The organism is Amycolatopsis sp. cmx-11-32 (assembly GCF_047608695.1).
In the GTDB taxonomy this organism is placed as follows: domain Bacteria; phylum Actinomycetota; class Actinomycetes; order Mycobacteriales; family Pseudonocardiaceae; genus Amycolatopsis.
The window spans coordinates 678621-734780 of the sequence record NZ_JADNQN010000003.1 but is presented as its reverse complement, the minus strand read 5'-3'; the positions used below and the strand labels follow the sequence as shown (position 1 = coordinate 734780).

Annotated in this window: 57 protein-coding genes, 1 tRNA gene and 2 pseudogenes (2 of these 60 running past the window's edge); 36 read left to right on the top strand and 24 right to left on the bottom strand. The window is 66.5% G+C overall.

The window, feature by feature from the left end; translation table 11 throughout:
• On the bottom strand, window positions 1-156 hold the beginning of the coding sequence (locus ACM6LR_RS12295; RefSeq protein ID WP_414942675.1) for a tyrosine-type recombinase/integrase. The gene continues 885 nt to the left of window position 1, outside the view; only the first 156 of its 1041 coding nucleotides appear in the window; the start codon lies at window positions 154-156; the stop codon falls past the left edge of the window.
• The gene (locus ACM6LR_RS12290; protein WP_414943778.1) at window positions 153-620 is read right to left on the bottom strand and encodes a hypothetical protein; all 468 of its coding nucleotides are present in this window, start codon (window positions 618-620) and stop codon (window positions 153-155) included. Before ACM6LR_RS12290 ends, ACM6LR_RS12295 begins: the two co-directional genes overlap by 4 nt.
• Before the next feature lie 898 nt (window positions 621-1518).
• Between ACM6LR_RS12290 and ACM6LR_RS12285 the strand changes: the two genes are divergently transcribed.
• Complete coding sequence (locus tag ACM6LR_RS12285; RefSeq protein WP_414943777.1) at window positions 1519-1908, top strand: hypothetical protein; 390 nt, start codon at window positions 1519-1521, stop codon at window positions 1906-1908.
• 186 nt (window positions 1909-2094) lie between these two features.
• Here the strand turns inward: ACM6LR_RS12285 and ACM6LR_RS12280 are convergent, their stop codons facing one another.
• Window positions 2095-2676, bottom strand: a complete 582-nt coding sequence (locus ACM6LR_RS12280; protein WP_414943776.1) for a HEPN domain-containing protein — start codon at window positions 2674-2676, stop codon at window positions 2095-2097.
• Between the two features lie 12 nt (window positions 2677-2688).
• Window positions 2689-3822, bottom strand: coding sequence for a ParA family protein (locus ACM6LR_RS12275; protein WP_414943775.1), 1134 nt, complete (start codon window positions 3820-3822; stop codon window positions 2689-2691).
• 356 nt (window positions 3823-4178) lie between these two features.
• Here ACM6LR_RS12275 and ACM6LR_RS12270 point away from each other — a divergent pair, with 356 nt between their 5' ends.
• Window positions 4179-5888 (top strand): hypothetical protein, encoded by a 1710-nt coding sequence (locus ACM6LR_RS12270; RefSeq protein WP_414943774.1) that lies wholly within the window; start codon window positions 4179-4181, stop codon window positions 5886-5888.
• 114 nt (window positions 5889-6002) lie between these two features.
• On the opposite strand, the gene ACM6LR_RS12265 is transcribed toward ACM6LR_RS12270, so the two are convergent.
• Window positions 6003-6887, bottom strand: coding sequence for a Scr1 family TA system antitoxin-like transcriptional regulator (locus ACM6LR_RS12265; RefSeq protein WP_414943773.1), 885 nt, complete (start codon window positions 6885-6887; stop codon window positions 6003-6005).
• Between the two features lie 199 nt (window positions 6888-7086).
• Complete coding sequence (locus tag ACM6LR_RS12260; protein ID WP_414943772.1) at window positions 7087-7437, bottom strand: transcriptional regulator; 351 nt, start codon at window positions 7435-7437, stop codon at window positions 7087-7089.
• An 836-nt stretch (window positions 7438-8273) separates the two neighbouring features.
• On the opposite strand from ACM6LR_RS12260, the gene ACM6LR_RS12255 reads away from it, so the two are divergent.
• Window positions 8274-9746, top strand: coding sequence for a helix-turn-helix transcriptional regulator (locus ACM6LR_RS12255; protein ID WP_414943771.1), 1473 nt, complete (start codon window positions 8274-8276; stop codon window positions 9744-9746).
• On the opposite strand, the gene ACM6LR_RS12250 is transcribed toward ACM6LR_RS12255, so the two are convergent.
• From ACM6LR_RS12250 to ACM6LR_RS12240, 3 genes are all read right to left on the bottom strand, one after another.
• Window positions 9735-10085: a signal peptidase I gene (locus ACM6LR_RS12250; RefSeq protein ID WP_414943770.1), complete on the bottom strand. Its 351-nt coding sequence runs from the start codon at window positions 10083-10085 to the stop codon at window positions 9735-9737. The genes ACM6LR_RS12255 and ACM6LR_RS12250 overlap by 12 nt on opposite strands.
• A complete protein-coding gene (locus ACM6LR_RS12245) occupies window positions 10082-11638 on the bottom strand; it encodes a transcriptional regulator (protein ID WP_414943769.1) in 1557 nt (518 codons plus the stop codon). The genes ACM6LR_RS12250 and ACM6LR_RS12245 overlap by 4 nt, the downstream gene beginning before the upstream one ends.
• Before the next feature lie 144 nt (window positions 11639-11782).
• A complete protein-coding gene (locus tag ACM6LR_RS12240; protein ID WP_093936782.1) occupies window positions 11783-12163 on the bottom strand; it encodes a helix-turn-helix domain-containing protein in 381 nt (126 codons plus the stop codon).
• Between the two features lie 168 nt (window positions 12164-12331).
• Between ACM6LR_RS12240 and ACM6LR_RS12235 the strand changes: the two genes are divergently transcribed.
• The 7 genes from ACM6LR_RS12235 to ACM6LR_RS12205 are packed head-to-tail and all read left to right on the top strand — an operon-like array spanning window position 12332 to window position 17891.
• Window positions 12332-12532 (top strand): helix-turn-helix domain-containing protein, encoded by a 201-nt coding sequence (locus tag ACM6LR_RS12235; protein ID WP_257487371.1) that lies wholly within the window; start codon window positions 12332-12334, stop codon window positions 12530-12532.
• Window positions 12508-12843: a WhiB family transcriptional regulator gene (locus ACM6LR_RS12230; protein WP_414943768.1), complete on the top strand. Its 336-nt coding sequence runs from the start codon at window positions 12508-12510 to the stop codon at window positions 12841-12843. Before ACM6LR_RS12235 ends, ACM6LR_RS12230 begins: the two co-directional genes overlap by 25 nt.
• Window positions 12840-13169, top strand: a complete 330-nt coding sequence (locus ACM6LR_RS12225) for a hypothetical protein (protein ID WP_414943767.1) — start codon at window positions 12840-12842, stop codon at window positions 13167-13169. The genes ACM6LR_RS12230 and ACM6LR_RS12225 overlap by 4 nt, the downstream gene beginning before the upstream one ends.
• Window positions 13166-13867, top strand: coding sequence for a hypothetical protein (locus ACM6LR_RS12220; RefSeq protein ID WP_414943766.1), 702 nt, complete (start codon window positions 13166-13168; stop codon window positions 13865-13867). The genes ACM6LR_RS12225 and ACM6LR_RS12220 overlap by 4 nt, the downstream gene beginning before the upstream one ends.
• Entirely contained in the window at window positions 13860-15989 is a 2130-nt protein-coding gene (locus ACM6LR_RS12215; RefSeq protein ID WP_414943765.1) for a cell division protein FtsK, read from the top strand. The genes ACM6LR_RS12220 and ACM6LR_RS12215 overlap by 8 nt, the downstream gene beginning before the upstream one ends.
• Window positions 15986-16150: a hypothetical protein gene (locus ACM6LR_RS12210; protein ID WP_414943764.1), complete on the top strand. Its 165-nt coding sequence runs from the start codon at window positions 15986-15988 to the stop codon at window positions 16148-16150. The genes ACM6LR_RS12215 and ACM6LR_RS12210 overlap by 4 nt, the downstream gene beginning before the upstream one ends.
• Window positions 16140-17891 carry a recombinase family protein gene (locus tag ACM6LR_RS12205; protein ID WP_414943763.1) on the top strand — a complete coding sequence of 584 codons (1752 nt, stop codon included), beginning with the start codon at window positions 16140-16142 and terminating at the stop codon, window positions 17889-17891. Before ACM6LR_RS12210 ends, ACM6LR_RS12205 begins: the two co-directional genes overlap by 11 nt.
• Here ACM6LR_RS12205 and ACM6LR_RS12200 read toward each other — a convergent pair.
• Window positions 17873-17956 (bottom strand) — tRNA-Leu (locus ACM6LR_RS12200). The two genes, ACM6LR_RS12205 and ACM6LR_RS12200, sit on opposite strands and share 19 nt — an antisense overlap.
• 272 nt (window positions 17957-18228) lie before the next feature.
• On the opposite strand from ACM6LR_RS12200, the gene ACM6LR_RS12195 reads away from it, so the two are divergent.
• Entirely contained in the window at window positions 18229-19251 is a 1023-nt protein-coding gene (locus tag ACM6LR_RS12195) for an LLM class flavin-dependent oxidoreductase (RefSeq protein ID WP_414943762.1), read from the top strand.
• Window positions 19252-19329: 78 nt separating this feature from the next.
• A complete protein-coding gene (locus tag ACM6LR_RS12190) occupies window positions 19330-19998 on the top strand; it encodes a S1 family peptidase (protein WP_414942678.1) in 669 nt (222 codons plus the stop codon).
• Window positions 19999-20388: 390 nt separating this feature from the next.
• Here the strand turns inward: ACM6LR_RS12190 and ACM6LR_RS12185 are convergent, their stop codons facing one another.
• Together ACM6LR_RS12185 and ACM6LR_RS12180 are read right to left on the bottom strand one after the other, a co-directional pair.
• On the bottom strand, window positions 20389-20757 hold the full coding sequence (locus ACM6LR_RS12185) for a hypothetical protein (protein ID WP_414943761.1): 369 nt from the start codon (window positions 20755-20757) through the stop codon (window positions 20389-20391).
• Between the two features lie 130 nt (window positions 20758-20887).
• Window positions 20888-21316, bottom strand: a complete 429-nt coding sequence (locus ACM6LR_RS12180; protein ID WP_414943760.1) for a hypothetical protein — start codon at window positions 21314-21316, stop codon at window positions 20888-20890.
• A gap of 69 nt (window positions 21317-21385) precedes the next feature.
• On the opposite strand from ACM6LR_RS12180, the gene ACM6LR_RS12175 reads away from it, so the two are divergent.
• The 3 genes from ACM6LR_RS12175 to ACM6LR_RS12165 all read left to right on the top strand — a co-directional run bounded on the left by ACM6LR_RS12175 (window position 21386) and on the right by ACM6LR_RS12165 (window position 26017).
• Window positions 21386-22561, top strand: a complete 1176-nt coding sequence (locus ACM6LR_RS12175) for an acyl-CoA dehydrogenase family protein (protein ID WP_414942888.1) — start codon at window positions 21386-21388, stop codon at window positions 22559-22561.
• Between the two features lie 158 nt (window positions 22562-22719).
• Entirely contained in the window at window positions 22720-24378 is a 1659-nt protein-coding gene (locus ACM6LR_RS12170) for a GMC family oxidoreductase (protein WP_414942889.1), read from the top strand.
• 64 nt (window positions 24379-24442) lie between these two features.
• Window positions 24443-26017, top strand: coding sequence for a succinic semialdehyde dehydrogenase (locus ACM6LR_RS12165; RefSeq protein ID WP_414943759.1), 1575 nt, complete (start codon window positions 24443-24445; stop codon window positions 26015-26017).
• Here the strand turns inward: ACM6LR_RS12165 and ACM6LR_RS12160 are convergent.
• The gene (locus ACM6LR_RS12160; protein WP_414943805.1) at window positions 26014-26520 is read right to left on the bottom strand and encodes a hypothetical protein; all 507 of its coding nucleotides are present in this window, start codon (window positions 26518-26520) and stop codon (window positions 26014-26016) included. The two genes, ACM6LR_RS12165 and ACM6LR_RS12160, sit on opposite strands and share 4 nt — an antisense overlap.
• Between ACM6LR_RS12160 and ACM6LR_RS12155 the strand changes: the two are divergent.
• The 5 genes and pseudogenes from ACM6LR_RS12155 to ACM6LR_RS12135 form a co-directional block, all read left to right on the top strand.
• Window positions 26422-26703 (top strand): annotated as a pseudogene (locus ACM6LR_RS12155) (o-succinylbenzoate synthase); the annotation flags it as partial. The gene ACM6LR_RS12160 and the pseudogene ACM6LR_RS12155 overlap by 99 nt on opposite strands.
• Window positions 26704-26794: 91 nt before the next feature.
• Window positions 26795-28090 carry a choice-of-anchor B family protein gene (locus tag ACM6LR_RS12150; protein ID WP_414943758.1) on the top strand — a complete coding sequence of 432 codons (1296 nt, stop codon included), beginning with the start codon at window positions 26795-26797 and terminating at the stop codon, window positions 28088-28090.
• Between the two features lie 12 nt (window positions 28091-28102).
• Window positions 28103-28981 (top strand): hypothetical protein, encoded by an 879-nt coding sequence (locus tag ACM6LR_RS12145; RefSeq protein ID WP_414942892.1) that lies wholly within the window; start codon window positions 28103-28105, stop codon window positions 28979-28981.
• Window positions 28982-29210: 229 nt separating this feature from the next.
• Entirely contained in the window at window positions 29211-29813 is a 603-nt protein-coding gene (locus ACM6LR_RS12140) for a SecDF P1 head subdomain-containing protein (RefSeq protein ID WP_414943757.1), read from the top strand.
• Window positions 29814-30075: 262 nt separating this feature from the next.
• Complete coding sequence (locus ACM6LR_RS12135) at window positions 30076-31137, top strand: LLM class flavin-dependent oxidoreductase (RefSeq protein WP_414943756.1); 1062 nt, start codon at window positions 30076-30078, stop codon at window positions 31135-31137.
• A gap of 32 nt (window positions 31138-31169) precedes the next feature.
• On the opposite strand, the gene ACM6LR_RS12130 is transcribed toward ACM6LR_RS12135, so the two are convergent.
• Entirely contained in the window at window positions 31170-31310 is a 141-nt protein-coding gene (locus ACM6LR_RS12130; RefSeq protein ID WP_414942895.1) for a hypothetical protein, read from the bottom strand.
• A 96-nt stretch (window positions 31311-31406) separates the two neighbouring features.
• Window positions 31407-32381, bottom strand: coding sequence for a M64 family metallopeptidase (locus ACM6LR_RS12125; RefSeq protein ID WP_414942896.1), 975 nt, complete (start codon window positions 32379-32381; stop codon window positions 31407-31409).
• Between the two features lie 113 nt (window positions 32382-32494).
• Here ACM6LR_RS12125 and ACM6LR_RS12120 point away from each other — a divergent pair, with 113 nt between their 5' ends.
• The 3 genes from ACM6LR_RS12120 (at window position 32495) to ACM6LR_RS12110 (ending at window position 34550) form a co-directional block, all read left to right on the top strand.
• Complete coding sequence (locus tag ACM6LR_RS12120) at window positions 32495-33469, top strand: LysR family transcriptional regulator (protein ID WP_414942897.1); 975 nt, start codon at window positions 32495-32497, stop codon at window positions 33467-33469.
• Between the two features lie 75 nt (window positions 33470-33544).
• A complete protein-coding gene (locus ACM6LR_RS12115) occupies window positions 33545-34297 on the top strand; it encodes a trypsin-like serine protease (protein ID WP_414942898.1) in 753 nt (250 codons plus the stop codon).
• Window positions 34298-34352: 55 nt separating this feature from the next.
• Complete coding sequence (locus ACM6LR_RS12110; protein ID WP_414942899.1) at window positions 34353-34550, top strand: hypothetical protein; 198 nt, start codon at window positions 34353-34355, stop codon at window positions 34548-34550.
• Here the strand turns inward: ACM6LR_RS12110 and ACM6LR_RS12105 are convergent.
• The 6 genes from ACM6LR_RS12105 to ACM6LR_RS12080 all read right to left on the bottom strand — a co-directional run bounded on the left by ACM6LR_RS12105 (window position 34540) and on the right by ACM6LR_RS12080 (window position 39192).
• Window positions 34540-34671, bottom strand: a complete 132-nt coding sequence (locus ACM6LR_RS12105) for a hypothetical protein (RefSeq protein ID WP_414942900.1) — start codon at window positions 34669-34671, stop codon at window positions 34540-34542. The genes ACM6LR_RS12110 and ACM6LR_RS12105 overlap by 11 nt on opposite strands.
• A gap of 165 nt (window positions 34672-34836) precedes the next feature.
• A complete protein-coding gene (locus ACM6LR_RS12100; RefSeq protein ID WP_414938593.1) occupies window positions 34837-35823 on the bottom strand; it encodes a helix-turn-helix transcriptional regulator in 987 nt (328 codons plus the stop codon).
• A 3-nt stretch (window positions 35824-35826) separates the two neighbouring features.
• Window positions 35827-36480 (bottom strand): S1 family peptidase, encoded by a 654-nt coding sequence (locus ACM6LR_RS12095; protein WP_414938594.1) that lies wholly within the window; start codon window positions 36478-36480, stop codon window positions 35827-35829.
• 638 nt (window positions 36481-37118) lie between these two features.
• Window positions 37119-37475 (bottom strand): hypothetical protein, encoded by a 357-nt coding sequence (locus ACM6LR_RS12090; protein WP_414938595.1) that lies wholly within the window; start codon window positions 37473-37475, stop codon window positions 37119-37121.
• A gap of 488 nt (window positions 37476-37963) precedes the next feature.
• Window positions 37964-38665, bottom strand: a complete 702-nt coding sequence (locus tag ACM6LR_RS12085) for a S66 peptidase family protein (protein ID WP_414938596.1) — start codon at window positions 38663-38665, stop codon at window positions 37964-37966.
• A 131-nt stretch (window positions 38666-38796) separates the two neighbouring features.
• Window positions 38797-39192: an ATP-binding protein gene (locus ACM6LR_RS12080; RefSeq protein ID WP_414938597.1), complete on the bottom strand. Its 396-nt coding sequence runs from the start codon at window positions 39190-39192 to the stop codon at window positions 38797-38799.
• A gap of 121 nt (window positions 39193-39313) precedes the next feature.
• Between ACM6LR_RS12080 and ACM6LR_RS12075 the strand changes: the two genes are divergently transcribed.
• From ACM6LR_RS12075 to ACM6LR_RS12065, 3 genes are read left to right on the top strand one after another with little or no spacing between them, the layout of a single operon-like run.
• Window positions 39314-40114, top strand: a complete 801-nt coding sequence (locus tag ACM6LR_RS12075; protein WP_414943755.1) for an alpha/beta fold hydrolase — start codon at window positions 39314-39316, stop codon at window positions 40112-40114.
• Window positions 40111-41337, top strand: a complete 1227-nt coding sequence (locus ACM6LR_RS12070) for a PP2C family protein-serine/threonine phosphatase (RefSeq protein ID WP_414943754.1) — start codon at window positions 40111-40113, stop codon at window positions 41335-41337. The genes ACM6LR_RS12075 and ACM6LR_RS12070 overlap by 4 nt, the downstream gene beginning before the upstream one ends.
• Complete coding sequence (locus ACM6LR_RS12065) at window positions 41334-41675, top strand: STAS domain-containing protein (RefSeq protein ID WP_414938600.1); 342 nt, start codon at window positions 41334-41336, stop codon at window positions 41673-41675. The genes ACM6LR_RS12070 and ACM6LR_RS12065 overlap by 4 nt, the downstream gene beginning before the upstream one ends.
• Before the next feature lie 8 nt (window positions 41676-41683).
• Here the strand turns inward: ACM6LR_RS12065 and ACM6LR_RS12060 are convergent, their stop codons facing one another.
• A complete protein-coding gene (locus ACM6LR_RS12060; protein ID WP_414943753.1) occupies window positions 41684-41875 on the bottom strand; it encodes a hypothetical protein in 192 nt (63 codons plus the stop codon).
• Window positions 41876-42188: 313 nt separating this feature from the next.
• Here ACM6LR_RS12060 and ACM6LR_RS12055 point away from each other — a divergent pair, with 313 nt between their 5' ends.
• Both ACM6LR_RS12055 and ACM6LR_RS12050 read left to right on the top strand, forming a co-directional pair.
• Window positions 42189-42626 carry a hypothetical protein gene (locus ACM6LR_RS12055; protein WP_414938602.1) on the top strand — a complete coding sequence of 146 codons (438 nt, stop codon included), beginning with the start codon at window positions 42189-42191 and terminating at the stop codon, window positions 42624-42626.
• Between the two features lie 133 nt (window positions 42627-42759).
• A complete protein-coding gene (locus ACM6LR_RS12050; RefSeq protein WP_414943752.1) occupies window positions 42760-44634 on the top strand; it encodes a Calx-beta domain-containing protein in 1875 nt (624 codons plus the stop codon).
• 58 nt (window positions 44635-44692) lie between these two features.
• On the opposite strand, the gene bla is transcribed toward ACM6LR_RS12050, so the two are convergent.
• The gene (gene bla, locus ACM6LR_RS12045) at window positions 44693-45592 is read right to left on the bottom strand and encodes a class A beta-lactamase (RefSeq protein WP_414938604.1); all 900 of its coding nucleotides are present in this window, start codon (window positions 45590-45592) and stop codon (window positions 44693-44695) included.
• A 103-nt stretch (window positions 45593-45695) separates the two neighbouring features.
• Between bla and ACM6LR_RS12040 the strand changes: the two genes are divergently transcribed.
• The 4 genes from ACM6LR_RS12040 (at window position 45696) to ppk2 (ending at window position 49211) form a co-directional block, all read left to right on the top strand.
• Window positions 45696-46586, top strand: a complete 891-nt coding sequence (locus ACM6LR_RS12040) for a LysR family transcriptional regulator (RefSeq protein ID WP_414938605.1) — start codon at window positions 45696-45698, stop codon at window positions 46584-46586.
• Window positions 46583-47485, top strand: a complete 903-nt coding sequence (locus tag ACM6LR_RS12035) for a serine hydrolase (RefSeq protein ID WP_414938606.1) — start codon at window positions 46583-46585, stop codon at window positions 47483-47485. The genes ACM6LR_RS12040 and ACM6LR_RS12035 overlap by 4 nt, the downstream gene beginning before the upstream one ends.
• Window positions 47486-47577: 92 nt before the next feature.
• The gene (locus ACM6LR_RS12030; protein WP_414938607.1) at window positions 47578-48195 is read left to right on the top strand and encodes a LysE family translocator; all 618 of its coding nucleotides are present in this window, start codon (window positions 47578-47580) and stop codon (window positions 48193-48195) included.
• Window positions 48196-48203: 8 nt separating this feature from the next.
• Window positions 48204-49211: a polyphosphate kinase 2 gene (gene ppk2, locus ACM6LR_RS12025; protein ID WP_414943804.1), complete on the top strand. Its 1008-nt coding sequence runs from the start codon at window positions 48204-48206 to the stop codon at window positions 49209-49211.
• Window positions 49212-49235: 24 nt separating this feature from the next.
• On the opposite strand, the pseudogene ACM6LR_RS12020 reads toward ppk2, so the two are convergent.
• Window positions 49236-49493: pseudogene (locus tag ACM6LR_RS12020) on the bottom strand (hypothetical protein); the annotation flags it as partial.
• A 197-nt stretch (window positions 49494-49690) separates the two neighbouring features.
• On the opposite strand from ACM6LR_RS12020, the gene ACM6LR_RS12015 reads away from it, so the two are divergent.
• The 4 genes from ACM6LR_RS12015 to ACM6LR_RS12000 all read left to right on the top strand — a co-directional run.
• Window positions 49691-51460 carry an alpha/beta hydrolase gene (locus ACM6LR_RS12015; protein ID WP_414938608.1) on the top strand — a complete coding sequence of 590 codons (1770 nt, stop codon included), beginning with the start codon at window positions 49691-49693 and terminating at the stop codon, window positions 51458-51460.
• A gap of 203 nt (window positions 51461-51663) precedes the next feature.
• Window positions 51664-52581, top strand: a complete 918-nt coding sequence (locus tag ACM6LR_RS12010; RefSeq protein WP_414938609.1) for a LuxR family transcriptional regulator — start codon at window positions 51664-51666, stop codon at window positions 52579-52581.
• Between the two features lie 443 nt (window positions 52582-53024).
• Window positions 53025-54434, top strand: a complete 1410-nt coding sequence (locus ACM6LR_RS12005; RefSeq protein ID WP_414938610.1) for an MFS transporter — start codon at window positions 53025-53027, stop codon at window positions 54432-54434.
• A gap of 170 nt (window positions 54435-54604) precedes the next feature.
• Window positions 54605-56160, top strand: partial view of a fatty acyl-AMP ligase gene (locus tag ACM6LR_RS12000; protein ID WP_414938611.1) — the 5' portion only. Its footprint extends 205 nt past the window's final position; 1556 of the gene's 1761 nt are visible here — the first part of the coding sequence; it begins with the start codon at window positions 54605-54607; its stop codon lies off the right edge, out of view.

Here is a 56160-nt window from a genome sequence, read left to right as displayed (position 1 = left end):
GGGGATCCATTCCCGGATGGTCGGCATGGGTCGTGGCCGCGACGCCTCGTCCCCGGGCGGTGGGCCGGCGGCGAGGAGTTCGGCGGGGTCGACACCGAGACGGTTCAGCAGCAGGCGGGCTGTTTCGAGGTCCTGCGGGCTGGCGGAGGTGGTCATGACGCCTCTTCGGTGGCGAGCGTGGCGTGGAAGGTGCGGAGCATCGCCTGCACCGCTGGTTCGGGGTGGACGACGAGAACGTCGTGCTCGGCGTCGGCGACCAGGAGCATCCGGGCTCCCGCGTCGATGCCGCAGGCCCTGCGGACTATCGCGGGCAGGCAGACATAGGGCTTGCGGGGCATGACGAACACGCCGTCGGCACGCCGGTGGATCACCACCGTGGTCTTGATGAGCGTGATCAGCAGCCGGTCACCGGTGTTCCAGCCCAGTGCCGCGACCGCGCCCCGGTCCTGCAGCCGACCGCCGGCGTCGAGCACCGCGATCGACAACCGCGGACCACCGGTCGTGTCCAGCGTGCGCAGGGAGGGAAGTTCCAATGGAACCGGGGCCGACAGCGATGGCCTGGCGCGCGCGGAAGAGGGGACTGTGCCGGGCAGGGACACCGACGAGATCGGTCGGGTCACGACACACCTCCCCGGACTACCGCACGCGGGGAGGGCGCGACCATGATCAGTCTAGCCGACCTAGCCGTGCCGGGAACGCAAGAAAGACCCGCCGTAGCGGGCCAATTACTCTGTGCTGTGGGAGATCCACCATGAATGTGTGTCCGAGGGGCGTGTTGCTCACTATCCACACGCCTCGGTTTGGCCCTATGAAGAGCGGCAATCGACAATCTTAACTGGTCTCTGACCTGCGCGAATGGTGCTCAATGCTGCATTGCGGGGTCGCTTAGGGCGAGGTGCTGGAGGGCGTGAGCTGCATACTCTAGCCGGCGCTCGTTCACCAGTTCGAGTTGATCAACCTGTGGGGTGCCCCGCGGCTTCAGAGCACCACATGTTGTGTCGGTCCCGTGACTTTGTGGGCATTTGGGTTACAGTGATGGTCGCCACGCCCTCTGACTCGGTGCTCGTGGTCGCCGCGATACGAGGTGCTGATGTCTAAAAGTAAGAAGAACAAGAAGAGCGGGAACAAGGGCTCGGCCGTCGAGAGTCCAGCTCGTTCGGTTGACAGTGGCCGTCATGCTCGCGAGAGGTCGTTCGAGTCGTTGGCGACCAAGCATAAGTCTGACGTGCTGGCTGGATCGACGCTTGCTGCGCTGGCCGGGCTAGCTTTGCCGGAGAAGTCGGCGTTGATGGGGACGCTTGGCTCGGTGTCAAGCCTATTCGACGTCAAGGCTGGTGCTGCGTCGCTGCCGGGCGTTGCGACCGGTTCGGCGGGTGTGCTGCTGCAGTGGCCTCGGCGAGCCAGTTCGCAGGGATGCATTCAGTGTTGCGCGATGTCGGCTTAGGAGCAGCCACGGGACCAGCGCTTGCCTCAATGGCGGGGCCAACCCTCCTAGAGAGGTCTGGTGCGCCCGGCTCGATGTTGAGCCTGTTCGATGTCAAGGCTGATGTTGGCTCGGCGGGCTTCAAGGCCGCCGAAAAGACAGCAACTGCCTTGGCGGCGCAGCAAGTTTTAAACTGGCAGATGCTTTCCGGGCAGCTAGACTCAAGCGACTTCGGTGATTTTTCGATGCCTCACGAAGGTGCTCTTGACGGGCCGACCGAGATTATTCGGGTAAGAGTTCCAGGTAGCCTTCGAAAGGCTGCTCCATCGCTGCTTTTGTTGATTATGCTTCAACTGGGCGCCGTAATGCAACTCGGAGCTCCGCAGTGGCTTGACAGCTTGGGTAAGACATTTGGATTTGCTGTCGACGGTCTTGAGCTTTATCTGGTCTTACGTGTGCTTTGGCACTTGAATCAGCGAGACTAGTGTCGTCGCGGTCCATTGCGGCAATCGTCCAAAAAGTCGATGTGTATCCGCGTGTTCGATAAATTTTCACGCGAAGACTGCTGCAACTTGACAACTTGTTCGACCGTCAAATTGTAGGGCGCATCAACGACGTAACTGGCATGCCCAGTTCAGGCAGGTCTTCCCGCCCGGCCCAGGTAAATTCAACTAGATCCAGTGTTTATCAACACCCTGAACAACTGTCTCCACGATTCTTCGACAGTCCAGGGCATGTGTTACAGAAATGTGGCGGTAATCTAGCAGCGATGGATCCCAGTCGCCCTCGTGAGCAATTTGATTGCGCCGGTCTACAAATAGTTCAAGCGATGTTCTAATTCGATTTTCGCGCGTCCCTGCGTCCATCGCAATTTTCTTCCATATTTCATCAGCGGCAGATCCTGCGGCTGTCATGCATCGATCAATGGCATTCGGGGTAGCCAAGGTCTTGAACGATAAGTGATACCGAACAGCGCTAGGTGCATCTGGTGCAGCTATTCTCGCTGAAGTCAGATTGAGAAAACTGGAGACACTCTGCATGATTGATGTCGAAGCTGTCGCGGATGTCAAAAAAATCTCAGAAGCCTTCTCGTGCATGTATGTGTCTAGCGCTGCGACAGACAGCACTATGCAGGCACGAAATATCGACTCTGAGTCGTCATCGTTAATCCCAGCGACTTCGCCAATCGCGCGGAGGTTCTCAACGCGCTTCATCAGATCGCCGAACAACCCGACGGGACCTGGCAAGGCCATCTCACAGCCCCCTCACTGTCGAGCCAGATATTCGACGCCCTTAGCGAAATTCTCAAAAATTGCGTTGAAAACTTCTATCTGCGCCTGGGATCCAGCGAGAACCACTCCCTGAGTCCCTAAATGCTCAGAGCGCAAAGCAAACACTGGAACCCTATGCTCCTGCGACTTGGGCAAAAGACTATGGAATTCCTGAATCCGAGCCAATACGTGACCCGACATTCCGGCGCTCTGGTAAACCTCTTCCGGGAAAGTTAGGCCAGCCGAGGCCAAGGCTGGAAATAGGTCCTGATCTATCGATCCGGTAACTCGTTCAATCCACTGCATAAACGGTCCAGTCGGCGTACCGAAAAGGTCCTCCTTGGTCGCTTTCCTGTACAGGCGATAGCGTTGAATGACGGCGCCGGCGAACTTGAGATTCGGCTTAGGAAATGCATAAGTTGCAGTCCTCAAGACCTCGTTCTCGCTCGCACGTTCGGCCCATTTATGCCAACGTGGAAGTACGCGAGCAAGAGACTTGAGGGCCATAATCGAGAAGAAGTCTGGGGTTGTCGGCACGACGAGTAGGTCACTAATGGCAACTAGGTTTTGGTTTAGGGATCCAAGACTGGGGCTCATGTCTACTACGACATAGTCGGCATCAATATTTTCCGCAGTCTTCCTGAGGAGATAGTTGATTGCGCCGGGAACATTCTTAAGTGGAAGAAGGGATCCCGACATCTCCTGGGCAATACTCAAGGATACCTCATACTCGCCTAATTGCAAATGGCCGGGCAGAAGATAAAGACCCGGCCTCTCGGATATAGGAAAGCAGTCAACTGGCTCAAGCATGACCGGCTCGGACTCGAACGCTGGTTTTAGCGATCCATACAAGGTTCGATCAAGGTTTTCCGTAAAAAAGTCCCTGGTCTCGTTCTGTATTTTTCCAAATTCTTCCTCATCTAGCTCATTAGTTTCGCCAAAGTAGGGTCCGTCAGGAGGCCACGAATTAATTAAACCCAGACTGGCGCCCGTTAAATTGCATTGCGGATCGGCATCGACAAGTATGACCTTGTGTCCAAGGGTAGCTAGCATCCATCCCAGGTTGAATGCCGTGGTTGTCTTGCTTACTCCGCCTTTATGACTAAACATGGAAATTATTTTCGCCACTTGGATTCCTGACTGCTCGGCGGTTTTCGCTCACAGAGTCGTAGCAGTCGTCAGGTTCGTTACACTCCGATGCCACATCGAGACCCTTGCGCTGAGATCTGCGGCTCAAATCAAGTAGGGAAGAAGTATGTTCTGCTCGTGCACGAGCGGATCTTCGACTCGAAGGCGCCCGTTCGTCGGACAGATCCCTGCGTCGGAGTAGGTGTGTCCAAGGGCAAGGCTGACGGTTCTGTAAACATGGTACGAGCCGATCTCAAGGAGATTCGGTTGCTCGCTCGTGGGTTGAACCTGCCTGCGTCACGGTGGGGCGGAGCCGAGTGCTCAGAATAGTCGGTGAAGCGTGGGATAGTCCTGTGGTGTTTACCTACAGTGATGACGATGAGACTCTGAACGCCGAGTTCTCGGTGGTTCAGGACGCAGGGCAACTGGCAGTGGTGCTGGAGAGTGCTGGTGGTCGTCGACCCGGAACTGCTGTCCCTCGCAACTCGGACTACGTACCGGCATTGAGGCTGCTGCTCGCTCGGTTACAGGGTTTAGACGCGGTCGTGCTTACGGCGGTAGTGGCGTCGGCTCAGCTTGCGGACCGGCCCGAAGTCGACCGAGCGCTGATCAAGGAACCAGTGGACCTTGCCGGGATCGCTGATCTCGAAAGACTACGGCTGGACTTGACGAGGGCTCAGGGACGAGTGGGGCTTCGTCCAGGGGCGGCGAAGGAAGGGAACAACCGCAAGCGGATCATGCTGCGGGTCGCGGCACCGGGCTGGGCTCCGGCTGACGCCGCGGCGATGGAGCTGTACCTGAGCACCGGGAAACTCGACAATAGCGCTGATACTGGTCGCTACGAGGCAGACGATCTGCTTGCTGACGTCATGGGGCTGAACAGGTACCGGACGTCCAGCGGAGATTCGAGTCTGCACAAGCCGTTGGCGCTATTGTGGGCAATCAGCCGGATCGCAGGGGGCAAAGCGCGGCTGACGCGGTGGCCAGAATTCAAGCGTGAGGTGGGCACACTGTTATCCGAGTTCGGCGGTGTCGGCTCGCGTGTGACGCCGCAATACCCATTCTGGCATCTGGGCAGGTCTGCACGGTTGTGGGAGGTGCACGGCATCGCGGACGTGCCAACGTCGAGCGACGCCAATGCGGCGGCCGGCTTCACACAGCCTGCGGCCAGTGTCCTCGCGGACGCTGCTACACGCGACCGCATCGTCGGGTTTCTCGTCGATGAGTACCTGCCCAGCCGAGTCGACATCGATCGGTTGGGCAGTGTGCTGGGACTTGCCAGCCTTGCCCGGCGGACCCCTCGCGCACGGGACGTATTGCGCCCGCTGGTTGGGATGGAGATCGCCACTGTGACAGGGGAGGCCAACGTGGTCTTGGCTATGTCCGACGATGCGGTGCTGGTCCGCACCAAAAGCTCCGCTCGGGGGCAACCGGTGCCACTGCGGGAGGTGCAGCACGGCCTGGACCTGCTGATCGCGAGCGGGAGCGTGCGCGTCACGGTGGAGGAAATCGGGTATCGCAGTAAATTCGTGGGCGCTGTGTTGGCAACGCTGCCGCAAGCTCAAGTTACGCGCGATCCGGCTGCCGTCAGCCTAACCGAAGTCAGCGTCGAGACCGTGGCCGACGATTTAGCCGATTACGACGCCAGTCCCACAGACGGTTTCCGGAAGGCACTCTTTCGTCGAGAGCAGGACCGGCTCAGAGATGCGCTCGCCGCCGGACGGAGAATTGCGCCATGTGCCCTCTGCGGTGACGACTACCCCATTCAGTTCCTGATCGCGGCACATGTGAAGCGCCGTGCAACGTGCACCGAGGCCGAACGGCGCGACCTGGAGAACGTTGCGATGCTTGCGTGCGTTTTCGGCTGTGACGCTCTCTACGAGAGAGGATGGATCAGTGTTGATTCGGTCGGAAACATCTGCACTGCAGACGACATCGAGAGCTTGCCGTCCGCGGTCGTTGATCGCATCAAGTTATTCCAAGGCCGCCGATGCTCGTCCCACAATGAAGGTTCCGAACCCTACTTCGCGTGGCATCGAACAACAATCTTTCGGCGCAATCCATAAATCTATAAGTGACGTTCTGTCATACGGAATGAGCATCGCCAGGTCGTTTCCGACTCCCGTATGGGCGCCGTACCGCAACACCAACTTGCTAATGCCTCATTCCCGAATACTTCCTCAACGAAGCCGAGGCCGGATTGTCATTGCTGTTTCGAGGCTGGCTAGGTGCTCGGTGAGCCAGTCCCGGGTCTGTTGACGAGTGAGAGACCGATCGGCGATGCGCTCTACCAGTTCAGCGTAGGACGAGACATCGCGGTCGTTTTCCAGGAAGAGGCTCGTAGTGAGCTGCTGGAGGTGGAGCACCGGACGGTGTTGATCGTGTTCATAGATCGTGAACCCTGTGCGGATATCAGGGACAATGGAATCGGCGGGAACGAGATGAATGCGAAAGTTCGGTAGCGATGACACAAGCAGGAGATGCAGCAGCTGTTCGTGCGCGAGTGTGAAGTCTTGGCAGGGTAGCTCAAGCGTGGTCTGGTGCATGTAGAAGGTGAAGGGGCCTGGCATCCGAAGGGATGTGGGCTGGCTGGCGAGTCGTGTGTGCACTGGCGTATCGAGAGCGGGACCGCCCTTGATACGCCCGTCCCTGGTGAGAGCTTCGCGTATGTAGGGCTGGATCTGGAGTTGCCGTGGGATTTCGACGGGGGCATAAGACGTGACGGACTGGCTGCCGGTGTCGAGCACTTTGACGAGTGGAAGGTCGTCGGGGAAGCCTATGGGGTGGCTTCTGACCTGGTAGCCGTCGTCGGGGAGGCGGTCTAGGGCTACCAGGTCGTCGAGTTCGCGGGGGGTTGCTTTCGCTCGGGCGAGGTAGATGGCGATGTCGCCGGCTTGGTAGTTGCGGAGGCCGCTTTCCAGGCGCGAGATGGTGGAGGCGGGCCAGCCGAGCATGCGGCTCATGTCGGTTGCGAGGTAGCCGGCGCGCATGCGGATTCGCCGTAGCTCAGCGCCGAGTTCCCTCTGCTTGGCAGTCGACAGCTGCGGTGTCTTCTTCGCTTTCACAGGTTCCTGCTCAAGGTCGTTGCGGGAGGCGGGTTGTCCCGCGAGGGCATGAGGTCGTCACAGGCGCTGTGACGGCACGAGATAGCGGCCCACGTGCGGAAACAGCGTGTGTGACAGCTGTGTCGGCTTGCTTCGCACCCGTCACGTCGGCCGTGAATCGGCTCTGGGAAGGGCGGTTTCGAGAGGTAGCGGTCAGCCGTCACGTCGGCGAACGAGTAGCGCCGTGTCGTGAAGTGACGAGTTGCGCGGCTGTGCTGGCGACCGCTTGGAGTGCGGTTACGTGTGCGGTCAGTCGGTCGAGTCCGAGCGGGGTGAGGCGCAGTTTGGTGCGGCGACCTGCGACCCGGACGGACACGTAGCCGGCCGCGGCGAGGCGCTCGACGTGGAGAGCGACAACGGTCGGCTTGACACGCAGAGCGTTCGCCAGAACCGCGTCTTCGCACCAGTGCAGGTCAGCGAGAAGGCACATCACGAACAGCCGGATCGGCAAGAGGAGAAGCGGGTCGAGGTCGCGGTGAGAGGACGGAACCGCAGGGCGTTCCGGCTGCATTACCGCTCGCCGTCCGCCGGTGCGGCAGAGCCAGGGCTGCAGACGCGGAGCGCTGAGGACGAGCCGACTGGGCTTTTAGGCAGCTCAAATGCGCCAGGGGCGAAGGGGTCGCCGCGGTGCGTGGCTGTGCTCTGCGGTGCGACACCACCGCCAGGGAGCTGGCGCGCGGAATATCGGGGCTCAACCACGGGGCCGGGCGGTGGCGCGGTGATCAGCTGGTCCGTCGTCAGGCGCCCTGCTGCACATCGTGAACGGTGGGCGCGGTGCCGTCCCGCGTCCACCGACGTAATGGTCCGGCCGTCCTGCTCGGGGGTAGCACGCGCGCGTTGACGTGGGCGCGACTGCGGGACGGCCGGAGTCTGATGGCGGCCGAAGAGACAGCACCAGCGGTGAGCCTTCCGGCGTCGTCCGGGCTCAGCCGTGGGGTTGATGGGGCGGTTGAGGATCCTGAGCACCGCGACGCACGCGACGCATGGAGGTCCAGGCGGTGCGAGGCACGAGCCGATGAGGACGACATGACCGCAGACCGCCAGGTAACTGCCCTCTTGGAGTTCAAGCCCCTGTGCGAACGCTTCATCGGTGACGGCGTGATCGAGGCTGTCGCCTGTGCAGCGGTACCAGCGAACGTAGAGACGGGGACGCCGTGACCTGCTTGTGCCGCTCATCTCGACCGCTCCTGAGTCCGTCCGTTGTGTTGAAATCATCAAAGTTGGATCAACGGAGAGAGGCCAGGGCGGAAGTGTCGGAGTTTGGTGACAGAGCGGTGGCATACATCGGCATCACCTGCATATATGGCTGATATGCTGAGTTGCAAGTCAAGCAGTGCGAGGTGTTCGATGATCGGCGTCCGGCGACGTGATGGGCTGGTTTCAGCTCGTAAGACTGCGGGGCTGAGTCAGGAGAAGCTCGCCGAGATCATGGACGTCGATCGCCGGACGGTTATCCGCTGGGAAGCGGGCGATTTCGCGCCTCTGCCGTTCCAGCGGCCGAAGTTGGCGAGAGTGTTGGGACGCTCCCAAGAAGAGTTGCGCGTGCTGATCGACGGCTCGCCGACGGCTGATTTGCCGCATGAGCTTGAACCTGCGTTCAGCTGGCTGGATCGTCGTGTGGGTTGGAACCCTGGCACTACGCGTGAACGGGTAGGGGCACGTGTGTCGCCAGACGGGCGTCGCGGACCACGGGTCGATCGGAGCCAAGCTGCCGACGCGTTGGCCAGCTACTACGGGGAGCTTTCTGCTGGCTACGCGCTCTACCAGGCGCGTTACGGAGAGAAAGAAGTTCGGACCAGCATTCTGAGTCGGTCAGAGTGGCTGGACTTGAGCTGTGAGCTGACGCCGGAGAACGATCAGCTGGTTCTGCGACCTGGCCTCGAGAGCCGTTCCTGCGGCATCAACGAGAACGCGGCCGTTGGAAGACTCGCCGAAGCGGCTGAAGGCGGCGTTCGGGTGGCTGATGTGCCGATCTACCGTCTGGCGGAGTTCGATGTGGGCGGTGGCGCTCTAGCGGGCAGCTTGGACGTCGTGCCCTTCGTCGAGTACGCCTTGACCTTGGATCTGCTTGAGCGCGAGTTGTCCGAGATGTTGGTGGCAGGCAGAGGCATATGTCCTGGTCACGCGCCCCTGCGGGACAAGTACTTGCCGGACGTCGCGACGGTGCTCGACCTGGCCGGCCGGTTGTGCGCGGGCGGCGTGCTTGCCTTGACCGCGATCGCTCGGCCCGCGGATCCGTATCGCGGTGGTCGCGACTACCTGCTGCTCATCCAGGAGCGGTCCAGGAACGTGCTGAACGCAGCTGGCAGCTTGGCCGTGATCCCGAAGGTGTTCCACCGGCCATCGACTGATCACCGCGCGGATGCCCGGATCGGCGCAACCCTGCGGCGTGCACTGGAGAATGAGCTGTTCGGACGGGTCGACGTCGACAACACCGCGGGCAGCCAGCGAGCAGCTGATCCGATGCACCCTCACAGGCTGTCCGCGCCGATGAGGTGGCTGACCGAACAACCGGGACGACTGCGGATGGAGTGCACCGGGTTCGGCCTCAACCTTGTCAGCGGGAACTACGAGTTCGCCAGCTTGGTCGTCATCGACGACGAAGAGTTCTGGTCCCGCTTCGGCGGCGAGGTCGAGGCAAATTGGGAGTCGGCTGAGTTGCGCTCGTATTCGACGCTCGATGGCGATTTTCTCGGCGGACTGATTGCCGACGAATCGTGGAGCAACGAAGGTTTGTTTGCACTGCTCCAGGGGTTGCGGCGACTCGCTGAAATTGGCGGCGATCGGTTGGCAGTTCACAGTGTTGAACTATGTCGCTGAAGGCCAGCGCACGGTCATGACAACCGAGTCCGCGATAGCTTCCCATGAATGGTCGACTCCTGGCCCCCACATGACATAGTCGCCTTGCCGGGTCATGGTCTTGCCGCCGCCGGCGACGTCGACGCGAAACTCGCCGGAGATGAGCAGCACGAGCGTGATCCGTTGGTCGTCGGATGTCCACTCTGGGCGCTTGTCGCCTGCAGGATGGTTGGCCCACTTGACTTCTACGTCTTTCGACGAACGTACGCCCTGGGACGGGTCGATGAAGTGTCCGACTAGCCAGCCGCGGGTGTCAGCTGCGTCTTCGTTGGCGTTTCCGGCGGTCCAGCCGTCGCTCACTTGCTGAACTCCCATTCGATCGACGGTAACTTCACGCGTTCTTCTCCGATTTCCGCCAGGCGCCTTAGGCCTTGCATCATCGCGAAGAGACCCTCATTGCTCCACGTTACATCACTGAGTAGCTCGGTGACGAGATCTGTATCGGTAGTTGAATACTGGCGAAGTGTTGCCGATTCCCAGTTCGCTTCGACCATGCCGCCGTAGCGTTGCCAGAATTCTTCGTCGTCGATGACGATCAGGCTGGCGAATTCGTAGTTTCCGCTGACCAGGTTCAAGCCGAAACCTGTCGACTCCATCCGCAGCCGTCCTGGCTGCTCGGTCAGCCAGCGCATCGGTTCGGAGTGGCGTGCCGGGTGCATGGGGTCCGCTGTCAGCATCTCGCCGAGCGTGTTGTCGATGTCCGGGCGTCCGAACAGCTCTTCTTCCAACTCTCGCCGGAGCGTCGCGCCCACCTGAGCGTCCCGGCGGACGTCGGTCAGTGGCTGGTGGAAGCCCTTTGGGATCACTGCGAGCCGTCGCGCGGCGTTCAGAACGTGGCCTGAGCGTTCCTGGACGAGCAGCAGGTAGTCCGTGTCGCCCCGATATGGATCAGCCGGCCGAGCGATGGCGGTGAGCGCGAGTACGCCTCCCGCGCAGAGCCGGTTGGCGACGTCGAGCACCGATCGAAGGTCAGGTAGGTGTCGGTCGCGAAGTGGCATGGAGGATGAGCCGGCCGCAATGGCGTCCATGAGTTCGCCTTCGAGCAGGTCCATCGTCAGCGCGTAGTGCGCGAAGTGAGTGACGCCGAACGAGCCGCCGAGCTGGTGTTTGCGGATGTCCGTGCCGAGCAGGCGGTAGATCGGACTGTTCACGAGGCGGGTGTTCATGGCCAGCGTCTCCGCCAGGCGCTGAACGGCGAGATCCGCCGCGCGTTCATCGAGTTCGAGGCTCGCATCCGGTCGGGTGTTCGTCGCCGTGAACCGCTCTTGCTCTGGCCGCAGCTCGCAGGCCACATCCAGCCAATCGGCGCAGGTCAGGACGCTGGTGTTCACGGTGTCAGCGCCGATTCGCCCGCCGTACAGGCCGTGACTCTCGATTTGATGCCCGTAGTACTGGCGGAGAGCGTCGACGACCTCCCGCTGACTCACCCAACTACGACGGGTTCCGCGGTTGTGGAGGTCTTGGACGGTCACGTCGGCTACGCGCGCAGCGACCGCGCGGCGGGCCGTGCCGGGAGTCCAGCGGGCCGAGCGATCGAGCCATTCGAGAGCTGCCCCGATGTGTGGATCAGCCGTGAGTCGCTCGTCCTCAGTGGTGTCCGATACCGCCTGAGCGGTCGGCGCTTCGCCGACCAGCTCGGCGAAGCGCGCACGCTCCGCCTCCGACGCTTGCTCGAACGCGGTGTCGAGCACTTGTTGCATCTCGGACTGCTGCACCAGGCCCGGCTTCTTGTGCCATGACGCCACGGTGCGAGCGGCAACGCCCAGCTTCTCGGCGAACCGTTCATTGCTCAGCCTGAGTGCGGCTTGAAGTGCCGACGCTGATCGGCCGGTCCATTCGTTGGCCCGGCTCATCGGCGCGCCGAAAAGGCGATGTACAGCGGATATGCAGTGGTTGTGCAGTGCCTCCGCACTGGTTGTGCATGGGATCGTGCGCCGATTCGGTCTTGAATTCTAGGTATGGAAATCACCTGGATCACCAGCCCGAGTCGCCCGCCTTCAACGCTTCGAGCGGACATGCTCGACCACGATCGCGAGGTTCGACTGAACGTCTTCGAGACGCTCGGTGAGCTCCGCCAACCGCTGCTCGAGCGCATCCAGTCGAGGCCAGAGGTCATGCCCATCGTCGGCTGGCTCGTCCGGGTGCGGCGGAGTGCGATTTTGCAGAACTGCCAACAGATGCTGCGGGTGCCAGCCCAATGTCGTCGACAGTGCTTCGAGCGTGCGGGCGCTCCGTCGACGCTCCACGGTGTGGTGCTGCAACTCGCGCACGATCGCCTGCGACACATGCGACCGCTCGGCCAGCTCGCGTTGCCGCCAGCCGAGTTCGTTGACGCGCATGCTGATCGCCTTCGCGACTGCCGCCCAGTCTTCCGACACGTATCCCTCCGCGCTCCGCCTCAGCGCTGAGATTAGCGGCTCATCGAGCTTTTATCGCGTCGCCTAGCGCATTAGCGGCGGCGCGTCGGATGAACGCGCCATTCGAAGCGCTGAAATCAACAACATAGTCTTGAAATCATCAGATTGGTCTTTCTTATGAACTCGCAAATGACTTTCCACACCATTCAGCAGGCCGCCTGGATTCTGGGTGTTCCGCGCTCGGCTGTGAGTCGGGCGATCCGTACTGGACAGCTGCGGGCGACTCGCTCGCGGTCCGGTCTGCGGGTGTCGTCGACCGAACTCGCTCGGCTGCTCGGCACCACGAAGCAGGGCGGAGGTGCGGCATGCACGCCGATGACCTCCGGCTGATCGGGATCGCGTGGCGGCTGGACCGCCTGCGGTGGATCCCCTCGGACGTCCTGACCGCCATCGTCACCGGCGAAGGGGTCTGCATGTGGCCTTCGGCGGAGAGCGAACCGCCGCCGGCGCAGACCGATCAGCAGCTCGCCGACCGACTGTGCGGAGGATGTCCGGTCCGGGACGAGTGTCTGGAACTGGAGCTGCGTACAGCCGGGACGGACACGGCAGGTATCTGGGGCGGGATGACCGACGACGATCGTCGGGAACTTCATCCGCACTGGCTTCGGCGCGGTGAACGGATCGAGCGAGGTGCACGATGAGTGGCCTCACCTTGACGCCAACGCAGATACTCGCCGGGGTCGGCGTGCTGATTGTGCTGCTCTGGGTTTGGCGAGCCGGCGCTCGCCGGGCGAAGGCCGCGGCGGAGAAGACACGCAGTGGAGCACGTCTGGTCTCCCTGACCGGCCGCGTGCTTTTCAACGCTGGGTTGATCGTGGCTGTTCAGTGGGTCGTCATCTCACATCCGAGTAGCACGTGGCTGCGCCTCGCAGTGCTCGGATTGCCCGCGCTGTTCGCCTCCCATGCGCTGACTCGCGCTATGACCGTGACGACCGTCGACACCTCGAAGCGGGGTGGTCGCCGATGACACGGGCGCAACGGCTGGCCCAGGACGCGGCCGAAGCCGCAGAGGTTCGGGCGTACGAGACCGATCCGGACGTTGTGGCGCTCCGAATCGAGCGGGTACGTCGGCAGGTCGACTGGATGTGCTGGACGGGGATTGTCCTCGGACTGGCGTTCACGATGACGAACGTTCAGACCTTCGCTTCGACAGGGACTCAGCCGTGGTCGCTGCCGTGGCTGGCTGCGTGGGTCCTGGATCCGACTGTGTCCCTCGTACTACTAGCGATCCTTCGCGCGGAGCAGGTGACTGCCCGGTACCAGGTTCGCACCGGTGGATGGGTTCGGCGGGCGAAGTGGTTCACGCTCGCCGCTACCTACGTCATGAACACGTGGACGTCCTATGCGGAGGGGGATCCAGCGGCGATCGTCCTGCACTCGGTGCCTCCGCTGGTCATCTTCGCCGCGGTCGAGGCAATCACTGATCTGCGCGACAAGCTGACCGATGCTGCCGTCGTGGCTGCTGGTGAACGGCGAGGTGTTCAGGGCGAGTCCATGAACGCCGGGCGCCGGAAGCTGTTCGCCGACTACCTGGCCGACGCTCGGCGACACTGGACACCCGATGTCGACGTCACGCCGGCGTGGATCCGGCAGGCGACCGGATGTTCGCGCGGGTTGTCGCCGCGGTTGGCACGTGCGTTGCGCGCGGAGGTGGCCGATGACTGAGTCGGGCGCACTGCCAGTGAAGGCAGATCCCGTGCTGGTTGGCGAGCTGGTCGATGACACGTTGCCGCAACCACGTCGCCGTACACGTCGCAACCGGCTGGTGATGCGGTGGCTGCACTCGCAACGCGTGCCGTTGTGGCTCAAGAGCAAACCGCAAGCGGTTCAGGCCGCGAAGGACACGGTTGTCTGGCTGGTCATGTCACCGGTGCGCTTCCTCGGGGCGGTTGTCCGCGGGGTGGTGGTCGGTGTGCGGTGGTGGCGTGGCTGGGTGACGGTGCGGGACTACCGGGCTGCTGCGGAGGAGTCCGAAAAACTGGCCGACAAGTTTACCGAGATTCGCGGGCTGACGCTGTTCCGCTGGAAAGTCACGGGCTTGGTACTCGTCGTCGTCGCTCTGGCGGTCGCGATGGTGGATCTCCTGTACGGCGCCGATCCACTGTGGATCGCGGGGGCTGGTGCATCGGTCGCCTTGGCGATTCTCGGTCGACGTAAGGACGGGAGTCCGGGGCGGAAACCTGCGCTCGCTGGTCCGCGCACGCTGACGTGGACGATGGACCCGCAGGTGCTGGTGGACGCGTTTCGGGATGCGAAGCTCATCGGCAAGGACGAGTCGCTGAGGTTGGTCGAGCGGGCAACGCGGGTTGGCGATGGCTGGGCCGTCACAGTCGACCTGCCCGCCACCCGCAAGGCCGCGGATGTCGTGAAGAACCGGGACGCGCTCGCGTCCGCCTTGGCGGTCGATGAGGTGCAGCTCATCGTGGAACGCGTCCGAGGCAACGGCGGTCACGCTGGCCGGGTCTCGATGTGGGTTGCCGACGAAGACCCGTACGCGTCGCCACCGCTACGGACGCCGCTGCTTGGGGCGGTCCAATGGGACGCATGGCGCCCGGTTCCTTTCGGTCGAGACGCGCGGGATCGGCGGATCGACCTCCCTCTGGTGTGGACGTCGCTGCTCGTGGGCGCAATTCCACGGCAGGGCAAGACATTCGCTGCCAGGCTCGCCGCTTCTGGACTCATCCTGGACGCGTGGGTGCGGCTGTACGTCGCGGACTTCAAGGCGGGCAAGGACTGGGACTCGGCCGGCAAGGTCGCGCATCGGTTCATGGCGGGCGACGAATCCGAGCATGTCCTGGCCCTCATCGGCTGGCTCGCCGAGCTGGTCGCAGAGGTTCAGTCGAGGTTTCGGCGGATGCGGGATCTCGATGACCTGACGTGCCCGGAGTCGAAGGTCACCCCGGAGATGTCTCGCGATAAGGCGCTTGACATGCCGATTACGGCGATCTTCATCGATGAGGTCCAAGTTCCGCTTGAGGACCGCACATCTATCGAGGCGCAGGGGAAGAGATTGACGGCGGGCGAGTACGTCGGCGAGTTGCTGACGTGGTTGGCGAAGAAGGGGCCGGCTGCCGGGATCGTGCTCGTACTGGCGACGCAGCGGCCGGACTCGAAGACGATCCCGTCCGGCCTACGCGCGGTGCTCGGCTCGCGGTTCGCGCTTCGAGTGATGGATTGGCGTGACTCGAACATCGTGCTCGGCGAGCAGATGAACACGCGCGGGTTCGATTCGTCTCGCCTGCTGCCGTCGCACAAAGGCGTGGGCATCCTGCGCCCGGACGGCGATACCGCGGCCGGAGCCGATGTGCTCGCGATGACCGTCCGGACCTACTACATGCCGAACGAGGACTGGCGAACGATCTGCGAGCAGGGCCGGGCGCTGCGGGAAGCGGCCGGAACGTTGACAGGGCACGCGGCAGGCCAGGACGTGACGCCAGTGCTCGACCACGCTGCGGTGGTCAAGGAAATCGGTGCAGGTGGCGGCAGTGACGCGGTTGGCGAGTTGCCTGAACCGTTCGCGTCGATCGTCGACTACCTCGGGGACGACCTTGGCCCGGAAGGCCGCGAGTTCGTGCCAACCGCGGAACTCTTGGACGTGCTGAAGGTCGACCGGATGACGCTCGCGCAGCAGATGAGTGAGGCGGGATGTCGGCCGACGCGGGATCGGATCACGACCGAAAGCGGCGAGACACGGCAGGTCCGCGGGTACCTAACAGCTGAAATCAAGAGCGCCGTAGCCCGCATGGCCAGCGGTGACGCGTCGGAAGACATCGGTGATCAGGCATGAGCGCCGAGTATTCGAAGAATCAGGGCGTTCAAGTTATCCTACCTGCTGGATTGCCTGCTGTGTCGCCTGCGGTCGCACGCGGATTGCTCGCCATCCTGATCGAGCTGACCGAGGTGCCTGTCCTGGACGGACCGGCGGAGGGGGTAAGCAGTGACGGCTGAAATCAGTAATGACCCGTGGTCAACGCTGGACGACATTCTGGGGCTCCAAGCCGCGGACCCGGTAGATGAAGGAATCGGAGAGCTTGCGGTCTACGGCCGGTGCTCGACCGAGGACAACCAGGATCCGGAGACCTCGCGAGGCTGGCAGTTCGGGAACGCGCGCAAGTTCGTCGAGCCGCTCGGCGGCCGGATCGTGGCGGAGTACTTCGACATCGGGCAGTCGCGCTCGGTGCCTTGGGAGCGCAGGACCGAGGCATCTCGTTTGCTCGCCGAGCTGAAGAATCCGCGCCGGACGTGGAACGCCCTGGTCGTCGGCGAGGGCACCCGATGTTGGTTCGGCAATCAGTTCTCGCTGATAGCCCCACGGTTCGCCGCTTACGGGGTTGAGCTGTGGGTGCCGGAGCTCGGCGGGCGGTTTGACCCGCGGAACCCATCGCACAAGATGCTAATGAGCGTGCTCGGCGGCATGAGCGAGTCGGAGCGGCAGCACGTTCAGGCCCGCGTGAGGGCAGCGATGGATGCGCAGGTCCTCAACGAGGGACGGCATCAGGGCGGCCGTGCCCCGTACGGCTACGTGGTCGTGGATGGCGGACCTCATCCGAACCCCAGGAAGGCTGCGGAGGGTTTCCGGCTGCGGGTGCTCGCTATCGACGAGCCTGCTGCCGAGGTCGTGCAGCGGATCTTCGCCGAGTACCTCGACGGGAAGGGTGATCGAGCGATCGCTAACGGGCTCAACCTCGATGGGATCCCGTGCCCTTCTGCTCGGCGGCCGGAGCAGAACAGGCATCGGCTCGCCGACGGATGGCAGGGCAGCACGACGCGATCGATTCTGGAGAATCCGCGCTACACCGGGTACGCCATCTTCGGCCGATGGGCGAAGCACGAGACGCTCCTGAACCCTGACGACGTCGGTGCCGGGCATGTGGTCCGATTCCGGCGCGCGACTCCCGACCGCATCGTGCGCTCACGGCAGCCGGCGCATCCGAAGATCGTTTCGGTTGAGGACTTCACGCAGGCTCAGCTCATGCGCCGGTCACGGGCAGCCGGTGGACTGCGTGGCATCGCGAAGCTGGATCGCGAACGGCCTGCGGCCAAGCACACGTACCTGTTGAAAGGGTTGGTGCGCTGCGACATCTGCGCCCGGAAGATGCAGGGTGCGGCGATTCGGAAGGGCATCTACTACCGGTGCATCGCGCGGACGATGGCGCCGGGGTCACCGGTGCTGGCCGATCATCCGAAGACGGTGAACCTACGCGAGGACGTGGTGATCCCACCGCTCAACGCCTGGCTGTGCCAGGTCTTCGACCCGGACAACCGCGGCGAGACCGTGGCCGCGATGATCGGAGCCCAGTCGGGTGGGTCAGGAACGGGACGCGAGACCGTTGAGAAGCGGTTAAAGGCCGCAGAGGCGCGGTTGCGGCGGCATCAGGCCGCGATTGAAGCTGGCGTGGATCCGGCGGCGCTCGTGGATGCGATGAACCTTGCTCAGGCGGAGCGCCAGGCGGCACGGGAGGAGCTGGAGAACCTGCCTGAGTCGGCCACGATCGACGCGGCGGAGGTGTACGCCATGCTGGACTCGCTGGGTGATGTCGAGCGGGCGCTCAACTCGCGGAACCTGGACCGCATCACGCAGGTCTACCGGGATCTCGGGCTGCAAGTGCTCTACGACAACAAAAAAGAGGCGGTCGTGGTGACCGCCTCTCCCCGTGTGGATAACGTGTGTGTCCGAGGGGGGACTTGAACCCCCACGTCCGTTAAGGACACTAGCACCTCAAGCTAGCGCGTCTGCCATTCCGCCACTCGGACTTGCTGATGAAGAGAGTATACGTCGCCCAGGAGGCCTGAATCAGGGGGGTACGTATCGTCACGACGGCTCACGTTGAGACAATGATCAGTTACTGACCGGCAGCGTGAGGGCCTCTGGTTCGGCGAAGTTGGCCCGTAAGTTTGCAGGTCGAGAGCCATTAAAGCCTAAAGTGACCATCAGCTACATAGGGTTACTATTCACGGATGGTCAGAGCGTGACACGGCATCGGGGCAGGGGAATCAAACCCGGTCATCGGGCGCTTACATGTGGCGTGAAGAAGATTGGTTTCCTCTCGTTCGGCCACTGGTCGGCGAGCGCGCACTCCGAGACCCGGTCCGCCGCCGACTTCCTGCATCAGTCGATCGATCTGGCCGTCGCGGCCGAGGAGCTCGGTGTCGACGGCGCTTACTTCCGCGTGCACCACTTCGCTAGGCAGGCGGGCAGTCCGTTCCCATTGCTGTCGGCGATCGGTGCCCGGACCTCGAAGATCGAGATCGGTACCGGCGTGATCGACATGCGTTACGAGAACCCGATGTACATGGCCGAGGACGCCGGCGCCGCCGACCTCATTTCCGGCGGCAGGCTTCAGCTCGGTGTCAGCCGGGGATCGCCGGAGCAGGTGATCGACGGGTGGCGTTACTTCGGGTACGGCCCGGCGGAGGGGGAGACCGCTGCGGACATGGCCCGGCAGCGCACCGAGGTCTTCCTCAAGCTGCTCGACGGCGAGGGCTTCGCGCAGCCGAACCCGCGCCCGATGTTCGCCAACCCGCCGGGGCTGCTTCGGCTCGAGCCGTACTCCGAGGGACTGCGTGAGCGCATTTGGTGGGGTTCCAGCTCGAACGCGACGGGTGTCTGGGCCGCGAAGCTGGGCATGAATCTGCAGAGCTCGACGCTCAAGGACGACGAGACGGGTGAGCCGCTGCACGTCCAGCAGCGCAAGCAGATCGAGGCCTACCGCGAAGCGTGGAAAGAGGCAGGCCACACGCGCGAGCCGCGGGTGTCCGTGAGCCGCAGCATTTTCGCGCTGACCAACGACCTGGATCGCGCCTACTTCGGCCGCGACCGCGACTCGCGTGATCAGGTCGGCATGATCGACGAGACGACCAGGGCGATCTTCGGGCGTTCTTACGCCGCCGAGCCGGATGAGCTGGTGCGAGAACTCAAGGGGGACGAGGCGATCCAGGCGGCGGACACCTTGCTGCTGACCATCCCGAACCAGCTCGGTGTCGAGTACAACGCGCACGTGCTGGAGAGCATCCTCACTCACGTTGCACCGGAGCTCGGCTGGCGCTGAGAATGCGCGATTCGGCCGATGGGCAGGGGCGCTGGGCCTGGTTAGAATCGAAGTATTCCCTGCCCATCGGAGGGTCCCATGAGACTGCCCCGATTCCGCTGTCTGCTCGGCCTGGTCCTGGCCTTCTGCCTCGCTATGCCACCCCTGGCTCGGGCGGACGCTCCCGCTCCGCTCGGGGGCGGGAGCCTGTTGCAGACCAGCGTCTCGTCTCGGTGCACTGCCGGATTCGCCGCGGTCTCGGGGAACATCGGCTACTTGATCGCGAGTTCCGTCTGTGGCAAGCCTGGTGACACCGTCCGCAGCGCGGGCCGCGTGGTCGGGGTGGTCACGGCGGCGCAGTTCCCGCCGAACGGCGCGATCGTCATCCGGGTGACCAATACGACCGACTGGCGGCTGGTGGGATCGATCCCGCCCACCGACGGCCGGGTGACGATCACCGGGTCGACCGAAGCCCCGGTCGGCGCCTCGGTGTGCAAGTACGGCACGACCACCGGCTGGCGGTGTGGCGTCATCCAGGCGAAGAACCAGACGATCACCTTCCCCGAGGGCACGCTGACCGGCCTGACCCGGACGTCCGTCTGCGCCGAGCCCGGTGACAACGGTGGGCCGTTCGTCAGCGGGACGCAGGCCCAAGGCGTGCTGATCGGCGGGAGCGGGAACTGCTCCAGCGGCGGCACCACGTACTTCCTCCCGGTCAACCGGGTCCTGTCGGCCTACCGGCTGACTCTCCTCACCGGAACCTCCTGACGGTCGTCGGGAGGGCAGGACCCGCGGATACGGGGGAGGGGAGTGGCGCGCGAACGCCAGGGCGGTCGTCACCGGTGTTTCCCGGACGGCGTCGAAGATCGTCTGGTGCTCTGGGGCGAGCTTGCCCGCCTGGGCGTTCAGTGAGGCAGGGCCGGTCGATGGCCAGCTTTCGCCGGTCACCGCGACGGGTGCCGATGCCGAACGCGCGCCGGCACGGGAGAAGCGATCCCAGGCGCCCTGCCAGAAAACCTGCTCCGCGACGTCCTTCGGCCGGGGTCGGGTGGCGTCCAGTCAGCCGGGGATCTCGGCCAGCGCGTTCGCCAAGGCTTGCCTGGCCCGGCCCTCTCGGTGACGGCCTGAACCACCTTGACGAACCTGCCCGCGTTGGCCTCAGGATCGGTGATCCGCGCCAGTTGCGGCAGCGCGTATCCGAGATCGAGCCCGGAGTTCCAGAGCGCGGCCCCGGCCGGGAAGGTTGCCGCAGAAGGTCATCAGCCCGGCGCGGGTTTCGCTCGGCGAGCAGGTCGCGGTGATCGCCCGCACCGATTCGCCCGCCGCGATGGTCCGGCGGGGCGGGCCGACCGTGCGGCCGAACCAGCCTTGCAACCGGATCTGGTCGGTCAGTGCCTTCTCGATCGACCAGCCGCGTACGGCGCGGTACTGGGACGCGGCCAGCGCGATCCGAACCGGCTCCGGATAGGCCACGGAGTACCTGCCGTGACTCCACAGCACCAGTGTGCCGTTCCAGTTTTCCGGCACCTGGTGACCGGTCCGGCGGCTGAGGCATTCGGAGCCACCAGCCCCAGCAAGGTGATGCGACGAATAAGGAAGATCAGACCACGCCGCGCCATGACAATCACCCCGGCACCCATCCGGATTCCCGGCGCGGCTAGCTGAAGATCACCGACCGCAGGAGAAGCCTGTCCGAACCGCGCCCACCGTTGGGGCGCAGTGAAAAGTAGTCCTCTCCTGCGCAATCGCCGTCCTTGAACACCGCTGCCCGTGAATCGGTGTAGTTGCGCGGACGGAACGCGTCGACGTCCCAGTCGGCTATTTCGGGAATTTCGATGCATTCGCCGCTCGGCGGATCGATCAGGGTGCCGACCTGCACTTCCCCGTTCGCGGCGTAGTAGCGGTAGGTGAATTCGCCTTCGGCGGCGGATGCCGTCGCCGGAATCGTGAAACACAGGGCGATAGCACTGGTGGCGGCGAGGAAAACGTTACGTGTGCGCATACGGACGCGTCCTTCGGAGAGTCGGGATTCCTCGACGGTAAAGCGAACATCGAGGTCTCCGGTAGGTCTCACGACCACGTCCACTCGCCGGTGCCGGGTGCTCGACCTGATCGTGGGTGGACCGATCTCGGTCGGTGATCGATAGTGAGGGGCATGTACAGCGGCAATCCCGACGTCCCCGACGACGTGTTCGCGGACGTTCTCGGCCAGATCAACGACTTCGTGCGCACCCGCGTGCTGCCCAGAGAACTCGAGATCATGAATACGGACGCCATCCCGGCCGATTTACGGGCGCGTGCGGCGGAGATGGGGTTGTTCGGGTACGCGATCCCGCAGGAGTGGGGCGGGCTCGGACTGGACCTCGTGCAGGACGTCGAGGTGGCGATGGCGCTGGGCTACACGTCGTTGTCACTGCGGTCGATGTTCGGCACGAACAACGGCATCGCGGGGCAGGTACTGGTCGGATTCGGGACCGACGGGCAGCGGGACCGGTGGCTGCCCGGCATCGCGTCCGGTGAAGTGGTGGCGTCGTTCGCGCTGACCGAGCCCGGCGCCGGCTCGAACCCGGCGGGGCTGCGGACCAGTGCGAAGCCGGACGGCGACGGCTGGGTCATCGACGGCGGCAAGCAGTTCATCACCAATGCCACCGAGGCCGGTTTGTTCGTGGTGTTCGCGCGAACGAAGCCCGCGTCGGAGTCCGGCACCGGCATCGCGGTCTTCCTCGTCCCCGCCGACGCGCCGGGAATTCAGGTCGGCGCGAAGGACGCGAAGATGGGGCAGGAGGGCTCTCGCACCGCGGATGTCGCGTTCTCGCAGGTCCGTGTCGGCCCGGAGGCGTTGGTCGGCGGAGACGGCGACGTCGGCTACAAGGCGGCGATGACCTCGTTGGCCCGCGGCCGGATCCATCTGGCGGGCCTGGCTGTCGGGGCCGCGCAGCGAGCGCTCGACGAGTCGGTCGCCTATGCCGCCACCGCGACCCAGGGCGGGACGCCGATCGGGGATTTCCAGCTGGTGCAGGCGATGCTCGCCGATCAGCAGACCGGGGTGCTCGCCGGACGGGCGCTCGCGCGTGAGGCGGCCCGCTTGTACGTGACGGGTGAAGATCGCCGGATCGCGCCGTCGGCGGCGAAGCTCTTCTGCACCGAGATGGCGGGCAAGGCCGCGGATCTGGCGGTGCAGGTTCACGGCGGCAGCGGCTACCTGCGGGAGGTCGCGGTCGAACGTATCTACCGCGACGTCCGGCTGATGCGGCTCTACGAAGGCACCAGCGAGATCCAGCGCTTGATCATCGGTGGCGGGCTCGTGCGCGCCGAGAAGAAGAAGGCGTGACCCGTCACTTCATCGGCGCCCACAGGACTTAGGCCACAGCGGAGCCGACCCAACCTTCTTGACGAGACGGGCATTGCGGAACGGGGCGGTCTCGCTATACGGTGACAGAACTAGAACAGGTTATAGTTCTGGGACGGTGGGTGGACCGAGGAGCGGAAATGGCGAACAGGGCGCCGCGCGGCGACGAGGCCGATTACGTGGTCGTCGGATCGGGCAGCTCGGGGGCGGCGATCGCGGGCAGGCTGGCGGAGTCCGGTGCCAGCGTGATCGTGTTGGAGGCGGGTAAGAGCGACGAGAAGCTGCTCGTCAAGAAGCCGGGCCTGGTCGGCCCGATGCACGCGGTGCCACAGCTCAAGAAGCCCTTCGACTGGGGCTACTACTCGGTGCCACAGAAACACGTTCTCGATCGCCGGATGCCGGTGCCGCGCGGCAAGGTGGTCGGCGGCTCCAGTTCCATCAACGGCATGGTCTACGTCCGCGGCAACCGCGCCAACTTCGACTCCTGGGCCGCGGAGGGCAACAAAGGCTGGGACGCCGACAGCGTCAACGCCGCGTACAAGCGGATGGAGGACTTCGAGGACGGCGAGAGCGAGTTCCGGGGCGCGGGCGGGCCGATCAGGGTCACCCGCAACAAGCTTCCGCAGGAGGGCACGCTCCAGTTCATCCAGGCGACCGCCGACGCGATCGGCTGCGAGATCCTCGACGACTACAACGCCGAGTCGCAAGAGGGCGTCAGCCGGATGCAGCAGAACGCCGCCGACGGCCTGCGCTACAGCGCCTCGCGCGGCTACATCCACCATCTCGCGCCCGCGACACTGCAGGTCCAGTCCGGGGTGCTGGCGAAGAAAGTGCTGATCGAGAACGGCCGCGCCGTCGGTGTCGAAGTCGTCGACGCGACCGGAAGCAGGCGCACGCTGCGGGCAGGCAAGGAGGTCATCCTCTCGGCGGGCTTCGTCGGATCCGCGCAACTGCTGATGCTGTCCGGGATCGGCCACGCCGAACACCTGAAGGAGCACGGCATCGACGTCCTGGCGGACCTGCCGGTCGGCGACAACCTGCACGACCACATGTTCCACGCGCTGACGTTCCACGTGTCGTCGAGCAAGAACAAAGGCACACCGCCGTACTTCGCGCGCGGCCTCGTCAAGGAGCTGATGCGGCCCGGCACGTCCTTCCTGGCGCACTCGGTCTTCGAGGCGGTCGCCTTCCTCAAGACCTCCCAGGCCGCCGAAGTCCCGGACCTGCAGCTGCATCTCCTGCCGTGGGCGTACGTCACGCCCAACCAGGACGCGCCGATCCGGCACGACGTCGACAAGCGGCCCGCACTCACCGTGCTGACCACGCTGATCTACCCGAAGAGCCGCGGCACACTGCGCCTCGCTTCGGCCGATCCGACGGCGGCGCCGCTCATCGACTTCCAGTACCTGTCCGACCCGGCCGATCTCGAGGTGCTCGGCGAGGGTTCGGAGATGGTCCGCGAAATCTTCGCCTCGGGGGCGTTCAACGGGTCGATCAAGGAAGAGCTCCACCCGGGCAAGGGGTTGCGGGGCCAGGAGTTGCGTGACGCGATCCTGAATCGCGCGACCTCGGTGTACCACGGTGTCGGCACCTGCCGGATGGGCGTGGACGAACTCGCGGTCGTCGGTCCCGACCTCAAGGTCCGCGGCATCGAAGGCCTGCGGGTCTGCGACGCCTCGATCATGCCGTCGATCACCGGCGGCAACACCAACGCGCCGGCCATCATGATCGGCGAGCTGGGCGCGCGGCTCGTCCTCTCGGAGCCCGACGGCGGAGCTGAGACATGCCAGGGAAATTGACCCTACGCGTGAACCGGCCGCGGGTTCGCCAACAGCCACTCGGACAATCGACGGAAAGAGGGCCATGACCGTCACACCGCTCGCGCTCACCCGCCCGGCGTCGGTGACCGACGCGTTCCTGCGACGGCTCGTCACCAGGGTGCCGGGCTCGTCCGGCGCGACCTGGAAACTCACCGAGGTCTACACCGGCGACGTGCTCGTCGAGCTGCCCCAGTCGACACCCGACGACATCGAGCAGGCGTTCACCACCGCGCGCGCCGCGCAGGAGAAATGGGCCGCGACGCCACTCAAACAGCGGCTGGAGGTGTTCAAGCGGGCACACACGCTCTTCGTCGACAACGCGCCGATCGTCACCGACCTCATCCAGGCCGAGAGCGGCAAGAACCGCCGGATGGCGATCGAGGAGACCTGCGACCCGGCGATGGTGATGAGCCATTACCTCACGCGGGCCGCCAAACTGCTGGCGCCGACCAAACGCGGCGGTCCGGTTCCGTTCCTGACGACGTCGACCGAACTCCGGCAGCCCAAGGGCGTGGTCGGCATCATCGCGCCGTGGAACTTCCCGTTCGCCACCGGCATTTCCGACGCCGTCCCGGCGCTGATGGCCGGGAACGCGGTCGTGCTGAAGCCCGACAACAAGACGGCCCTCTCCCCGCTCTACGGCGTCGAGCTGCTGGAGAAGGCCGGGCTCCCGAAGGGCCTGTTCCAGGTGGTGTGCGGCGAAGGCCCGGACGTCGGCCCCACGCTCATCGACCAGGCGAACTACGTGATGTTCACCGGTTCCACGGGCACCGGCCGGGTGATCGGCGAACGGGCGGGCCGCAACCTCATCGGCTGCTGCCTCGAACTCGGCGGCAAAAACCCGATGATCGTGCTCGACGACGCCGATCTGGACGAGGCCGTACAGGGCGCGATCTTCGGCGCGTTCGGGAACACCGGGCAGATCTGCATGCACATCGAGCGGATCTACCTGCCTGAGTCGCGCTACGACGAGTTCAAGAACGCGTACGTGGCCAAGACCGCGACGCTCGATGTCCGCGCCGCTTACGACTTCGGGCCCGACATGGGGTCGCTCGTCTCCGTCGACCATCTGAGCCGGGTCAAGTCGCACGTCGACGACGCCGTGGCCAAGGGGGCGACCGTCCTTTGTGGAGGGAAGCCCCGGCCTGACCTCGGCCCGGCGTTCTTCGAACCGACGATCCTCGAAGGCGTCACGAAGGACATGCTCTGCGGGGTCACCGAATCCTTCGGACCCGTTGTCGCACTGCACAAGTACCGCACGGTCGACGAGGCCGTCGCGTTGGCCAACGACACCGAGTACGGCCTCAACGCGTCGGTCTGGGGCGGTGACGTCGGCGCCGCGCGTGCCGTGGCCTCGCGCATCGAGTCCGGTAACGTCAACATCAACGACATCCTGGCCACCGCGTACGCCGCCAAGGGCACACCGTCCGGCGGCGTCAAGAGTTCCGGCGTCGGCGCCCGCCACGGGGACCAGGGCCTGCTCAAGTACACCGACGTCAAGAACGTGGCGGTGCTCAAGAAACAGGTCATGGGTCCGCGCGGCGGCCAGACCTACGAAAAGTATGTCGAGGGCATGCTTTCCGGGCTGAAACTCATGCGTCGCTTCCGTATCCGCTAGACGTCGTCGGTGTGTTGGGGCGCGGCCAGCACACAGACGATACTGAGCACGCACATGCCGATCAGCAGCCCGATCGTCGGCCACACACTGCCGATCGCCTGGAACAGCAGGGTCGACACCAACGGCGAAAGGCCGCCGAAGAGCGCGCTGCCGGTGAGCCCGCCGACACCGCCGGTGCCCAGCGCCAAGCCCAGCACCGACGCGGGCTGCTCCACCAGCAGCATCGGCGTGATCACGGCGAAACCCAGGGTGTGGAAGACGTGGTCGATGACGAAGAACCGGAGCGCGGCGCGCAGGCCGGGGCGGCGGGTGATGAACTGCCGGCCGTTCCGGATTGCCGAGCGGAAGTTCTCCTCGCGCCGCCGGAACGACAGATTCGGGAAGCGGACGAACAACAGCGTGAGCGCCCCGGCGGCGAAGGTGCCCATGCCGACGAGCAGGCCCGCCGGATCCACGACGTCTGCGCCGCTTCCGGTGGTCCGGTGTGGTGCGGCGGAATGCACCCCGGCGACGTCTCCGCCTCGGACCGGTACTACGAATCCGACATCACCGAACCGTTCGTCCTGCGGGACGGGAACCTGCCCGTCCCGACGGGCCCCGGTCTCGGGGTCACACCGATCCCGGACGTGCTGGACGCGGTCACGACATCGGTGCGGGAAGTCAGCCGGCTCCGGCAAAACGGTTAAACGCGCCAAACCTTCGGAGGGATACACCGCAGATCCGCGCTCTTATCGTCGGAGGCCGACCGGGTTCGGACTCTCCTGTGAGGAGCGCCTGATGAAGATCGTGCGCATGATGGGCCTGGCCGTGCTGACGGCCTCCGCGTTGGTGTTGTCGATGACGGCGGCGTCCGCGCACGACCCCGAGACGGCCGAGGGGCAGGCGGCGGCCCGGACCTTCATGGCGGACCACGTCCCGGCCGAACGGCACGCCGTCACCGGCACCGCGGCTGGCGTGCCGTGTGTCGACGGCAAGGCCGACATCTATTCGTGCAAGAACGTGGACCTGCTCAGCGTGCTTCCGCTGTCCAGGCTCGGCGGTGGGAACGGCAACGACATCTGGGGCTGGACCGATCCTTCGTCCGGCAAGGAGTACGCCATCGTCGGGCGGACCAACGGCACCGCGTTCGTCGATGTGAGCACACCGACCTCCCCGAAGTTCCTCGGCAACCTGCCGTCCAACGGCGGCAGCAGTTCGTGGCGGGACATGAAGGTGTACAAGAACCACGCGTTCATCGTGGCCGACTTCATCACCGGGCACGGCATGCAGGTGTTCGACCTGACCCGCCTGCGCACGGTCACCACGCCGCAGACCTTCACCAACGACGCCCTCTACAAGGAATTCGGCCCCGCGCACAACATCGCGATCAACGAGGAGACCGGTTTCGCCTACGCGATCGGCTCCAACACCTGCAGCGGCGGACCGCATATCGTCAACATCCAGAACCCGAAGGCCCCGGCCAAAGCGGGTTGTGTGTCGCAGGACGGCTACACCCACGACACGCAGTGCGTCGTCTACCGGGGACCGGACGCGGCCTACCAAGGCAAGGAAATCTGCTTCAACGCCAACGAGGACACGCTGACCATCGTCGACGTCACCGACAAGGCGAGGCCGGTCCAGATCTCGCGCAAGGGCTACTCCGGCGCGCAGTACTCGCACCAGGGCTGGCTGACCGACGACCAGCGCTACTTCCTGCTGGACGACGAACTGGACGAGCAGCGCGGCACCGACAAGCGCACCAAGACCTACGTCTGGGACCTGGCCAAGCTGTCCGCTCCGGTGCACACCGGCGTCTACAGTTCACCCGCCACCGCGATCGACCACAACCAGTACATCAAGGGCCGCTACTCGTACCAGGCGAACTACCAGGCGGGCCTGCGCATCCTGGACGTCAGCGGGGTCGCGTCGGCGCGGTTGTCCGAAGTCGGCTACTTCGACATCTACCCGGCTGGCAACGCGGCGAACTTCAACGGGGCGTGGAGCAACTACCCCTACTTCTCCAGCGGCATCGTTCTCGTCAACGGTATCGAGCAGGGCCTGGTCGTGGTGAAGCCCAACCTCGGCGGGAAGTGACCGGGACCGATCGTGCGCAAACCCCGGTTCAGGGATTGGCTGTTCCTCGCACTGGCACTGGTGATCGGAGTCGCCGCGGTGGTCGTGGCGCTCCGCCCGACACCCGGCCCAGCCCACTCGGCCCACCGGCCGGTGGTCACGGCGGACCTGGTGCCCGCGGCGCACAGCGACGGGTTGTCGGAGGCGGAAAGCGGCTATCGGTTCGAGCGGATCACCACGCCCGACCGGCGGGGTCCCGAGGTCCCGGTCACGTTCCGCATCCTCGGCCCCGACGGGCGGCCGGTCACGCGATTCCTGGACAACCAGACCAAACAGATGCACTTCTTCGCCGTGCGGGACGACATGAACGTCTTCCAGCACGTGCATCCGACGTTGGACGGGGACACCTGGCAGACGAGCCTCACGCTGACCGACGGCGGCGCCTACCGGATGTTCGCCGAGTTCGTCCCGCTCGACACCTTGGACGCGCGGCATCCAGTGGTGCTCGGCGTCCCGTTCACCGTGCCCGGTGACACCACCTTCGTGCCGGTGCCCGCACCCGCCGCCGACACCGTGACGGCCACGGGTTACCGGGTGGCGCGGGCGGACGGGACGGCCCGGATTTCGGTGACGCGGGCGCAGGTTCTCCGTTTCGCCATCCGAGGCCCCGACGGCGCGCTGGTCACGACGGTCGACCCGCATCTGGGCGCGAACGGGCATATGACCGGGTTCCACAGCATGCTGCTGTCGGCCACACATCTGCATCCGGTCCAGCCGCTCGGCGCGGTGCTGGTCAACGGTGAGCTGACCTTCCACTCCCTGTTCTCGGATCGGGGGGAATACCGGCTGTTCCTGGAGTTCTCCCACGGCGGGCGGGTGCACACGGCCGCCATCACCGTCGCGGTGGACTGACCGGGACGACCTCGGTGATCTTCGGTGCCGGGCCTCCCGGCGCCCAGAGCAGCCGGACGCGGTCGGTCACGGCACCCCGAGGTCTCGGGAGCGCCGTCGACCTCCCCGAATCAGCCACTCAAGGCAACGCTCGGGATTCTTGGGTGGACTATGCGGCGTCGTCTTTCCGATTCCGCCTGACGAATCGGTCGCCGGACGACAGAATGGCTCCGTGCGGATACTTGGCGTCGTGGTCGCTCTTGTCCTACTCGGTGTCACCGGGTGCCAGTCCGATGTCTCCGGTAAACCGGAGCCCGACGGCGACGAGTTCGTGGTCAAAGACGGATCCCGGCTGCGGTTTCGGCCGGTCCTGACCGAGCTCCCTCCGCGTCCGCCGGGCCCGGCGACCGGCTCGGCGGCGAACCGCCAGACCACGGATCCCGCCGAACAGCAGGCTGCCGCGACGGCGCTGGACTGCTCGAAGGGGCCGGATCCTCTGGACGGCGGCGACGATCCGGCGCTCCCGTTGATCACCTGTGATCGCGAGGAGGGCACGAAGTACATCCTCGGCCCGGCGTTCCTCACCGGGGCCGACCTCAGCAAGGCGAACGCTCAGCTCGATTCCCGGTCGGGGGGCACGATCATCGGTCTCAGCTTCACTCCCGCAGGGGCGAAGACGTGGGCCGACTGGACCGCGGCGAACGTCGGCAAACAGGTCGCGATGGTGCTGAAGACCCGCGTCCTGACCGCGCCGATGATCCAGTCCGCCATCACCGGCGGGGAGACCCAGATCTCCGGCAAGTTCACCCTGCCCGAGGCCCGGCAACTGGCGCGGGACATCGCCGGCGGATGACCCGGCCTCCGGGGTCTGGTGAGTGTCCCCAATGCCACATTGGGACACTCACTCTTTCCCCGCCGCTGCCCAACCGCAAGTAGAGGACTAATTACGGGCGGGCGTGAGCGGAAGGGTGTCCGGCTGTCCTGAGGTCACCTTTCAGAACGTCGGGGACTGTGGCCTTCCGGACACCTGCGACGCGAGTCCAGCACCCAGCCGGCGTCGGAATACGATCGGCGACCCGGACGTTTGAGCGTTCAACTACTTGAGGAGTTGGACAATGGGTTACGAGATCCTGGGCACCCGTCAGGCGCCGTCCTTCGGCCTGGACACCTTCGGCGATGTGGAGAACGACGCGGACGACCAGCCGGTGAGCCAGGCCGAGGCCATCCGCCAGGTCGTGGCCGAGGGCGTGCTCGCCGACCAGGTCGGCGTGGACTACTTCGGTGTCGGCGAACATCACCGCGCGGAGATGGCGGTGTCCTCGCCGGACGTCGTCCTGCCCGCGATCGCGGGCCGGACCGACCGGATCCGGCTGGGCACGGCGGTCACGGTGCTCAGTTCGGACGACCCGGTGCGGGTGTACGAACGGTTCGCCACACTGGACGCTGTTTCCCGAGGCCGCGCCGAAGTCACGCTCGGCCGTGGTTCGTTCACCGAGTCGTTTCCCCTGTTCGGCTATTCGCTGGACGACTACGAAGCGCTCTTCGCCGAGAAGCTCGACCTGTTCACGCATCTGCAGGAGGAGAAACCGGTCGAGTGGTCCGGGACCGTCCGTCCCGCGCTGGAAGGCGCGCAGGCCTTCCCGGTCACCGAATCGGGGAGTCTGCCGGCCTGGGTCGGGGTCGGTGGCACCCCGCAGTCGGTGGTCCGCGCGGCCGCGTACGGCCTGCCGCTGGTGATGGCGGTGATCGGCGGATCGCCGGAGCGGTTCACACCGCTGGCTGACCTGTACCGGCGCGCCTTGAAGGAGGCGGGCCGCGCGGAGCTGCCGATCTCCATGCACAGCCCGGGACACGTCGCCGCGACCGACGAACTGGCGGTGGCCCAGCATTTCCCGCACCATCAGGCCGCCTTCGCCAAGATCGGCGCCGAACGGGGCTGGGGCCCGATGTCCCGCGCCGACTACGACGCCATGGCCGGGCCGCGCGGCGCGCTGTTCGTCGGTTCCCCCGAGACCGTCGCGCAAAAGATCGCCTGGGCGGTGCGGACCCTCGGCCTGTCGCGATTCCAGCTCAAGTACGGGGCCGGCGCGCTCCCGCACGAGCAGCGGATGGAATCGATCCGGCTTTACGGCGAGCAGGTCGTCCCGCGGGTGAAGGAGCTGCTCGGCACGGTCTAGCCTCGAAGCCGTGGTGTTCGACTCCGAGCGCCCTACCGCGGCTGGGAGGATTCCGGCTGGCAGTGCGGTTCGAGCACGTTCCCGTCGCCGAGGACCTGCGCATGCCCGCCGTCGCGAAGGCCGTCGTCGATCTGCGCCAAACCCCCGGCGGCGGGATACGGATCCGCTGGCACGGAACGTATCGCGCGCCGGGGCAGCGCGTGGTTCTTTCAGCGGTATTTCCGTCGCTTCACGCGGGAGACGGCGGCTGGGCTCGCCGCCAGCCCGGGCTAGTGAGGGATCCGCTGGGCGGCTTCCCGGTGGAACCCGGCGATCATCGCTTCGGTGCTCGGCGGGTTGAAGGGCTGCCCGAGCGTGCGCATGAGCGAGTTCACGCTGGGGCGGTACATCCCGGTCTTGCAGTAACGGGATCCCTCGAAGGCGCCGATCGTCCCGCCGTCGGGGGAGGGCTTGCCGAGCCAGGTGTACCACTTGGCGCGACGGTCCCGCATCTGCGTGGCGGTGAGGGCGGACGCGTTGGGCTCCCTGGGTTCGCGGGTTTCGCAGGTGCCGTAATCGTATTCGTCGGCGAGTCCGCCGATGGAGTGCCCGAGTTCGTGGGCGACGATCTGGCTGGCCTGGACGTTGCCGCCCGAGGAAGTCGCGACGCCGCCGCCGGCACCGCCGTACTTGGTGGTGTTCGCCAGCATGATGACCTGATCGACGTCCGGCGCGGCCGCGGCGTACTGGTTCGCCTTGGTCTCGTTGACGCACAACAGTCGCTCGATGCCGCCGCACCAGAAGTACGAGCCGAGCGCGGTGTTGCGCCGCACTCCCTGTGTCGGGTCGTTGGTGACGCCGGACTGGGCGGAGACGACGTCGACCTGCCAGAGGTTGAACTGTTTGCGGTAGCTCTTGTACGGCTCGACGGCGAACAGCGCCGCGATGCTGGACCGGACGTGCTGCGAATACGTGCCCAGCTGCGTTGAGGTGTAGCCGTCACCGACGAAGACCAGGTCGAAGGTGCTCTCGCTGGGGCCGTTGGTTTCGATCGGGGTCACCGCGGCGGCGCTCGCGATCTGCTGTGGCGCCGCTGTTCTGTCCGAAAGCGGCCGGGTGACGTCCACCCGGCTGATGGTTCCTCCTGGTTCGAAGGTCTCCATCGACGTCGTGAACCGGGGGGCCGGGGCCGCCGACGCCGTCGCGGGAACGAGGCCGGCGATGAGAGTTGCGGTCAGCGCGTACATGAGACATGCGCGTCGCATGCGTACTCCTTGCGGGGAGGGGAGGAAGGAGGGAGGGGAGAAGAGGAGTACGAAAAACGATCCCGACTTTCGACGGCTTCCGGCACATCCCAAGTGGCCATAAGGTCCGCGTGATGGATGTCGAGTTACGTCATCTGCGGGTGGTGTGCGCCGTGGCCGACGCGGGCAGCATCACGCGCGCGGCGATCGGCATCGGGAGCACCCAGCCCGCGTTGACCGCCGCCGTGCAACGGATCGAGCGCGCGTTCGGCGGAACGCTGTTCGTCCGCAGCCGGGAAGGGGTTGTGCCCACGGCGTTCGGCGAATGCGTGCTCGCTCGCGCGCGGACCGTCCTCGCCGCGGCGGACACGATGCACCGGGACGCGGCACGCTGGCTGGCGGACGGGGAGAAGCGTCCGGTCACGCTGGGCGGGATCGGCGGTTCGATGGTCGTCGAGCTGGCGGACCGGCTCGGTGATTCCGGCCGGGCGCAAGCGGTTTCGGTGACCACCGAGTTCTCGCCACTGCGGCTGCTGGATCTCGTGGCCTGCGGGCAACTCGACGCCGCCGTCGTCGCCGACTACCCCGGTCACGTCCTTCCCCCGGCGCCGGGGGTGGCGCTACGGGCGCTGGCCGCGCAACCGGTGTTCGTGGCGATCGCGGCGGACCATCCGGCCGCCCGCGGCGCCGAGATCGACCTCGCCGACCTCGCCGGGGAACGATGGGTGCTCGGGCCGTCCGACGGCGCCGGCTGGCCGGAGTGTTTCGAGGAAGCCTGCGCGCGGTCGGGATTCCGGCCCCAGGTCGCTCACCGGAGCACGGAACTCCGGCCACTGCAACGCCTGATCGCGGCGGGCCGGGCGACCTCCCCGTGCCAGGTGACCTTTCCCGCCACGCCGGGAATCGCGATCCGCGCTCTCACGGGAGATCCGTTGTGGATGCGGTATCTGATCGCTTGGAACACCGAAGGGGCGTTCGGCGGGAACAGCGACGTTCTGATCGCCGCGGCCGAGGCGGCCTACCGCTCCGACACCGACAGCAGCCACACCTATCGCCACTGGCTCGCCCGCCGCGGCGAGCCCGTCGCCGTCCGGCGTGCCATCGGGTGACCCCTGGTCGGGGAATTCCCCTTGTCGGGGCGGTGGTCCTAGCCTCGGATCACCTCATCGACGAAGGGTAAGAAATTGCGTCTGCGCGCCCTGCTGGCCGCCGCTGTCCTGACCATCATCACCGCTCCGGCCGCGCTCGCCGCGCCGGACGTAGCCCACGGCTCCGATGTCCCACCAGGGCAGTTCGGGTTCGTCGCGAAGATCGCGATGACGAAGATCCCTCGCCCCGACGGCTCGACCTACAGCAGTTACTGCACGGGGGCGCTGGTCTCGCCCGGCTGGGTCATCACCACCGGGCACTGCTTCCACGACGCGCACCGCAAGCGGGTTTCGGGCAAGATGCCGTATCCGACCATGGTGACGCTGGGCCTGGTCGACGAAGCGACGGAGTCGGGCGTGGCCCGCAAGGCGATCGAAGTGGTGCAGGCGAAGGAAAACGACGTCGCCCTCCTCAAGTTGGACACCCCGGTGACCACAGTGACCCCGCTGACGGTGAACCGCGTGCTCCCCAAGGTCGGCCAGCAGCTGACACTGGCGGGCTGGGGCAGCCTGACCGCGACGAATCCCGCTCCGGCGACCCGGATGCAGCAGGGCGCCGTCCAGGTGGCCACGGTGGCCCCGACGACCGTGGGCGTCCGCGGCGCGGCCCCGGCGATCACGACCAGCGCCTGCACCTACGACTCGGGCGCGCCGTACTTCGTCCCGGGAGGCAGGAGCGGCGCGTTGGTCTCGCTGGAAACCACCGGGCCGAATTGCCCGCACGCCGGGGTCGAGACGACCTCCCGCGCCGACGTCGTCGCGGACTGGATCGCCAGCCAAACGGCCTAGCGGGTCGTTTCGGCCGGTGATCCAACGGGTAGCTGCGTGACCAGGAGGTACCACTATGACGACCGAGCGAATGACCGCGCCTCCGGCGCCGCCGAACCCCATGCCGCCGGATCCCGGAATGCCCGATCCCGGTATTCCCGAGCCGGTGCCGGACCCGGGGAAGCCCGAGCCGCTGCCGGACCCCGGGGTTCCCGAACCGCTCCCCGAGCCGGGACCTCAACCGGGCACGGCTCCGTCCGGGCTCAGAGGGTGAACGCGAGCCAAAGCGCGAGCCAGGCGCAAGCCGCGACCGCGACGACGATCGCGAACACCCGCAGGCCGGTGGTGGCGATCCGGAGCGATGCGGTGGCGTTCTGCTGTCGGTGATTACCCATGATGCCGTCCTCCTTTCAAGATCACCTTCCGCTTCTCCGGCGGTCGCCGCAGCGGGGATGGTCTGCCCGGGTGACCCCATCCGGGTGAGGATGGCCCGCGTTTAGTCCTCTAGTTGCGGTAGGTCGGTTCACCAACTACCGCAACTAGAGGACTAATTGCGTGCGTCAGAGCCAGCCGTTGTGCGCGGCGAAGACGCCCAACTGGAACCGGCTGGAGACACCGGCGCGGTCCATCAGGGCTTCGAGATAGCGGAACAGGGTGCGTCTGCTGACGCAAAGTCCGGCGGCGATTTCGTCGTCCTTGCGCCCGGCCGCGAGCAAGATCAGCAATTCTCGTTCGATCGGCCGGATCGGCTGTGCGGACGCCTGTGCTCCCCGGTCGAGCGGGAGCGCCGCGGCCCAGGACGTTTCGAACAGCCCTTCCAACGCGGAGAAGAGGCTGCAGGGGCGGACGATGACGATGGACTGGTTGCGATCGGCCTCGCGGATGGTCAGTGCGATGGTGGCCGCCCGGTTGTCGAAAAGTGTCAGCTTCACGGGGAGTTCGGGCAGCAACCGTGCCTGCTCGCCCGCGCGCAGGCACGGCAGGATGTTCCCGGTGAGATAGCCGGGATCGCCCAGTGACGCTCCACTGTAGACACAGCGGTAGGTGATCCCGCGCCGCAGCTGCTCCTCCTCGAGGAGGTTCCGTTGGCCGCCGGTGAAGTAGGGCGGGGAGTCGAGACGGCGCACCTGGTGCCGCACCGTGGTCGCGAGATGGTGCAACCGCGCGACGATGGCGTCGCCGGTGACCACTTCGAGCAGGTCCTGCGCGTTCGGCATTCCCGAATGCGCTCGCCGGAAGGCGCGGTACGCGGTTTGCACCGCGAGCCGCGCGTCGTGCAGTTCGGCTTGCCGTCGGGTGGTCAGCGCGGCCAGCGCCTCACCCGGATTCGCGGGGAGGAACTCGGTGCCGTCCACTCCGGACGACACCGCCAGCCCCGCGTCGGCGAGTTCTTTCAGTGCCAGATGGACGGTCTCCGCGTCGTCCTCCTGCCACGCCAGGTCCCCGGCGGACACCGGCGCGCTCTCGATCATCCGGCGGTAGATCCGGGCGGCGGTCTCGCCGAGACCCAGCCTGATCAGCTGCGCGCCGAGTCCGTCCGAGGACATGGCCTAGACGCCCGAGGTCTCGCGGATCCAGGTGCGGTTCGCCGCGATGCCGGTGTGCGTCGAGCTGTCCACCTTGTTACCCGCGATGTGCACGCCGACCTGCTTGCCGCCGACGAACACCGGCCCGCCCGAGTCGCCGCCGTTGGTCAGCCCGTCGCCCTTGCGTGCCTTGATCAGTCCACTTCCGACACTGGTCACCGTCATCCGGGCGACCTTGAGGTAGCGCTGAAGGTCGCCGTCTTCGTTGTAGCCCCAGCCATAGACGTATTCGGTGTTCCCGGTGGCGACGGAAGTGCCGAGTGACGCGTACGTCGTGCTGACCGAGCGGTCGAGCTTGAGCAGCGCGATGTCGGCTCCGCTGGACGGTGTGTAGATGTCCGCCACCACGGCGTAAGTTCCAGCGCGGTGGTCGACGTCGCCCACGCGGACCGAGTAGTCGGCACCGGGTTCGTCGATGCAGTGCCGGGCGGTGAGCACCCAGCGGGCGCTGATGATCGAGCCGGAGCACCACTGCTCGCCGTTCTGCTCGATCATGGCCGCCCACGGGCCGGACTGGGCGTATTCGCCGTCGATGATGGGGGCCGCGCCGGCGGCGGGCGCGACCGTCGCGAGCCCGGCCGCGCACAGCAGTGCGGTGAGTAGACCTCGGATACGCATGGATGCCTTCCACTACAGGAAACTACGAAAAGAATGGGAATTCGACGGGTCGCCCGTTCATGGCGCGGCGGGATCGCCAGGGGTCGCCCGGCCGGATCCGATGCCGGTTTTGCCATGCTAGGCAAGCGGATACGGCCGTCGATAGCGACTAAAGACGGGAGAAGGGCGCGCTGAGCGGCACGGCACCCGGCCTCTCGGCACGGAAGTGCCGATGGCACCGATGTGTCACGGCTCCCGGAGAAGTGTGGTCTGGCCGAGGGGAGTCCGTGAAGGCCTACTTCACTACTCTCTAGGTCAGGGTCCCGGCAAAGTCGAGGTCTTGCGGGGCAGGCGGCTATTTGTCGCTGTGCGGGGCTGACGATGTAGGAATCGGGACGTTGAGTGTCCCCATTCCTCCATCGTCGCGGGGTCGCACCGGTTGCAGAGCTTGATCACCACAGGTGTTCAGGGACATGCCTCCCCCAAGGAATCCCGGCACCCGTCCGAGCGGTGAGGATTTCGGACGTTGAACGTCTCGAATCCTCCCCACTCGTCCCTTGCAGGCACTAGCGATGCCTAGTCCGGATAACCGCCTGACCTGCAAAATTTCGACTTCGCCAAGGCCTGACCCTCAAAGTAGGAAGGAGGCCTTCACGGCCTCATCGCCGACGGCGTTTCCTAGGCGGTGCGGGCTCGAGCAGTTCTTCGGCGATGAGGATGGCCCGGTCCGACAGCGTCGCGGACAATCGCTCCAGCGAGTGACCGATCCGGCCCGCCTCCCGGCGCACACCCTCGCCGACGGGCTTGCTGTGTCGATCGGCGAGACCCGCGATCCTGCTCCCGGAGACCAGGACCAGATCGGCGAGGCGCTCGCCCAGTTCGGTCACCCGGTTCGCCGTCTTGCCCGCCCGGCGGGCCACCAGGTCCTCGGTCTCCCGACGCAGCTCACGGACCGCGGACCGCGACTCCGTTGTCGTCCCGGTGAGTGCGGACCTCAAGGTTTTTGTCACGTCCATCAGGGATCGACCTCCACGCGGCTAGCCTGTGCTTGAGTGTACGCCCGTACTCTTGATTTCCGGAAGACGTGCGCGAGGTTCTCCTTGTATGACAAGGAATTCGCCCGCCGTCTTGGTCCTTAGTGCACGCCCAGGAACTGAATTGAGCGCGGCTGGGTCCGGTGCTCGGAAACCGGTGAGGTCGTGCACGAGGTTATCGCGGCACCGCCCCTGACGACTGGACCGGCCTGATCGGTGAGGGGCGTTCGACAAAACGGAACAGTGCTCCGTATGTTCATGGAACATTGCTCCGTTTTAGTTCGTCGATCCAAGAGTAAAGTCACGTTATGAGCTTTTCGACCGCCGAATTCGTCCTGTCGGTCAGCCCGGTGGTGCTCGATCCTCCCTTGATCAAGGTCCGGGTCGGTGCGGCTTGGTGACGATGTAGGAATTGGGACCATGGACGTCCCAATTCCTACATCGTCGGCCTAGGCGAATACGGATCCGCTTTAACCGTCCTTACCACTCACGCCCGGTGCCACGGTGAGCGTGCCCGCGACCGTGTTCAGGACGGCGGGCGGCCCCAGCGGCACGGAAAGCGGGTCCGTGCCGCGTCCGACGTCGAGGCCGCCGAGCACCGGGACACCCAGCGAGCCCAGGCGATCGGTGAGGACGTCGACGAGGGTCCAGCCACGATCGGTGTAGTCGTCGAAACCGGGGAACCGGCCGAGTGCGACACCGCGTACGCCTCGAAGCGAGCCGGACCGGATCAGCTGGGTCACTTGCCGGTCGATCTGGCCGAGGCCGATGGAGCGCTCAACCTCGAGGAACAACGGGTCGCGACGCAGGGTGATGGGCGCGCCGTTCATCAGCAGCCGCCGGGTCGACGCGGCGGACCGGGAGCCCGCCAGGAAACCGTGGATTCCCGCCAGGCCGCAGTGCCGCCAGAGGGCGAGGTGCGGGGAGGTGATGTCGCTGAAACCGACCAGGGGCCTGGGGTCGGCCCGGACCGCGTTGAAGTCGATTTCATCAGCGCTGCGGTACGCGCCCGCGCCGCCGGTGGTGGCGATCACCGCGCGGACCTCGGGGGAGCGGAAGGCGTCGTTGAGATCGGACAGGCGGTCCTCGTCGCGACCGGCCAGGTATCCCCACTGGCCGAGCGCGTGCACGCCGACCTCGGCGATCAGGCCCCAGCTTTCCAGCACCGCCACGGAGTTCGCGAGGAGCTCACGGCTGGGAAGCTGGCAGGTGAGACCAAACGAACATGGTCACCCGGACGCGGTCTCGGCGCCACCAGGCCACGGCGTCCGCTGCTCTGCGACTCGTCCACACGGCGATCGTGTCAGAGCACCGGGATCTCCGCCCACACCGTTTTGATCCCGGCGCCGGTGTCCACGCCCCAATCGGCACTGATCGCCTCGACCAGCGCCAGTCCCCGTCCGTGCGGGCTCGTCGGATCCCGGTTGACCACGCGAAGGGGCCTCAGCTGTGGGCGGCGGTCGTCGACTTCGACGCGGACGACGGCACGCCCGCAGGGGACGGACACCCTCAGTTCGGTGACGCCGTTGGCGTGTTCGTGCGCGTTGGTGACCAGTTCGGTGGTCAGCAGCTCGGTGTCGGCCACGGTGCCCCGTCCGACGCCCCCGAGCCGGTCGCGGAGCCACGCCCGGACTTCTCGCAGCGAAGGGGCGCTACCGCTGGGGAATTCGTAGGCGTGGCGTGTTCCGGTAAAACCCATGCGTATCTCCTTAGCGGTTTCCCAGCTGGGCCAAGAGCATGGGCGCATCGGAGGAATACCCAGGCAGGAGGGCGCTCACACTCGTGCCGCGAGGATGATTCCGGCGTGGAAGGATACGTCGGTGGACGTGCGAAGCAGGAGCAACGTGGTGGTGACCGGCCGGCCCGACGGGCCGACCGTGCTGCTCGCCCACGGCTTCGGGTGTGACCAAAACCTCTGGCGGCTCGTCGTCCCGGCGCTCGCCGAACGATTCCGCGTGGTGCTGTTCGACCATATCGGCGCCGGTAGATCCGACTTCACGGCCTGGTCGCCCGAGCGCTACGTGAGTCTGGACGCCTACGCCGAGGACGTTCTGGACATCTGCGAAGAGCTGGACCTGCGCGACGTCGTGCTCGTCGGGCATTCGGTGTCGGCGACGATCGCCGTGCTGGCCGTGAACCGGGAGCCCGAGCGGTTCGCGAAGCTCGTGCTGCTCACCCCGTCGCCCCGCTACGTCGACGACGGGGACTACCGGGGCGGGTTCAGCCGGGCCGACATCGACGAACTGCTCGAATCGCTCGAGTCCAACTACCTCGGCTGGTCGGCGGCCATGGCGCCGGTGATCATGGGCAACCCCGAACGCCCCGAACTCGGGGTAGAGCTGACCGACAGCTTCTGCCGGACGGATCCCGCGATCGCGCGCGTGTTCGCCCGCCTCACCTTTCTGTCCGACAACCGCGCGGACCTGGCGAAGGTCGCCGTCCCGACGCTCGTGATCCAGACCGCTCGCGACGCGATCGCCCCGCAGGAGGTCGGCCGCTTCGTGCAGCGGCAGATCTCCGGCAGCGAGCTGGTGACCCTCGACGCGACGGGACACTGCCCGCAGCTGAGCGCGCCGGAGGCGACCGCGAAGGCGATCATGGAGTTCATGAGCACCCCATGATGTGTGAAACGAGCGGCGACGGGAACAAGACGGGGATGACGTTCCCGTCGTTGCTCGAAGACAGCGCCGAAGATCTGTACGAGAACGCCCCGTGCGGATATCTGTCGACGTTGATGGACGGGACCATCGCGAAGATCAACACCACCCTGCTGAGCTGGCTCGGCCATGACCGCGACGAACTGGTCGGCAGGCGGAGCTTCGCCGACCTGCTGACCGTCGGCGGCCGGATCTATCACGAGACCCATGTCGCGCCGATGCTGGCGATGCACGGCGAGGCGGGCGGGCTCGCGCTGGAACTGCGGTGCGCCGACGGGACCCGGATCCCGGTGCTGGTGACCGCGACGGTCAAGACCGGCGCGGACGGTACGGCCCAGCTGATCCGCGTCGTCGTCTTCGACGCACGGGAGCGCCGCGCCTACGAACAGGAACTGCTGCGCGCGCGCCGGCAGGCCGATCACGAACGCGACCGGGCGCGGAAACTCGCGTCCACCCTGCAGCGCACGCTGCTGCCGCCGGTGCTGATGACCGTGCCGGGGTTGGAGACGGCCGCCTACTACCACCCGGCCTCGGCCGACGAGGTCGGTGGAGACTTCTACGACCTGTTCCCGCTCACCGGCGACAACTGGGGCTTCTTTCTCGGCGACGTTTCCGGCAAGGGCGCCGTGGCGGCCGCGGTGACATCCCTTGCCCGCTACACGATGCGCTCGGCCGCCGTCTACGACCCGGATCCCGTCGCGGTGCTCGAGAACCTCAACACCGTGCTGCACCAGGAGTTCCAGGGCGGCGATCCGCGGTTCTGCACCGCCGTGTACGGCTCGCTCAGCCCAGGCCCCGACGGCTGTGCCGTCACCTTGGCCAGTGGCGGACACCCTCCGGCGGTGCTGCTCCGCGCGGACGGTTCCGTCGAGTTCGTCGACACCTACGGCGGAATGCTCATCGGCGCCATCCCCGGTGCGCGTTTCGTGGAGACCACGGTGCGGCTGACGCCCGGTGACGTCCTGCTTCTCTACAGCGACGGCCTCCTCGAAGCGCGCCCCACGAACGGCCGGGAACGCTACAGCGAGGAGCGTCTTCTGGAGTTCCTCGCGGCCCTCGGCCCGGTCGGCGCGAAGGAGACTGTCGACGCGCTGGCTGTTCTGCTCGCCGGTTTCGGCGACGGGGTGGAGGACGACACCGCACTCTTCGCGCTCGGAGTCCCCGACGTCACCAGGATCCGGCGGTGACCGGCGCGCTCGGCATCGCCATCCGCGTCACTCGGGCCGCGACGGTGCTGGAACTCACCGGCGAACTCGACGTCGTCACCGCTTCCGAAGCATGCCGGGTGATCGGGACGTTGATCGTCCCAAGTGGACAGTCGTTGATCATCGACTTGTCCGCGGTGACCTTCTGCGATTCCAGCGGGATTTCCGCTTTGCTGGCCGCCCGGAACCTCGCCGTCGCCGCGAGCGCCGCGATCGCGCTGGTGAACCCGCCGGAGAACCTGCTGCGGAGCTTGAGCAGCACCGGCCTCACGGACGTCCTCCCTGTCTACCGCTCCGTCGAGAGCGCCGAAAAAGCTTGAGGTCGGCGTCAGTCCTCCCACCCGGCGATCGCGGTCACCCGGATCTCCACCCGCATCCCGGGCGCGCCAACGGCCGGGACGCCGATCTCGGTCCAGAGGGGCGCGCGATCGCCCATCCGTTCGCGGAACTGCTCGACCATCACGCGGTTGTGGGCCTCGCCGATGGTCTCGGGGGAGTCCGGGACGTGGTAGGAGTTCACGGCGAATGACGTCGCGCCAGGTGGCGCCCGCGGTGGCGAGGGTCCGTTCGACGTTCTCGAAGGCCTTGACGATCTCGTCGGCGGCGGATGAGTGAACTGGCCCACCTCGCCAACGGTTCGCTCTCTCGTCTGTCCAATGTGGTCAAACGCTTCGAGCAGTGCGGGTGGGTGAAACGCTCACCTGAGGCATTTCTGGGCGTCGCCGAGCACGGCTGGTCGGCGATGAGGATCGCCGAATCGCTCAGCGTTCCCGTCGAATCGATCGAATTGCTCCGTCACCATCCACGCGGATCCGGTCAACGGCGAGGCGAACGTGGGTATCGAGGTCCGGAAACCGGCGAACTGGGAGAAAATCTCCCACCCCGTGAAGTGGATCGACGGCGGGGCTGATTATCAACCCAGCACTGTGTTCCCTGCCAAACTGGCCAGGTTGGCCGATATCCATACGCAACCGATCTACGGCAACAACGGTGGCCCGGCGAAGTACGTCCGGCTCGATGACGGGGAGGTCCGCTGTATTCACTGGCCGAGCCGGATGTCTCATCACGGTATCGGCGGACCGGGCGAGGTTACGACATTCGGTGAACATTCGCCGGTGAAAGTCGGTCGAAGCCGATTTTCGCCCGGCGAGATGTTCACGGAAAACATAAGACCTTCGACGCCTCTCACACTGAAGAGTGAGAGGCGTCGAAGGTCGTTCGGCTGGATGGCGCAATGCGGACATGGTCCGCGTAGCCCGGATTCGCGGTGACCGCCCGTTGAGCGTCTTGACAGGGGGCGCTCTGGGTGACATCCGGCCCAGGCGCTAACGAAATGGCGGGTATTCCGTCTTTCCCAGAACCCACCGCAATTCCGGCCGTCGCCGGTTCTCGAAAGGGAAGTCCATGTCACGAAGACCACTGCTCGTCGTTCTGACCGCCGTCACGGCGGTGTTCGCGTCCACCGCGGTCGCCGCCGCGGCCCCACCGGGGGTCGACCCGGCCACGCTCGACCTGACCCTCAACGCGGGGCAGAGCACCACCGTGACCAAGAACGTGACGACCTCGGCCGTGCCGCCGAACCCCGATCTCGTCCTGCTCGCGGACACCACGGGCAGCATGGGCGGCCCGATCGGCAACGTGAAGGCGAACGCCGGCACCATCACCGGTGATGTGCTCGCCGCGCAGCCGACCGCACAGTTCGGCGTCGCCGAGTACAAGGATTTCACCGACTCGGTGCCGTTCAAGGTCAACCAGGGCATCACCGGTGACACCACCGCGGTCCAGACCGGAATCAACCAGTGGGCGGCTTCGGGCGGCGGGGACACGCCGGAGGCGAACCTGAACGCTCTGTACCAGCTGGCCACCGGCGCGGTCACCTTCCGGCCGGACGGCACCCGCATCATCGCGTGGTTCGGCGACGCGCCGTCGCACGATCCGAGCGGCGGGCACAACTTGGCACAGACCATCGCGGCGCTGCAGGCGGCGAAGATCAGTGTGGTCGCCGTCAACGTCGGGGGTCTCGACGCCACCGGACAGGCCAGCGCCATCACCTCGGCCACCGGTGGGGTGCTGCTGAACAACGTGCCCGCCGGCCAGGTCTCCCAGGCCATCCTGGACGGCATCAAGGCCATCGAGGTCACGGTGACCCCGACGGTGACCAGCTGCGATCCGCAGCTCACGGTCACCAACGCCCCCGGCAGCGTCAAGGTGGCCAGCGGCGACGTCGCCACGTTCACCGAGAAGATCACGGCGTCGGCGAGTGCCGCTCCCGGCACGTACCAGTGCGTGGTCGACTATCAGGTCGACGGCGTTTCGCGTGGTTACATCGAGACCACGACCGTGCGCGTGCTCGGCTTGAGCATCAACGACGTGACGGTCGACGAAGGCTCGGGTGGCGCGCCGGTACCGGCGACCTTCACGGTGTCGCTGCTCGGCGGCCCGAGCCCGAACCCGGTGACGGTCCAGTACTCGACGGCCAACGGCACAGCGACGGCGCCCGCCGACTACTTGACGGCGGGTGGCACGGTCACCTTCGCTCCCGGTGAGACGGTCAAACCGGTGACCGTCCAGGTCGTCCCGGACACCGTCGACGAGCCGAACGAGACGTTCACGGTGAACCTCTCGGCCCCGTCGGGCGCGGGCCTCGTCGATCCGACCGGTGTCGGCACGATCCTCGACGACGACCGTGACGGCGTCTTCTCCTGCACGGGCACCGCGGCGAACGTTGTCGGCGTGGTCGCGGCGCAGGCCAACCCGGCGAACCTGCCCTGTGCCGACGACTTCAGCACCGTCGCCGCCGCGACGCTCAACGCCGGCCTGATCAAGGTCGAAACCCAGGTGCTGACCGCGTCGACCGATCTCACGCCGGACAACCAGTCGGTCGCGCCCGCCGCGGGCGATCGCGCGCTGGCGTCGGCGAAGATCGACAAGACGGTGATCAGCACCCTCGGGCTGAACATCGAGCTCGGCGTGATCCAGTCGCAGGCCACGGCGACCTGTCAGCCCGCGCCGGGCGGACTCGCCCCGGTGCTGGCGGGTAATTCGAACGTCGCCTCGCTGAAGATCAACGGTCAGGCGATCACGGTGGGCTCGGCGCCGCTGACCATCCCACTGGTCATCGGCTCGTTGAAGCTCAACGGCCAGACCGTGGCGAACGGCGTCGTCAAGCAGCAGGCCGTCGCACTGGACACCGCGCTCGCGAAGATCGTGCTCGCGGAATCCCAGGCCGACGTGCACGGCACCGCCGCGCACCCGGCGGGCAACCCCTGCCGGCGCTGATCCGGTGAACCCGGCCGGGGTGGACAGAATCTCTCCACCCCGGCCGGTACCCAGTTGTCTAGGAAAGAGCTTTCACCGCTGCCGCCGTCGCCTGTGCGAGCAGCTTGTTGTCGATCTGGGCGTCCTTGGTGGCCCGGTCGGTCAGCACCGAGATGACGATCGGAGCCCGGTCCGGCGGCCAGACGACGCCGATGTCGTTGCGTGTCCCGTAGCTCGCGGTTCCCGTCTTGTCGGCGACCGGCCAGCCAGGGACTCCGGCGCGGATGTTCGGGTCGCCGGTGGTGTTGGCGCGCATGATGTCGACGAGGATCTTGCGCTTGTCCTCGGGAAGGGCATTGCCGAGGGCGAAGGCGCGGAGGCTCACGGCGAGGGCGCGAGGCGTGCTGGTGTCCCGGATGTCGCCCGGAGTGGTGTCGTTCAGTTCGGGCTCGATCCGGTCGACGTGAGTGGTGGTGTCGCCGATCCCGTGCAGCACCGCGGCGAGGCCCGCGGGACCGCCGAGTTCACGGAAGAGCAGGTTGCCGCCGGTGTTGTCGCTGTAGCGAAGGGTGGCGTCGATGACGTCGCGCAGTGGCATGCCGGTGTCGACGTGCTTCTCCGTGACCGGTGAGTCGGAGACCAGGTCCTGCCTGCTGTAGGTCACCGTCCGGTCCAGGTCCGCGACCGGGGTCCGCTGCAGGACACCGCCGGCGCTGAACGCCTTGTGCGTCGAGGCGTAGGCGAACCTCTCGTCGGCGCGGAAGGCGACCTCGCGGCCGGTCGCGGTGTCCACCGCGTACAGCCCGAGCCGGGCGCCGAAGGCACGCTCGAGCTGCTCGAAGTCAGCTCGTCCTGCCGTCGCGACGGGGGTGGTGACGGGCGGCTGCGCCGGGGCGGGGGTGGAACACGCGGCGAGGGATACGACCGAGAGCGCCAGGAGAGCGGCTCGGCCTGTCCAGCGGCGGGAGATGACGGGCATGGGTGACTTCCTTTCAAGATCGTTCGATGCCCGCAGTCTGTCCATGACCGTCCATGCTGTCCAAGACACGAAAGACCGGTTCCATGCGATTCACGCATAGTATGTGGTCGTGGACCTGATCGGCAGCTGCCGGGCCTTCGTGAGCGTCAGTGAGGCCGGCTCCTTCACCGCGGGAGCCGCCATCGCGCGTATTCCCCAACCTGTGGCGAGCCGTCGCATCGCCGCCCTCGAACGGCATTTCGGCGAGCGGCTGTTCGACCGCACCACCCGTCGCGCCCTGCTGACGCCGTTCGGCCAGGACATGCTGCCGTCGGCGAAACGCCTGGTGACCCTGGCCGACGCGATGGAGCACGACGCGCAACGCGCCAAACTCCGGCCGATGCGGCTCGCGGTGCCGGAAACCTGCACGACCCGCGAACTCGCCGAACTCGACGCGGCGGCACGGACACTCGACGTCTTCCTGGAATTCCGGCGGGCCGCGCCGCGGGAACGAGCGGAACTCGTGCGCACTCAAGAGGTCCGGGCCGCGCTCACGGCCGTCCCCGCCGAAGAGGGCACGTGGAAGGTCCCCCTGGGAGTCGCCGGTGGGACCAGGCAGCCGTCGGGCTCCTTCCACCTGGAAACGCTGCGGGTCGGCCGATCCGGCCGCCCGCCGCGCCGGGTCTGGATCCAGCCCGAGGACGACGTCCCGCATATCCGCGACCGCCTGTTCCGCGTGCGCGACTCGGTGGGACTGCGGCCGGCACAGGTCGCCGTCGCCGATGCGCTCACCGCCGCCGCGGCGGCCGTGTTCGGTTCGGCCGATCTGCTGGTGTGTTCGACGGCCCAGGCCACCGAACTCGGGCTGAACTGGCTGCCCATCGGCGAGATCCGGCTCGCTCGCGGCTTCGAGATCACGGCGGGGCTCGGCGAGGACGCACAGCGGCTGCGTGCACGATTGTGGCCTGACATCGCCCGGTGTCTCGGCGCGGAAGAGACCGAGGAGACGACTTGACCACGGAAACGCTGCTCCTGCGGTTGCGCGCGGAACTCGACGACGGCGGCCTGCGGGGCTCGTTCCTGGTGCGTGACCTGCGGACCGGCCACGAGATCGGCATCGATCCCGATTTGGTGTTCCCGAGCGCCTCGTTGGTGAAGGTCCCGCTCGCCGCGGTGACCCTGGAGCGGATGCGGCTGGGCGAACTGGACGGTTCGGCGGCGATCGACGTCCAGCCGGGCCGGGCCACCGCGCCAGGGCCGACCGGGCTGACCCGGTTCCGGCATCCGGCCAGGGTCGCGATCGACGACCTGCTCTACCTCACCATGGCCATCAGCGACGAAACCGCGGCCGACACGCTCTTCTCGCTGACACCGCCCACCGAAGTCACCAGGATGACGCGCGAATGGGGCGTCGCCGGGATCTCCGCGCGGCATCCGGCGGCGGACCTCAGCGACACGCCCGCGGAACGCTTCGATCCCGCGGACGTCCACCTCGCGCACGCCCTCGCGATCAGCGCGGGCACCGTGGGACAAGGACATCCCGTTCCCCAGCTCGACATCACCCGTGCGAGTTCCGGCTCGGCCCGCGCGTTCGTCGGCCTGCTCGAAGCGCTGTGGAAGCCGTCCAAAGTGGACGAAGGGGTGGCGGCGAGGGTGCGGGAGCTGATGGGGCTCAACCTGTTGCGCCAGCGGCTGAGCCCCGACTTCGTCTCCGATGCCACGACCTGGTCGTCCAAGACGGGCACCCTGCTGAACATGCGGCACGAGGTCGGGGTGGTCGAACACGCCGACGGAGGACTCTTCGCGATCGCCGCGCTGACCGAATCCCGGGTGCCCGCGGCGATCCAGCCGGAGGCCGAGGTCCTGATGGCCCGCGTGGCACGAGCGCTGCGTGATCACCTGCGCGCCGGCTGACTTCGTTGGCACCTTCTCGTGAAGGGTTCCGTGATTGATCGAGTCCGGCTCTGGGCACCTCGAAGGCCGAGGCCTGCGGAAGGGGAGTGTCGATGAGCGCGGGAACCCTGGCGGTGTTCGCCGGTGTCGTCATGGTCGCCTACGTGATCCCCGGCCCGGACTGGGTGGTGATCCTTCGCCAGTCGGTCCGGAGCCGCTCGGCTGGACTCGTGGCGGCCGCCGGTGTGCAGTGCGGTCTCGCCGTGCACATGGCCGCCGCGGTGTTCGGCGTCTCGGCTGTGCTGCTGCACAGTGCCGTCGCCTTCACCGTCCTCAAGATCGTCGGCGCGGCCTACCTCGTCTACCTGGGAGCGCAGGCGCTGTGGAGGTCTTGGCACGACTGCGGTTCCCCAGCACCTGAAGCGGAAGAGTCCTTGCCGCGGCGGGTGTTCCGCCAGGCCTTCCTCGCCAACGTGCTCAATCCGAAGGCCGCTTTGTTCTTCGTGAGTGTGTTGCCGCAGTTCATCGACCGCGAGGCCGCGGCGACCCCGCAGGTGCTGACCCTCGGCCTGCTGGACATCGGCCTTGGTGTCCTGTGGTGGGGGCTGTTCGTGCTGCTCACCGCGCGGTTGTCGGGTCTCATGCGCAGGAGTGGCCCGCGCAAGGTGCTCGACCGGGTCACCGGCACCGCGCTCGTCGGACTCGGTGGCGCGCTGGCGGCCACGAGTTGACACCGCGTTTGCGGGACGGCCGCCACGGGTATCAGCGGCTTGTGCTCGACCCATCGCCTGATCTCGCCGCGCACTTCCCGGAACTGCGGGACCAGCGTCTCGTCGTCGACTACGAGGACGCCGACGATCCGATCCTGCGCCGCCCGGACGGTTCCCCGATCGACACCTGGCGGGAGAACTATCCGTACCCGTCGCGGATGACCCGCGACGAGTACGAGGTGGTGAAGAGGTCGCTGCAGATCGAACTGCTGAAACTGCAGTACTGGATCAAGGAGACCGGCGGCCGCATGGTCATCCTGTTCGAAGGCCGGGACGCGGCGGGCAAGGGCGGCACCATCAAACGGTTCACCGAACATCTCAACCCGCGCGGCGCGAGGGCGGTGGCGCTGAGCAAACCCACCGAACGCGAGCAGGGCGAATGGTACTTCCAGCGCTACGTGAACCATCTGCCCACGGAAGGCGAGATCGTGCTGTTCGACCGGTCCTGGTACAACCGTGCCGGCGTCGAACGGGTGATGGAGTACTGCACCGACGAGCAGTACGAGCGGTTCATGCGGCAGGCCCCGACGTTCGAGCGGATGCTCGTCGACGACGGGATCATCTTGGTGAAGCTGTGGTTCTCCGTGTCGAAATCCGAGCAGCGGACCCGGTTCCTCATCCGGCAGGTCGACCCGGTGCGCCAGTGGAAGCTCAGTTCCAACGACATCAAGTCACTCGGCCGCTGGGACTCCTATACCAAGGCGAAGGTCGCGATGTTCCGATCCACCGACACGGAGATCGCGCCGTGGACGGTGGTCAAGAGCAACGACAAGAAACGTGCCCGCGTCGAGGCGATGCGCAGCGTGCTCGCGCGGGTGAACTACGCAGACAAGGACGAGGACACCGTCGGCGAGCCGGATCTGAAGGTGGTCGGCGCCGCGGCGACCCTCCTGGAGGAGGGCGAGGACGAAGCGTCGCTCAGTCCGACTCCGATCGCGCAACCGGTGGACTCCGGTCCTGGGCTGCATCCCGACTGACCCTGGGCCTGGGAGGGACTCCCACCCGAATTCGCGCAGGGCGGAGGCGACCACCCGGTCGAGGACCAGGCAGGGATGCTCCGGTGCTCCGCCGCCGGCGGAATACGGGAACTTCGTGAAGAAGGACGGTCCGAGCCCTGGGATCAGGTTGTGCCGGTCCGGCCGCAAGACCGCGGCCGGATCCCCAAGCCAGCGTCCGCCGCGCGACGGCTTCCCCGCGCGGGGAGGTGGGCACGGCCCACCCGGGGAAGGACACGGTGCTGAGATCGGTCGCGGACACACCCACAGGTCGCGAATGATCCGGAGTCGTTACGCTGGTCGCGCCGTCGGTGTCGGGATCCCGCCATGTCGGGTATCCGCCAGCTTGCGGCCGTGTAGGAGTGCTGATCACCTGTCTTTACTTCTCGTACGGACGTCGGGGGCTCCTGTCGAAAGGGATCATGGTGATCAGTAGTACGAGAAAGACGCGGAGAGGCACGGTGGCGGTGATCGCCGGTGCCTTCCTGGCCTCGGGCCTGGGGCTGGCCCCTGCCGCGGGTGCGGCACCCGCCGCCAAGGCCGACCCGGACACCGCGGCGCTCGCCGGCGCGCTGACCAAGCAGGCGGTGGCCTGGGGTGAGTGTTCGTTCCCCTCGGTCGCCCCGGCGACGGAAGCCGAACTGAAGAAGGTCAAGGGTCTCGCCTGCGCCACCATCCAAGTGCCGCGTGACTGGCACAACCCGCAGGACGGCAACACCATCGGCGTCCGCGTCTCCAAGACCGCGACCGCCTATCCCGGCACGGGCAGGCAGGGCATCGCGCTGGTCAACCCCGGCGGACCCGGCGGGGAAGGCCTGCCGTGGGGTGCCGCGATGGCGATGCGCAGCCCCGTGCTGGCCTCGCAGTACGACTTCGTCGGCTTCGATCCCCGCGGCGTCGGCTTGAGCACGCCGCTGACCTGCAGCTACACCGTTCCGGACAGCACGGATCAGAACGTGATCAGCCGGGCGAAGGTCGCGGGCTGCCTCGAGAACCCGCTGACGAAGTTCATCAACACTGAGCAGACCGCGTACGACATGGACTTCATCCGGGTGCTGCTCGGCGAGAAGAAGACCAGCTACATCGGTTACTCGTACGGCACGTGGCTCGGCACCTGGTACGCCACGACGTTCCCTGGCAAGGCGCACCGGTTCCTGCTGGACTCGTCGACCGACGCGAGCCGCTCGACGCTGGAGAAGACCTGGGACCTGCAGCCGCGCAGCCGTGACCGCCAGTTCCAGGAAGCGCTGCTGCCCTACATGGCGCGCAACGACGCCAAATACAAGACGGGCACCGACCCGCTGGAGATCCGCCGCAACTGGGAGAAGGCGGGCGGCACCCGGGAGTTCACGGGCATGCTCTACGCCGCCTGGTTCATCATCCCCGCGATGTACAACACCAACCAGTACCCGTCGGCCGCCTCCATGGTGGCCGCGCTGGCCAAGAAGCCCGCTCCCGCCGGGACCGACGCGGAGAAGCTCGAGCAGGTCGTCGCCGAGGCGCTGACCACGCCCGGGCTGACGGACGCGAACAAGGCGTTCCTGGCCAAGGGCAAGAAGAACGCGCTGGAGGCCATCGCGAAGAAGGACTCGGTCGAACGCAAGGCCTCCTACCAGGGCGGTGCCGAAGTCGAGACCTGGGACGCCGCGTTCGAGGCGATCCGCTGCCAGGACGGCCAGTGGAACCAGAATCTGCACTACTGGAACTACTGGCAGGCCGACCTGACCGTGAACGCGCCGTTCATCGCGCCGATCATGGCCCTTTCGGGCGCGCCGCTGTGCGCGTTCTGGCCGACCACCAACGCCAAACCGGCGCCGGACCGGAAGACGTTCCCGAAGTTGCTGATCGCGCAGACCGAACTCGACGCGGCCACGCCGTACGAGGGCGCGCTCGCCACCGCGAACGGCCTGCCGGGCGCCAAGATGATCAGCGTCGACAACGAAGGCAGCCACGGGATCTTCCCGTACAACACCGACTGCGTCGACGACCCGATCGTCGCCTACTTCCAGACCGGTCTGACGCCGAAGAAGAAGTTCACCGGCTGCCAGGGGCTGCCCTTGCCGGGGGAGGACCAGACGGTCGAGGTCGGCGGCAACCTCGGGCACGACGGGAAGATCAAGCTCAAGATGATCACGCCCCAGGTGCGCAAGGCGAACGAGATCGTGCGTGAGCTGCTCGAAGGCACCGCCACGCCGGAGGCCGACGAGAACGGGATGCCCGCCAACAGCTAGTCCCCGAAGCGCTGAACGGAGGCTCCCGCGACCCGATCCGGTTCGCGGGAGCCTCTTCGGCGTGCATCTGTGATCCTTTCGTTACTGGTTCAGGCGCACGAGCTCGCCGCTTTCTCCCTCAGGACCGGTGAGTGGAAGCAGACACCGCGACGCCTGACATCGATGTCAGGGCGTCAATCCCGGGTGGGGGAGGAGAAAGCGTCATGCCGGCCGAGTCGCGGGGCCTGTCGATGGAGGCGGAGCAGCTGTACCGGGCCCTGCTGGACGGGCACCCGATCACGCCCGGTGCCGAGCTGACCGAACTGGAACGGTTCGGCCTGGTCCGAGCCGGTGCGGCCGGGGTCGAGGTGCGCCCGCCACGGGCGGCGCTCTCGGCGTTCGCCGCGCAGCACGAGGCCGCCGCCGTCCGCGCGCGGGAAGCGGCCGAGGTCCTCGGCGCCGCCTACTCCCTGCGGACCGGCCGGGACGCGGACTTCGTCGAGGTGCTGCACAGCCGCGACGAGGTGATCGCCACGTTCGAGGCCATGCAGACCCAGGCGGGCGTGGACATCGTCGCGCTGGATCCAGGGTCCTACATGAGCCCGAAATCCGAGGTGAGCACGGTGCAACCGGGTTCGATGGCGCGCGGCATCGGCTACCGCGTCGTCTACGACTCGGCCGTGCTCCAGGACGACGACGGCTTCGCCCACGTGCAGTCGAGTATCGCCCTCGGGGAGCAGGCAAGGGTGTTCCTCAGGCTGCCCTTGAAACTGGTGATCGCCGACAGCAACCGGGCGCTGATCGCCGTCCCGAACTCCGACGCCGGCGACGTGCTGGCGTTGCTGATCCATCCGTCGATGCTGCTGTGCGCGCTGATCGAGCTGTTCGAATCGTTCTGGCGGTTGGCCGTGCCGGTCCGGGCAGGCGGGCCGGACGGCGCGGAAGCGGCGCGGGAACCGACGCTCGCCACTCGTCGGCTACTCGCGTTGTTGAGCGGCGGCCTGACCGACGAGGCGATCGCGCGCGAACTCGGCGTCAGCGAGCGCACGGTGCTCCGGCGGATCAGCCGTCTGCAGCAGTTGCTGGGCGCGCAGACCAGGTTCCAGCTGGGAGCACAGGCGTCACGTCTTGGCTGGCTCTGAGTCGCTGGTGGCGTTGCCCTGCCTGTGCGGGGTGAAGGGGACTTTCCCCGCATGCCATGCGGGAAGTCCCCTTCGCGCGGCGAGGTTGTGGGTGATCCGCTCCCCACGCCCGGTAGGCGAGGTAGGGAAGGCGACCTTCACGGGCCTGCCGTCGACCAACGCTGACCGCCTCTCACGGATCGTCCCGTCCGGTGGTTTGGCGTACTCGGGGACGGCCTGCTGAATCTCCTCCAGGGTCATGGTCACTCCTTGCCGCACGACGACGTACGCGAACGAGATGTACTCACTCGCGTGAGGAAGTTGGCAACAACCGGGCTCACATTCGTGAGGTTCTGTCGCGGGGACATCAAAGGGGAAAGCAGGAGTTATCACTCGAGTAAGGGTGATGGTGTCGTGAGTGGTAAAGACGGTTTTGACCGTCATTATTACTCGCGAGGTGAGAAATGATTCCGACGCTGGTCATGATCGCGCTCGGGGCGTTCGTCACCACCCTCGACAACACGATCGTCGCGGCGGGCGCGCCCTCGCTCGCCCGCGACCTCGACCTCGATCTGCCCGCTCTGCAATGGGTGAGCATCGGGTACATGCTCCCGTTCGCCGGCCTGCTGCCGGTGGCGGGCACGCTGGTCGACCGCTGGGGGCAGGCCGCGACCCTGCGGGCCGGGCTGCTCGCGTTCGGCGCCGGAGCGGCCGCCGGCGGGCTGGCCACGACGGCGTGGCTCGTCATCTCCGCGCGGGTGCTGCAGGGCGCCGCCGCGGCGTTCCTGGTCCCGGCCCTGCTCAGTCTGCTGCGGACGAATCTCGACGCGCGAGGACGGGCCCTCGGCGCGACGGTGTGGACGGCCTGCCTCGCGGTCGCGCTGGCACTCGGCCCGACACTCGGCGGCGTGCTGAGCGAGTACCTGGGCTGGGGCTGGATCTTCTTCGTCAATCTCCCGTTCGTGGCGGCGATGCTGGTCCTGCTGCGCACGGTCGACACCACCGGTCGTGATCGGGGATCGAGAGCACGGCCCGCCGCGCTGTCGATGCTGGTGGTGACCGCCGGGATGGTCCTGGTCACCGCGGCGGTGGTGGAACTGGGCGAGGGCGGCGCGGTGCTGCCCGCGGCGTTCGGCGCAGCCGGGACGGGCTTGGCGATCTGGTTCGTGCGCAAGGAAAGACACGCGCGCGAGCGGCTGGTGCCCGCGGAACTGACCGGTCATCGGGTCTTCACCGGCTCGCTCATCGTGCAGTTGCTGTGGGGACTGGGCGTCTCGGGGGTCTTCTTCTTCACCCCGTTGCTGCACCAGGAATCCCTCGGGCTCGGGCCGATGCTCGCCGGATTGCCGCTGGTCGCGGTGGCGGTCGCGGTCGTCGCCGCGACCCCGCTGGTGCCCTGGGCGGTGCCGCGATTCGGTCCACATCGGACTGTCGCGGTGGGGTTGGCCACGGTCGCCGCGGGACTGCTGGCGGTCGCCGCGGTCAACCACGTCCCGGAGGTGCTCCCGAGGATTCCCGGACTGGTGCTCATCGGCGCCGGATCCGCGCTGACCACGCCGCTGACCTCGCATGCGCTGGAAGTCGTGGCGGGGAAGCACGCCGGTACCGCTTCGGGCCTGCTCACCGCGTCTCGTGAACTGTCGAGCGCGCTGGGGGTCGCGCTGATCGGGGCCGTGCTGACGGTGGTGCGCACGGCGAAGCTCGACGAAGGTCCCGCACCCGCCTTGGCCAGTGGGTATACAGCGGGCCTGCTGACCGCGGCGGCGCTGCAACTCGTCGGCGCGATCCTCGCGTTTCGACTGCTGAGCGGCCGGACGGGGCAAAGTCCGTCCCGAAGTGACAAGCGGGGTGACCCGTTTCTCTCTTCCCGGTGAGCATGACCGCACCGGCATCAGCGTTTCGTACTCCTTTCATTGACACTCTTCCCGGCCGATCCATACAGTTCCCGGCAGATAGAGAACGGTCTCCGGAATGGGATCCGATTTTCGGCAACGGTGCCGTTCTGAATTCACCTGCTCCTGCTCACGTCGTCAAACGAGGGGCTATGGAAACCATTTCGGAAACGGTCGTCACCACCCGCGGGCAGGACGACGCATCCGGCGGGGAGTCGTTCGCGACCCTGCTGGAGTACTGGGCCCGGCGGCTCGGCGACGAGGTCGCCGTGACCTACCTCGACCATCGGACCGGCTCGGACGGCCGGGCGATCACCCTGTCCTGGCGCGAACTTGACGACCGGGTCGGTGCTCTCGCCACACGGCTGGCGGCTTTCGCCACCCCTGGGGAGCGGGCGGCGATCCTGGCCCGGCAGTCCGCCGACTACGTCGTCGCCTTCCTCGGCGCGATCCGGGCCGGGCTGGTCGCGGTCCCCCTGTTCGCCCCGGATCTCCACGGGCACGCGGGCAGGCTGGCCGCCGTGCTCGCCGACTGCGCGCCGCGCGTCGTGCTCACGACCGACGACGGAATCGACGGCGTTTCCGGTTTCCTCTCCTCGACGGACATCGAGCGCCCCGCGGTGCTCGCCGTCGACACCCCAGCCCCGGTCGCGGCCGGTGAACGTTCCTGGCCGCGACCGGAACCGGACGGACTGGCGTACCTGCAGTACACGTCCGGTTCCACGCGGACCCCGGCGGGAGTGATGCTGACCCACCGCAACGCGCTCACCAACGCCCGCCAGGCCTGCGACGCCTACGCGATCGAGACCTCGGCGACGTCCACCGTCAGCTGGCTGCCGCTCTTCCACGACATGGGCCTGATCCTCGGCATCGGCGCGCCCATGGCGGCGGGAGTGGCCTCGGTCCTGATGGACCCGCTCGCGTTCCTCGAACGTCCGTCCCGCTGGCTGCGGGCACTCTCGGCCAGCCCCGGCGCGATCAGCGCGGCCCCCAATTTCGCCTACGGCTACAGTGCTTCGCGGGTGACCGAGGACGAGAAGAGCTATCTCGAGCTGAGCCGCGTCGTCTCGCTGATCAACGGAAGCGAACCCGTCCTGCCCGCGACCATCGCGAAGTTCCACGACGCCTTCGCGGAGTGCGGACTGCGCCCCGAGGTGCACCGTTCCTCCTACGGGCTGGCCGAGGCCACCGTGCTCGTCTCCGTCACCGACGCGGGCGAGGCACCGCGGCAGGTCACCTTCGACCGCGACCGGCTCGCCGCCGGGTTCGCGATCCCCGCCGGACCGGGCGCGGTGTCCACCACGCTCGTCTCCTGCGGACTTCCGGCAGGCCAGCGGATCCGCATCGCCGACCCGGTCACCGGCGCGCTCGTCGAACCGGGCCGGGTGGGGGAGATCCAGGTCAGCGGTCCGAACGTCGGCGTGGGCTACTGGGGGCGGCCCGCCGCGTCCACCGCCGTCTTCGGCCTGCCGCCGGTCGATCCCGAGTCCGGTGTGGGCTGGTTGGCGACCGGAGACCTCGGCACGCGCTACGACGGTGAGCTGTTCATGACCGGCAGGCTGAAGGATCTCGTCATCGTCGACGGCCGTAACCACTACCCGCAGGACATCGAACAGACCGTGGAGACGCATCCCGCGGTCCGGCCGCATTCCGCCGCGGCCTTCGCGATCGAGCACGAAGACGGTGAAGCGGCGGTCGTGGTGCTGGA

Bases quoted from the DNA above. Each gene is read 5' to 3' on its own strand.
- ACM6LR_RS12285 (WP_414943777.1), top strand. From the start codon at position 1,519: ATGTTGAGCCTGTTCGATGTCAAGGCTGATGTTGGCTCGGCGGGCTTC.
- ACM6LR_RS12280 (WP_414943776.1), bottom strand. From the start codon at position 2,676: ATGGCCTTGCCAGGTCCCGTCGGGTTGTTCGGCGATCTGATGAAGCGC.
- ACM6LR_RS12260 (WP_414943772.1), bottom strand. From the start codon at position 7,437: ATGCAGCCGGAACGCCCTGCGGTTCCGTCCTCTCACCGCGACCTCGAC.
- ACM6LR_RS12255 (WP_414943771.1), top strand. From the start codon at position 8,274: ATGATCGGCGTCCGGCGACGTGATGGGCTGGTTTCAGCTCGTAAGACT.
- ACM6LR_RS12245 (WP_414943769.1), bottom strand. From the start codon at position 11,638: ATGAGCCGGGCCAACGAATGGACCGGCCGATCAGCGTCGGCACTTCAA.
- ACM6LR_RS12235 (WP_257487371.1), top strand. From the start codon at position 12,332: ATGACTTTCCACACCATTCAGCAGGCCGCCTGGATTCTGGGTGTTCCG.
- ACM6LR_RS12230 (WP_414943768.1), top strand. From the start codon at position 12,508: ATGCACGCCGATGACCTCCGGCTGATCGGGATCGCGTGGCGGCTGGAC.
- ACM6LR_RS12225 (WP_414943767.1), top strand. From the start codon at position 12,840: ATGAGTGGCCTCACCTTGACGCCAACGCAGATACTCGCCGGGGTCGGC.
- ACM6LR_RS12220 (WP_414943766.1), top strand. From the start codon at position 13,166: ATGACACGGGCGCAACGGCTGGCCCAGGACGCGGCCGAAGCCGCAGAG.
- ACM6LR_RS12215 (WP_414943765.1), top strand. From the start codon at position 13,860: ATGACTGAGTCGGGCGCACTGCCAGTGAAGGCAGATCCCGTGCTGGTT.
- ACM6LR_RS12210 (WP_414943764.1), top strand. From the start codon at position 15,986: ATGAGCGCCGAGTATTCGAAGAATCAGGGCGTTCAAGTTATCCTACCT.
- ACM6LR_RS12190 (WP_414942678.1), top strand. From the start codon at position 19,330: ATGAGACTGCCCCGATTCCGCTGTCTGCTCGGCCTGGTCCTGGCCTTC.
- ACM6LR_RS12175 (WP_414942888.1), top strand. From the start codon at position 21,386: ATGTACAGCGGCAATCCCGACGTCCCCGACGACGTGTTCGCGGACGTT.
- ACM6LR_RS12170 (WP_414942889.1), top strand. From the start codon at position 22,720: ATGGCGAACAGGGCGCCGCGCGGCGACGAGGCCGATTACGTGGTCGTC.
- ACM6LR_RS12165 (WP_414943759.1), top strand. From the start codon at position 24,443: ATGACCGTCACACCGCTCGCGCTCACCCGCCCGGCGTCGGTGACCGAC.
- ACM6LR_RS12150 (WP_414943758.1), top strand. From the start codon at position 26,795: ATGAAGATCGTGCGCATGATGGGCCTGGCCGTGCTGACGGCCTCCGCG.
- ACM6LR_RS12135 (WP_414943756.1), top strand. From the start codon at position 30,076: ATGGGTTACGAGATCCTGGGCACCCGTCAGGCGCCGTCCTTCGGCCTG.
- ACM6LR_RS12125 (WP_414942896.1), bottom strand. From the start codon at position 32,381: ATGCGACGCGCATGTCTCATGTACGCGCTGACCGCAACTCTCATCGCC.
- ACM6LR_RS12120 (WP_414942897.1), top strand. From the start codon at position 32,495: ATGGATGTCGAGTTACGTCATCTGCGGGTGGTGTGCGCCGTGGCCGAC.
- ACM6LR_RS12110 (WP_414942899.1), top strand. From the start codon at position 34,353: ATGACGACCGAGCGAATGACCGCGCCTCCGGCGCCGCCGAACCCCATG.
- ACM6LR_RS12105 (WP_414942900.1), bottom strand. From the start codon at position 34,671: ATGGGTAATCACCGACAGCAGAACGCCACCGCATCGCTCCGGATCGCC.
- ACM6LR_RS12100 (WP_414938593.1), bottom strand. From the start codon at position 35,823: ATGTCCTCGGACGGACTCGGCGCGCAGCTGATCAGGCTGGGTCTCGGC.
- ACM6LR_RS12095 (WP_414938594.1), bottom strand. From the start codon at position 36,480: ATGCGTATCCGAGGTCTACTCACCGCACTGCTGTGCGCGGCCGGGCTC.
- ACM6LR_RS12090 (WP_414938595.1), bottom strand. From the start codon at position 37,475: ATGGACGTGACAAAAACCTTGAGGTCCGCACTCACCGGGACGACAACG.
- ACM6LR_RS12080 (WP_414938597.1), bottom strand. From the start codon at position 39,192: ATGGGTTTTACCGGAACACGCCACGCCTACGAATTCCCCAGCGGTAGC.
- ACM6LR_RS12070 (WP_414943754.1), top strand. From the start codon at position 40,111: ATGATGTGTGAAACGAGCGGCGACGGGAACAAGACGGGGATGACGTTC.
- ACM6LR_RS12050 (WP_414943752.1), top strand. From the start codon at position 42,760: ATGTCACGAAGACCACTGCTCGTCGTTCTGACCGCCGTCACGGCGGTG.
- bla (WP_414938604.1), bottom strand. From the start codon at position 45,592: ATGCCCGTCATCTCCCGCCGCTGGACAGGCCGAGCCGCTCTCCTGGCG.
- ACM6LR_RS12030 (WP_414938607.1), top strand. From the start codon at position 47,578: ATGAGCGCGGGAACCCTGGCGGTGTTCGCCGGTGTCGTCATGGTCGCC.
- ACM6LR_RS12010 (WP_414938609.1), top strand. From the start codon at position 51,664: ATGCCGGCCGAGTCGCGGGGCCTGTCGATGGAGGCGGAGCAGCTGTAC.
- ACM6LR_RS12005 (WP_414938610.1), top strand. From the start codon at position 53,025: ATGATTCCGACGCTGGTCATGATCGCGCTCGGGGCGTTCGTCACCACC.